The organism is Modestobacter sp. Leaf380, assembly GCF_001424485.1.
Taxonomy (GTDB): Bacteria; Actinomycetota; Actinomycetes; order Mycobacteriales; family Geodermatophilaceae; genus Klenkia.
The window spans coordinates 115,344-172,018 of the sequence record NZ_LMQC01000022.1; the positions used below are offsets into that span (position 1 = coordinate 115,344).

The following is a 56,675-nucleotide window of genomic DNA, read 5'->3' on the forward strand; positions in this document are numbered from 1 at the left end:
GCGGCGCTGCGCACCCAGGCAGCGCGCTGCATGGACTGCGGCATCCCGTTCTGCCACCACGGCTGCCCGCTGGGGAACCTGATCCCCGAGTGGAACGACCTGGTGCGCCGCGACGACTGGCGGGAGGCCGTCGAGCGGCTGCACGCCACGAACAACTTCCCGGAGTTCACCGGGCGGCTGTGTCCGGCGCCCTGTGAGGGCTCCTGCGTGCTCAACCTGAACGAGTCACCGGTGACCATCAAGCAGGTCGAGGTCGAGATCATCGACCGCGCCTTCGCCGAGGGCTGGGTGGAGCCGCAGCCGCCGGCCGAGCTGTCGGGCAAGAAGGTCGCCGTCGTCGGCTCGGGGCCCGCAGGTCTGGCCGCCGCGCAGCAGCTGACCCGGGCCGGCCACGAGGTCACCGTGTACGAGCGGGCCGACGCCATCGGCGGGCTGATGCGCTACGGCATCCCCGAGTTCAAGATGGAGAAGCGCCACCTGGACCGCCGGCTGGACCAGATGCGTGCCGAGGGCACCCGGTTCGTCACCGGTGTCGAGGTCGGGGCCCCCGGCTCGGACCTGTCGGTCGAGCAGCTGCGTGCCGACTTCGACGCCGTCGTGCTGTCCGGTGGCGCCACCATCGGCCGGGACCTCCCGGCCCCGGGTCGCGACCTGGCGGGCATCCACCTGGCGATGGAGTTCCTGCCCGGTGGCAACCGGCAGGCCCTGGGCCTGGTCGACCGGCCCGAGATCGACGCCCACGGCAAGCACGTGGTGATCATCGGCGGCGGTGACACCGGCGCGGACTGCCTGGGCACCTCGCACCGGCAGGGTGCGGCCTCGGTCGCGCAGCTGGAGATCATGCCCGAGCCGCCGTCCTCGCGGGGACCGAAGAACCCCTGGCCCACGTACCCGATGGTGCTCAAGGTGTCCTCCGCGCACGAGGAGGGCGGTGACCGGCTCTACTCGGTCAACACCGAGCGCTTCGTGGGCGACGAGGACGGTCACGTCCGGGCCATCGCCGTGCACGACGTGGAGATGGTCGACGGCAGGTTCACCAAGGTCGAGGGCACCGAGCGCGAGCTCCCCGCCGACCTGGTGTTCCTGGCCATGGGCTTCACCGGTGCGCAGAAGGAGGGCCTGGTCGAGGGCCTCGGCGTCGAGCTCGACGCCCGCGGCAACGTGGTCCGGGACGCCGAGTTCATGTCCACCGTCCCCGGGGTCTTCGTCGCCGGTGACGTTGGCCGGGGCCAGTCGCTCATCGTGTGGGCCATCGCCGAGGGTCGCGCCGCCGCCGGCGCCGTCGACACCTGGCTGACCGGTTCCTCGATGCTGCCCCGTCCGATCACCCCGACGGCGGTCGCGCTCCGCTGACGTCTCGGCCCGGCCCGCCGCGATCGTCGGTGGGCCGGGCCAGGTGGACGTCCTAGACGTCCCCCTGGAACACCGGTGGGACGCGTGTGCTCCCATGTGGGGTTGGTCCTGGACCGCCTCCCTGACCGGCTAGGTTGTGCACCATGTCCCGTCGCGCCAAGATCGTCTGCACCCTGGGCCCCGCCGTGGGCACCGCCGAGCAGATCACCGCCCTCGTCGAGTCCGGCATGGACGTCGCCCGGCTGAACTTCAGCCACGGCGAGCACGCCGACCACGAGCGCAACTACCACCTCGTCCGGCAGGCCTCGGACGCCGTGGGCCGTGCCGTCGCCGTCCTGGCCGACCTCCAGGGCCCCAAGATCCGCCTCGGGCGCTTCGCGGACGGGCCGGTCACCTGGGCCACCGGCTCCCGCGTGTGCATCACCGTCGAGGACGTGATGGGCACGGCCGAGCGGGTCGGCACCACCTACAAGAACCTCGCCAACGACGTCCGTGTCGGTGACCGGCTGCTCGTCGACGACGGCAACCTGTCCCTCACCGTGGTCGAGGTCGACGGGCCCGACGTGTGGTGCCTCGTCCTCGAGGGCGGCGTCGTGTCCAACAACAAGGGCCTGTCGCTGCCCGGGGTCGCCGTGAGCGTCCCGGCGATGAGCGAGAAGGACGAGGAGGACCTCCGGTTCGCCCTGGGCCTCGGGGTCGACTTCATCGCGCTGTCCTTCGTGCGCCGCGCCGAGGACGTCGAGCTGGTGCGCGAGATCATGCGCCAGGTCGACGTCGACCTCCCGGTCATCGCCAAGCTGGAGAAGCCCGAGGCCGTCGAGAACCTCGAGGCGATCGTGGAGGCCTTCGACGGCATCATGGTCGCCCGCGGCGACCTGGGTGTGGAGCTGCCGCTGGAGCAGGTCCCGCTGGTCCAGAAGCGCGCCGTGCAGGCCGCCCGTGAGCGCAACAAGCCGGTCATCGTCGCCACCCAGATGCTCGAGTCGATGATCAACAACTCGCGACCCACGCGGGCCGAGGCCTCCGACGTCGCCAACGCGGTGCTCGACGGCGCCGACGCGGTCATGCTGTCCGGGGAGACCTCGGTCGGGAAGTTCCCCATCGGCGCGGTGCGCACGATGGAGCGCATCATCGACGCCGTCGAGACCGACGAGGTCCGCGTGCCGGCCCTGGTGCGCCAGTCCCGGTCCCGCTCGGGCGCCATCGTCAAGGCCGCCCGCGAGGTCGGCGAGGCCCTGGACGTCGACGCGCTGGCCGCGTTCACCATGACCGGTGACACCGTCCGCCGCCTGGCGGCCCTGCACACCCGCCTGCCGATCCTGGCCTTCACCACCGACCCCCGGGTCCGCAGCCGGATGGCGCTGTCGTGGGGCGTGGAGACGTTCCTGGTCCCCGAGGTCGGGCACACCGACGACATGGTCGGGCAGGTCGACTTCTCGCTGCTGTCGATCGGCCGGCTCAAGGAGGGCGACCGGGTGGTCGTCGTGGCCGGTTCCCCGCCGAACATCCAGGGTTCGACGAACCTGGTCCGGGTCCACGAGATCGGTCAGCATGCGTGACTGAGTCCCCGGCGGCTGCGCTCCTCGAGGTCCTCGACCTCGAGGAGCGGTCCCCGGACCTGTACGTGGGCCGGACGCCGAGCACCCCACTGCAGCGGGTGTTCGGCGGTCAGGTCGCGGCCCAGGCCCTCATGGCAGCCACCAGGACGGTCCCGGCGGACCGGGGGGTGCACTCGTTGCACTCCTACTTCCTGCGGCCCGGTGACCCGCACGAGGAGATCCGCTACGAGGTGGACCGCATCCGTGAGGGGCGGTCCTTCTCGACCCGCCGGGTGGTGGGGCGCCAGACCCGCAAGGGCGAGGACGTCGCGGTGTTCGCGCTGACCGCGGACTTCACCGCGGGGGAGGCCCCGGTGGTGGAGCACTCGCTGCCGATGCCGCAGGTGCCGGGCGCCGAGACGCTGCCGGGCATCGACGAGGTCAGCGCCGCCCACCCGGGCCGCGCCACCGGGGCCCGGGCGTTCGCCGGCGTCGTCGAGCAGCGCTTCCTCGAGGACCCGTTCGACCCGGCCCCCAAGACCCCGCCGCACACCCAGAGCCACACCTGGTTCCGGGTCACCGGCCGGCTGCCCGACGACCCGGGAGTGCACGCCGCCGCGCTGACCTTCGTCTCCGACCTCACCCTGCTGTCGGCCGGGCTGGCCCGGATCGGCGGCGGTTGGGGCGGGGACCACGTGGGCGCCTCGCTGGACCACGCCGTCTGGTTCCACCGCCCCCTGCGCGCCGACGGCTGGTTCCTCTACGAGACCGACAGCCCGGCCGCGGCGTCGGGCCGGGCGATGAACCTGGGCCAGATCTGGGCCGCCGACGGCACGCACGTGGCGACCGTCGCCCAGGAGGGCCTCATCCGCTCACTCGGCTGAGCGGGAGGACTCCTCGTCCGGGGCGGTGACGGTGCCCTCGGCCGGGACGTCGGCGTCGACGGGTGCGGCGGTGGTGCCGTCCACCTGCTCGACCTCGGCCACGGTCTGGAACTCCACGGGCTCGGGCTGCACCGCCTCGGCGGCTGCCCGGGCCACCTCGGCCTCCTGCGCGATCGCGGCTTCCCGCTCAGCGGCCTGGCGCTCGGCGGTGTCGCGGGCTTCTCGCTCAGCGGCCTTCTTCGCCGCCGCTGCCTCGGCGAAGTCGTTGGCCAGCCAGTCGTGGCCCTCGCGCAGCAGGGTCCACAACCGCTCGACGTGCCGACGCTCGGTGGCGGGGGAGCCGATGGCCACCCGCAGCACCACCTCGCCGGATACCGTGGTGTGCGTCAGGTACACCTCTCCGCCGTCGGAGAGCCGGTCCAGCAGCGTCATGGTGGCGACGTCGCCGTCGACGCCGTACGGCCACCGGGGCTTGAGGACGACGAGGGAGAGCGGGTGCGGGGCGACGACGTCGAACCGTTCGTCGGCGCCCACCCAGGCGGCCAGTTCCTGGGCCAGGGCGACGTGTCCGCGGACGTGCTCGCGCAGCCCCTCGGCGCCGTACCAGCGGACCACGAACCACAGCTTGAGCGCCCGGAAGCGCCGGCCCAGCTCGATCTGCCAGTCCCGGTAGTCCACGACCGCGCCGCTCTCGGTGGCGGCGTTGCGCAGGTACTCCGGCAGGATCGCCAGGGCGCCGGTGAGCGAGGCCCGGTCGGCGGTGAAGAACAACGTGGCGTCGAAGCCGGTCAGCAGCCACTTGTGCGCGTCGGTGGTGTAGCTGTCTGCCCACTCGACGCCCTCCTGCAGGTGGCGCAGCTCCGGGGCGACCGCAGCCGCCCCGGCCCAGGCGGCGTCCACGTGCAACCAGACCCCGCGGTCCCGGCAGATCGGCCCGATCTCGGCCAGCGGGTCGAAGGCACCGGTGGACGTCGTCCCGACCGTGGCGCAGACGAGCACCGGGGTGAACCCGCGGGCGACGTCCCGGTCGATGCGGGCGGCCAGTGCCTGCGGGCGCATGGCCAGGTCGCCGTCGACCTCGACGATGCGGACGGTGTCAGTGCCCAGGCCGGCGATCCGGGCGGCCTTCTCCATGCTGGAGTGGGTCTGCGCCGAGACGTAGACGGTCATCTCGCCGGGGGAGACCCCGCCGCGCACCGTGCCCCCGCCGGTGGCCCGGTGCAGGGCCGCGAGCAGCGCGACGAGGTTGGCCCCGGAGCTGGAGTCCTGCACCACGCCGCCACCGGTGCTGTCGTGCCTGTAGGTGGCGGGCAGTCCGAGCAGGTCGACGAACCAGTCCATCACCTGCTGCTCGAGCTCGGTGGCCGCCGGGCTGGTCACCCAGGACATGCCCTGCACGCCCAGCGCGGAGCTGACCAGGTCCCCGAGCACGGAGGGCCCGGAGGTGTTGGCCGGGAAGTAGGCGTAGAAGCCGGGGTGCTGCCACTGCGTCAGCCCGGGGACGACGACCCGGTCCAGGTCGGCGAGCACGGCGGCGAAGGGCTCGCCGGCCTCGGGTGCGGCGTCGGGCAGCAGGGCCGCGACGTCACCGGGGGAGACCTGCGAGCGCACCGGCAGCGACTCGACCCGGCCGAGGTGGTCGGCGATCCAGTCCACGACCTCGTGGCCGTGCGCGCGGAACTGCTCGGGGGTCATGTGGCCGGTCACCCCACGAACCTATGCCGCCCGGCGTGCGACCACCGCGCCCCACCCCGGCGGACGGCCACGGGGTGCTCCTGTGTGCCCCCGGTCCGATTCGAACGGACACTGTGCGGGTTTTGAATCCGCTCCCTCTGCCATTGGGGTACGGGGGCCCCGACCGGCAGCCTACGGCGCGGTGCCCGTCGGGGTGAGCACGTGCCCCGGTGGGCTCGATAGGGTGGACGGGTGAGCAACGAGCCAACCCGGGTCCTCATCGCCGAGGACGAGGCACTGATCCGCCTCGACCTCAAGGAGATGCTGGAGGAGGAGGGTTACCTGGTCGTCGGCGAGGTCGGGGACGGTCAGGCCGCCGTCGACCAGGCCCGTGAGCTCCGTCCGGACCTCGTGGTGCTCGACGTGCAGATGCCGGTCCTGGACGGCCTGTCGGCCGCCGAGCAGATCGCTGCGTCGCGGATCGCCCCGGTCATCGTGCTGACCGCCTTCAGTCAGCGCGAGCTGGTCGAGCGGGCCCGCGACGCGGGCGCCATGGCCTACCTGGTCAAGCCCTTCTCCAAGGCCGACCTGGTCCCTGCCATCGAGGTGGCCCGGGCGCGCTTCGTCGAGATGACGGCCCTGGACGCCGAGGTGGGTGACCTCAAGGAGCGGCTGGAGGCCCGGAAGGTCGTCGAGCAGGCCAAGGGCAAGCTGATGGCCGACCGCGGGATCACCGAGGCCGAGGCCTTCCGCTGGATCCAGCGGACCGCGATGAACGAGCGCACCTCCATGAAGGCCCTCGCCCAGGTCGTGCTGTCCGGCGACGCGGGCCCGGCAGAGACCCCGACCGCCTGAGTCTCCGCTGCCCCCGGTCGACGGTCAGCCGGCCCGGGTCGCTCCGGGCCGCTCCGGGTCGTCCCGGGTGACGGTCGTGTTTCGGCGTGTCCCGGGTGTCACGATCGGTGGCGTCTCAGGTCACAACCCCATCACGGTGCGCCTCAGGGCCCCTGTGGCGGTGCGCACCACGGCTAGGTTCCTCGCACTGGCAGGTCGGTTCCGGGTTGCCCCGGTCCGCATCCTGCGGAGCGATGAACCACCACGACTGGGAGTCACTGTGAAGCGCACTGGCAAGTTCGCCCGCGCCGTGGCCGTCTCCGGCGTCGTCCTGATCGCTGCCTCCGCCTGTGGCGGCGGCGGCGACGAGGACACGTCGGGCAGCGGCAGCGGCAGCACCGGGGGCAGCGAGGAAGCCGTCACCAACATCTACGGCTCCGACGGCAACATGGGTTCGGCTCTGGGTGACCAGTTCACCGACGGCGGCGCCCTGGCCGGCATGAAGGGCACCACCCCGCTGACCGACCTGTCCGGTGACTTCAAGTCGCGTCTGGACGCGCTGAACCCGGACCTCGGTGGCACCTACAACTACGCGGGTGAGTCCTACGACGCCGTCATGCTGAGCGCCCTGGCCGCCGTGGCCGCCGGCTCCAGCGACGCCACGGTGTTCGCCCCCTACATCAACGGCCTGACCACCGGTGGGGAGGCCTGCTCGGACTTCGCCTCCTGCCTGGCCATCCTGTCCGCCGGCGGGAACGTCGACTACGACGGCCCGTCCGGCCCGCTGGACTTCACCGAGGCCGGTGAGCCCTCCGTCGCCAGCTTCGGTCTGCTGCAGTTCGGCGAGGACAACGCGATCGACGACTCGCTCACCGAGTTCCAGATCGCCGGCGACGACTCGCAGGCGGCCGGCGACGACACCCTGCCGATCGCCCCGGCCGGCACCACCGGTGACCCGCTGACCATCGGCACCCTGCTCCCGCTGACCGGTTCGCTGGCCTTCCTCGGCCCGCCCGAGGTCGCCGGTGTGCAGCTCGCCGTCCAGGAGATCAACGAGGGCGGTGGCGTCCTGGGCGCCCCCGTCGCGCTGGTGGAGGGCGACTCGGGCGACACGTCGACCGACACCGCCAACACCACGGTCGACCGCCTCCTGCAGGCCGGTGCCAACGCCATCATCGGCGCGGCCTCGTCCTCGGTCAGCCTCACGGTCATCGACAAGATCACCGCGGCCGGTGTCGTCATGTTCTCCCCGGCGAACACCTCCGACCAGTTCACCGCCTACAACGACAACGGCCTGTACTTCCGCACCGCTCCGGCGGACGTGCTGCAGTCGGTCCCGCTGGCGGACCTGGTCGTCGGTGACGGCAACACGACCGTCGGCATCCTGAACCTCAACGACGCCTACGGCACGGGCCTGGCCACCAACGTGACCGCGAACCTGGTCGACGGCGGTCTGGCCGAGGACGACATCATGCAGATCACCTACGACCCCACGGCGTCGTCCTACGACTCCGAGGTCCAGTCGATGGTGGACTTCGCCCCCGACGCCATCGTCGTGATCGGCTTCGACGAGTCGGCTCGCATCATCCAGGAGCTCAACGCCCAGGGCATCGGCCCGGCGCGCTGATCTCGAGCACCTGATCTCGAGCACCTGAGCGACGCACTCCCGCACCACGGACGGCCCGGTTCCCCAGAGGGGAGCCGGGCCGTCCTGCGTGTGGGCTCCGGGGCGGCCGGGCGCGTGCCCGCGCTCACGCCCGGGGAGGGCCGTCCGGCCGGGGTGCGGGTGGGACGATGGGCCGGTGACCGCAGCCCCCGTGACCGACCTGGAGGGGCCCTCGCTGAGCCGCCGTCAGGAGCTGGGCGCCGCCAGCGCACGCAGCCTCCTGCTGACCGTGCTGGGGGAGTTCGTGCTCCCGCGCCGTGAGCCCGTCTGGACCTCGACGCTCCTCGAGCTGCTGGCCGACCTCGACGTGGCCGAGAAGGCCGCCCGGCAGGCGCTCATGCGCACCGCGGACGACGGCTGGACCGTCGGACGCCGCATCGGTCGGGAGACGCGGTGGGACCTCACGGAGGCGGGCACCCGCCTGCTGGAGGAGGGCACCGAGCGCGTGTACGGCTCCGCCTCGGCGGAGCGGCCCTGGGACGGCAGCTGGTTGGTGGTCACGGTGTCTGTGCCGGAGAACGCCCGGGCGCTGCGACAGCGGCTGCGGACCCGGCTCGGCTGGGCCGGGCTCGGCGCCTCGAGCCCCGGCGTCTGGGTCAGCCCACGCCCCGACCGGGAGGCCGAGGTCGCCCGGGTGCTGTCGGAGCTGGGGCTGACCGAGGGCAGCTGGTCCTTCGTGGCCAGGGCCGGACAGGTCGGCGACGAGAGGTCCCTGGTGCGCAGCGCCTGGGACCTGGACGCCATCGAGGGCCGGTACGAGGACTTCCTGGAGCTGGTGGGGTCGCGGCGGCCGCGCACCGACCGCCAGGCGCTCGTCGCCCAGGTGAGGTTGGTCCAGGAGTGGCGGCGGTTCCCGCTGCTGGACCCGGGCCTGCCGCGTGAGCTGCTGCCGCCGCGCTGGAGCGGCAACCGGGCCGCCCAGGTGTTCCGTGAGCGGCACGCCACCTGGGCACCGCGTGCCGCGGCCGCCTGGGACGAGCTGGCAGGCAGCCGCACCACCTGAGCCCCGGGGGTCCCCACCGGGTCCGGCGGCCTCAGCCCAGGACGAGCCACCCGGCCGCGAGGACGCCCGCCGTGGCTGCGACCACCCGGACGGTGTCCACGCGCAGCAACCGGCGGTGGGCCCCGGCGTCCCAACCGGAGTCCAGCACCCGGTGCAGCGGGACCGCGGCCAGCGCGGTCACCCCGAGCACGACCGCGAGGCAGCCGGCGCCGGCCAGGACGGGTCCGGCCGGGACGGCGCCGCGCAGGGCCAGCACCAGCAGCCAGACCGTCGTCACGCCCTGACCGGCGAACAGCGGCCCGACCACCCGGGTGACGCGCTGCTGGTGCGCCCGCTCGTAGGCCGCGAACCCCGCACCGACCCCGGCGAACTGGGGGTAGACGAGCACCCGGACGGTCCACTGGAAGCCGGCGTAGGCGGCCACGAGCACCAGGTGGGTGACGGCGAGGGCGGTCACCGGCCCTTGGCCGGCTTCCCGCGCCAGGCCAGGCTCTGCCGGTCCAGCTCGCGCAGCAGCGGGTCGCCCTCGTCGTCGATGCGTTCGGCCAGCGCCACGGCGGTGGCCAGCCCGGTGTCGTCGAGCTGGGTGAAGGCAGGGGAGCGGCGCCGGTCCAGCACGTCGTACCAGCGGGCACCCACTGCGTGGTCGAGCACGATCCGGCCGAAGCAGTGGTCGGAGGTCACGACCCAGCGCTCGGCCCTTGCTCGGGCGGGGAGCCGGTCGAGCACGAGCTCCCGGTAGCGGGCCAGCAGCTGCTCGCGGGTCACCAGCCCAGGACAGCACGACGCCGGCCGCCCCGCACGGGGACGGCCGGCTGGTGTCGTGTTCCCTACTGGGCCTTGGCCAACGTCCCCAGGTAGAGCTCGATGACCTTGGGGTCGTTCATCAGCGACTTGCCGGTGTCGGTGTAGGCGTTGCGGCCCTGGTCGAGCACGTAGCCGCGGTCGCAGATCTGCAGGCACCGGCGGGCGTTCTGCTCGACCATGATGATCGAGACGCCGGTGGCGTTGATCCGCCGGCAGCGGATGAACACCTCGTCCTGGTAGGCGGGGGACAGACCGGCCGAGGGCTCGTCGAGCAACAGCACCGACGGGTCCATCATCAGCGCCCGGCCCATCGCCACCATCTGCCGCTCGCCGCCCGACAGCGACCCGGCCTTGCCCTTGCGCCGCTCACCGAGCAGCGGGAACAGGTCGATGACGTAGTCGAAGCGGTCCTTGAACGTCTTCGGGCGCAGGTACACGCCCATCTGCATGTTCTCCTCGATGGTCAGCGCGGGGAACACGTTGTTGTTCTGCGGCACGTACCCGACGCCCAGCTGCACCAGCTTGTGCGCCGGGGCCGAGGTGATGGTCTCCCCGCGCAGCGTCACCGCACCCGAGCGGACCGGGATGAGCCCGAAGAGGGTCTTCAGCAGCGTCGACTTCCCGGCCCCGTTGGGGCCGATGATGCCGACCAGCTCGCCGTCCTGCAGGTAGAAGTCGCAGCCCCGCAGGATGTTGACCCCCGGCACGTAACCGGCGACCAGGTCGTCGGCCCGGACCAGGGCGCCCTCCGCGAGCTTGAGGTGCTCCTCGCGAGTGGCGGCCTTCTCGGCCGGGGACAGCTCGGCGGCCGAGGACGCGGTGTCGGCGCGGGTGAGGTCCTCGCCGGTCTCGTCGACCTCGAACAGCGGCTCGCTCATCGCTTCTCCGTCCCGTCGCTGGTGATCGTCTCGGCCCGGCCGGACCCGCCGGGCACGCCCTCCTCGCGGGCGATGGCCGCCTCCGCCTCGGCGAGGACGCGGTCCTCCTCCTCGTTGGTCAGCGGCGCGTCGTGGTGGGCGCCGAGATAGGCGTCGACCACGTCCTTGTTCTGGCTGATGGACTCCGGCGGGCCCTCGGCGATGACCTTGCCGGCGGCCATGACGACGACCCAGTCGCTGATGTCGCGGACGACGTCCATGTCGTGCTCGACGAAGACGACGGTCATGCCCTCCTCACGGAGGTCCTTGACGTGGCCCAGCAGGGACTGGGTCAGCGCCGGGTTCACCCCGGCCATCGGCTCGTCGAGCATGACGACCTTGGGGTCGCTCATCAGGGCCCGGGCCATCTCCAGCAGCTTGCGCTGGCCACCGGAGAGCACGCCGGCGAACTCGTCCTTCTTGGCGTCGAGCTTGAACCGCTGGAGCAGGTCCATGGCCTTCTCGGTGTTCGCCCTCTCCTGCGAGCGCCAGGTCCCGGGGACCAGCGCCTTGAGGAAGGACTCACCGGCCTGGCCCTGCGCACCCAGCAGCATGTTCTGCAGCACGGTGAGCCGGGACAGCGCCTTGGTCAGCTGGAAGGTGCGCACCACGCCGAGTCGGGCGACCTGGTGCGGGGACAGCCGGCCCAGGGACTTGCCGTCGAAGGTCCAGGTGCCGGTGTTGGGCTGGTCGAACCCGGTGAGCAGGTTGAACAGCGTGGTCTTGCCGGCACCGTTGGGCCCGATCAGCCCGGTGATGCCACCGCGCTGGATCTCCAGGTGGTCCACCGAGACGGCGGTGAGTCCACCGAAGGTGCGGGTGACGCCGTCGACGACCAGGGCCGGGTCGGGCTTGGCGACGCCGACCTCCCAGGGGAGGTCCCTGAGGGCCGCCTGGGCCAGCCGGGCCGGAGCGGCCCGGCCGGCCGGCGCCGTGCCGGTGGAGGTGGCGGTGGGGGTGCTGGACGCCGCGTGGGCGCCGGTGGGCTGCGGGTCAGCGGGCATCGAGCAGAACCTCTCGTCGATCACCGAAGATGCCCTGCGGCCGGAAGATCATCAGGAGCATGATGCCGATCCCGATGATGATGAACCGGGCGAAGGCGACGTCGGTGGCGTCGAACACGTCGTCGAGCTGGAAGAGGCCGAAGAACGAGACCCCGTTGCCGATCAGGGCCGACAGGCCGCTGTCGGAGAACGCGATGATGAACCACAGCAGCATGGCGCCGACCACGGGGCCGAGCACGCGGGCCGCACCACCGAGGATGAGCGCCCCGTAGGCCAGGAACGTGTTGGCGTTCTGGTACTGGTCGGGCTGCACGGAACCGGTGCCCAGCGCGTAGACCATGCCGCCGAGTGCACCGAAGACGCCGCCCAGGACCAGGGACTGCATCTTGTAGGAGTAGACGTTCTTGCCCAGCGCGCGGGCGGCGTCCTCGTCCTCGCGGATGGCCTTGAGCACGCGGCCCCACGGGCTGCGCATCAGGGCGAAGATGAGCAGCGAGCCGAGCACCACCAGCGTCCAGCCGACGGTGACCGTCCACAGCTCCACGCCGCTCCAGCGGGTGCCGAGGATGTCGTAGCGGCCGGCGGGCGACCACGGGGACAGGTCCAGGAAGCCGGTGTTGAACGCCGAGATGCCCTGGGTGCCACCGGTGACCGGGGTGGAGGACACCGACCGGAAGAGCAGCCTGAGCGCCTCGGCCGCGGCGATCGTCACGATCGCCAGGTAGTCCGCCCGCAGGCGCAGCGTGGGCAGGCCCAGGAGCAGGGCCAGCACGACGGCGGCGACCAGCCCGATGAGGACGCCGACGAAGAACGGCAGGCCCCACTGGGTGACCGAGATGGCGATGCCGAAGCCGCCGACCATCGCGAAGGCGATCTGGCCGAAGTTGAGCAGGCCGGTGTACCCGAAGTGCAGGTTCAGGCCCATGGCGAGCAGCGCGAAGAAGACCGCCTGGTAGGCGAACATCGACCGCACGCCGAGGGAGAGGGCGTCGAGGAACTCGTTCATGAGATCAACCGATCCTGGCCCGGCTGCCCAGGATGCCCTGGGGCCGCACGATGAGGATGACGATGAGCAGGAGCAGTCCGCCGACGTACTTCATGTCGTTGGGGATGACCAGCGTCGACATCTGGATGAACACACCGACGATCACGCTGCCGAGCAGGGCGCCGTAGGCGGTGCCCAGACCGCCCAGGGTGACCCCGGCGAACATCAGCAGGAGCAGGCGGAAGCCCATGTCCCACTGCACCTGGTCCGACAGGCCCAGGAGCACGCCGCCCAGGGCTGCGAGGGCGCCACCGGCCATCCACACGACCAGGATGACCCGGTTGACGTCGATGCCGGAGGAGGCCGCCAGGTCGCGGTTGTCGGCGACGGCACGCATGGCCTTGCCGATCCGCGAGCGCTGCAGCATGAGCGCGACACCGACGAGGACGACCAGCGCGATCACGATGCTGTAGAGGTCGCGGTCGGTGATCGCGAACGCACCGAAGTCCCGGGCGCGCTGGGACTGGTAGTCGGTGTAGGCGTTGGAACGCCCGCCGTAGACCGTCTGGATCAGGTAGCGCAGGGCCAGCGAGAGCCCGATGGAGACCACCAGCGCTGCGACCAGGCCGGTGCCGCGCTTGCGCAGCGGCCGCCAGAGCGCGAGCTCGTTCAGCGCGCCGACCGCGGCACCGACGAGGACCGCGACCACCGCCGCGGCGACGAGCGGGACCCCGGTGGCGTTGATGAAGAAGGCGACGACGGCGCCGATGGTGACAAGCTCGCCGTGCGCGAAGTTGGTCAGCCCGGTGGTGCCGAAGATCAGCGACAGACCGACCGCGGCCAGCGCGATCAGCAGGCCGAAGCGGAGGCCGTCGACGAAGAGCTGGACGGCGAGGATGCGGCCGCTGCCGCGCTCCTCCCCGTCGGTGAGGGCGAAGGTGACGGGGAGGCGGCGGTTCTCCTCGACCGTGACGTCACGGGAGGCGCCGTCCCCGGCCGTGACGCCCTCGGGGAGGGCGTCCTCGTCGATGGTGACGGTGTAGTCGCCGGCGCCGTCGGGGAGGTCGATGGCGAAGCGGCCGGCGTCGTCGGTCTCGACGGAGTCCACCTCGTCGCCGCCGGCCGTGGTGACCGTGACCTCGACACCGGCGATGGGGCCGGTCGATCCGGTGGTCAGCGTGCCGCGGACCTGCTCGCCGGCGGCCTGGGCCGTGCCGCTGGGCAGCAGCGCCGCGAAGACCATCGCGAACGAGGCCAGCAGCAGCGCCAGCACCAGGGGACGTCGGGCGCTCGACCACCTGCCGGAGGACGTCCGGTGCGGGCGTGGTCCGGTCCGGGACGCGCCCGGCGGGCCCGTCCGGTCACCGTGCACGAGGGCACGGTGGGGTGCGTGCGTCACTCGACCTCCTGGGCCGTCTGGTGGGGCAGCCCGACCCCTGGGTTCGCCAGGTGGACAGCAGGCCGCCGTTGGTTGAACGGCGCGGACAGTAACCCACGGTTGTTGCGGTTCTGGGTCCTCCGGGACGGTCCGTGACCCAACCGCGACCCGGGGAGCCCGCTGAGAGCCCGGTCGCAGTCGGGGCGAAACGGACGAGCTCAGAGGTGACCTGGGTCTCCCCGTGCACGTCAGGGGCGTGTGCGGCGCCTCATGGGGTCTTCACGAGGCAGGTCAGTCGGGCGCTCGCCGTCGGGCGGCCCTGGTCGTCGCTGACCTCGACCAGGAAGGTGGCCAGCGTGCGGCCGCGACGAACCGGTGTGCAGACGGCGGTGACGACGCCCTCGGTGGCCGCGCGCAGGTAGGAGGCGTTCAGCTCGATCCCGACGACCTGTCGTCCCGGTCCCGCGTGCAGGGCCGCGGCCCACGAGCCGACCGACTCGACCAGGGCGCAGGTCGCCCCGCCGTGCAGCAGGCCGAAGGGCTGCTCGTTGCCGGCCACCGGCATGGTGGCCACCATCCGGTCGGGGTCGAAGTCGGTGATGACGATGCCCAGCTTGGCGTCCAGACCGGTCAGCTCGGCGGGGGCCCAGTCCGGGCGCGGTGTGCTCACGTCGGCACGGTAGCCACCGCGCCACGCAGGCCCGGTGTCCGCGCCGTCGCCGGGGACTGGGGACCGTCGTACCCCCGCCCTAGGATCGGACCCGATGTCCGCTCCGGTCTCCGCCCTCGCGTCCCAGCCCACCGACAGCACCCCCGACGGCTCGCAGCCGCGGCCCCGGTTGCTGCTGCTCGACGGCCACTCGCTGGCCTACCGGGCCTTCTTCGCGCTGCCGGTGGAGAACTTCTCGACCACCACCGGGCAGCCCACGAACGCCGTGTACGGGTTCACCTCGATGCTGATCAACGTCCTGCGCGACGAGGCGCCCAGTCACCTGGCGGTCGCCTTCGACGTCGGCCGCAAGACGTTCCGCAGCGAGATCTTCGCCGGGTACAAGGCCAACCGGAGCGAGAGCCCGACCGACTTCCGGGGCCAGGTCAGCCTGATCCAGGAGGTGCTGGCGGCCCTGCACGTGCCGGTGCTGACCGCCGAGGGCTTCGAGGCCGACGACGTCATCGCCACCTTGACCGTGCAGGCCGTCGAGTCCGGCATGGACGTGCTCATCTGCACCGGCGACCGGGACGCCCTGCAGCTGGTCAACGAGCACGTGACGGTGCTCTACCCCCGCAAGGGCGTCTCCGACCTCACCCGCTTCACCCCGGAGGCGGTCGAGGAGAAGTACGGCCTCACCCCCACGCAGTACCCGGACTTCGCCGCACTGCGCGGCGACCCCTCGGACAACCTGCCCGGCATCCCCAGCGTCGGGGAGAAGACCGCGGCCAAGTGGGTGCGGGAGTACGGCTCGCTGGACGCGCTCGTCGACCAGGTGGACACCGTCAAGGGCAAAGTCGGGGAGAAGCTGCGCGAGCACCTGTCCTCGGTGATGCAGAACCGCCGGCTCACCGAGCTGGACCGCGCGGTCGCACTCGAGCTGCACCCCACCGACCTGGCCGTGCAGCCCTGGGACCGGGCCGAGGTGCACACGCTCTTCGACAACCTGCAGTTCCGGGTGCTCCGCGACCGGCTCTTCGCCACCCTCACCAGCGCCGAGCCCGAGGTGGACGGCGGCATCGACGTCACCGTCGACGACCTGGTGCCCGGTGGTCTGGGGGAGTGGCTGGACGCGCACACCCGTACCGGGCACACCGGCATCGTCTTCCGCGGTACCTGGGGGCGGGGCACCGGCGAGCTCACCGGCATCGCGCTGGCTGCCGCCGACGACCACACCGTCTTCGTCGACCTGGGCCCCGACCTCGACGTCGCCGACGAGCAGTCGCTGGCCGCCTGGCTGTCCGACGCCTCGGCCACCAAGGTCGTGCACGAGGTCAAGGGCCCGCTGCTGGCCGTCTGGGCCCGGGGCTGGGACCTGGCCGGCGAGGTCAGCGACACCGCCCTGGCGGCCTACCTGGCGCTGCCGGGGCAGCGGTCCTTCGACCTGGGCGACCTCGCGGTGCGCTACCTGCGCCGCGAGCTGACCGAGGCCGCGCCGGCCGAGCAGCAGCTGAGCCTGGAGGGCATGGGTCCCGGCGAGGACGACGTGGCCCGCGAGGCCGCCGTCGCCGACGCCCGCAAGGCCGTCGCGGTCAACGACCTCTCCGACGCCCTCGAGCAGGTGCTCGGCCAGCGTGGCGGGGACCGACTGCTGGGCGGGCTGGAGCTCCCGCTGACCCGGGTGCTGGCGCGGATGGAGCAGCGCGGCATCGCCGCAGACCTGGACCTGCTCCACGACCTGCAGTCGGAGTTCGCCGCCGCCGTCGCCGAGGCCGCGGCCGACGCCTACGAGGCCATCGGCGGCCAGGAGATCAACCTGGGTTCCCCGAAGCAGCTGCAGGCGGTGCTGTTCGACCAGCTCGGTCTGCCCAAGACCAAGAAGAACAAGACCGGCTACACCACCGACGCCGATGCACTGCAGTCACTGCAGGCAGCCGCGCCGCACCCTTTCCTGGAGGCGCTGCTGCGACACCGCGACGTCACCCGGCTGCGGACGGTCATCGACGGCCTGATCCCGATGGTCGACGACGCCGGGCGCATCCACACGACGTTCCAGCAGACGATCGCGGCGACCGGGCGGCTGTCCTCCACCGACCCGAACCTCCAGAACATCCCGATCCGCAGCGCCGAGGGCCGCCGGATCCGGCAGGCGTTCGTCGTCGGCGCCGGCCACGAGTCCCTGATGACCGCGGACTACAGCCAGATCGAGATGCGGATCATGGCCCACCTCTCCGAGGACGCCGGGCTCATCGAGGCGTTCACGTCGGGGGAGGACCTGCACACCTTCGTCGCCGCGCGGGCCTTCGACATCCCGATCGAGCAGGTCGACCCCGAGATGCGCCGCCGGATCAAGGCGATGAGCTACGGCCTGGCCTACGGGTTGAGCGCCTACGGGCTCTCTGGGCAGCTGAAGATCACGCCCGAGGAGGCCCGGGTGCAGATGAACGCCTACTTCGAGCGCTTCGGCGGCATCCGGGACTACCTGGACGGGGTCGTCGAGGACGCCCGGCAGACCGGGTACACCGAGACCACCATGGGTCGCCGCCGCTACCTGCCCGACCTGACCAGCGACAACAAGCAGCGCCGGGACATGGCCGAGCGGATGGCGCTCAACGCCCCGATCCAGGGGTCGGCGGCCGACGTCATCAAGGTGGCGATGCTGCGGGTCGAGCACGCCATCGCCGAGCGCGGGCTGTCCTCCCGGATGGTGCTGCAGGTGCACGACGAGCTCGTCCTGGAGGTCGCACCCGGTGAGCGGGAGCAGCTCGAGGAGCTGGTCCGGGCCGAGATGGCCGGAGCTGCGGAGCTGTCGGTGGCCCTCGACGTGTCGGTCGGCGTCGGCCAGAGCTGGGACGCTGCCGCCCACTGACGGGCCACGAGCAGACCCTCGACCTGACCCTCGACCTGAGGGTCAGGTGGGGACGTCGCAGACGAGCACGAGCGTCCCGGGGACCAGCGCTCCCCGGGCCGCCGACCACTGGCCCCAGGTCTCGGTGCGCCCCGGCGTCCACTCGGGCTCCAGCAGGTCGGTGAGCACGAACCCGGCGGCGACGACGTCGCGGACCCAGTCGCCGACCGTCCGGTGGTGCTCGACGTAGACGACGGTGTCCTCGCCGTCGGTCTCCACGTACGGCGTCCGGTCGAAGTAGGAGCCCACGACCGTCAGGTCGGCCGGGTCGGGGGAGTCGGGGAAGGGCCAGCGCAGCGGGTGGTTCACCGATGCCACGAACCGGCCCCCCGGGCGGAGCACCCGGCGCACCTCGGCCAGGGCGCCCCGCGCGTCGGCCACGAACGGCAGACCGCCGAACGCCGAGCAGGCCAGGTCGACGCTGGCGCCGAGGAGCGGCAGGGCCCCCACGTCGGCCTGCACCAGGGTCGGCGCGAGGCCGGTGCTGACCGCCAGCTCACGGGCCCGCGCCAGCATCCCGGCGGACAGGTCGAGGGCCACGACCTCTGCTCCGGCGGCGACCAGCCAGCGCGCGCACGGCGCGGACCCGCAGCCGACCTCCAGCACCCGGCGTCCGGCGACGTCGCCGAGCAGCTGTGCCTCCGACTCGCGCAGGCCCTCCGGGCACCAGAGGAAGTCGCTGTCGCCCAGGTCGGCGCCGTGCTCGGCCAGGTAGGCCGGGGCGGCGGCGTCCCACCAGCCGCGGTTGGCGCGCACCGACGTGGCCTCGTCGACGTCGCGCCGCTCCACGCCGCCGGCCAGCGGGTAGCCGTCGGAGGCCAGCGGGAGCGGCTGCTGCGGAGGGCCGGCGGGGGGCATCCGCGCATGGTGGCACGCAGGGGCCCGACCCTTGGTGGACCGCCTCGGAGCGGGTACGTAGGATGGTGGGAGCGCCAGGGGTCTGTGGTGCGCCGCCCCTCCCCGGGCCGCACGCCCGACCACTCCCGCGGAACTCCCCGGCCACGCGGCCGGGATCGTCCCTGTCCCTCCACACCCCCCGTCCGGAGCACTCGACCACATGACCTCCACCCAGGTCCGTCCCGACAGCACCACCCCTCAGGTCGCGATCAACGACATCGGCACCGCTGAGGACTTCCTCGCCGCCATCGACCAGACGATCAAGTACTTCAACGACGGCGACATCGTCGAAGGCATCATCGTCAAGGTCGACCGCGACGAGGTGCTGCTGGACATCGGCTACAAGACCGAGGGCGTCATCCCCTCGCGTGAGCTGTCCATCAAGCACGACGTCGACCCCAACGAGGTCGTCAGCGTCGGCGACGAGGTGGAAGCCCTCGTCCTCCAGAAGGAGGACAAGGAAGGCCGTCTGATCCTGTCCAAGAAGCGCGCACAGTACGAGCGCGCCTGGGGCACGATCGAGGCCAAGAAGGAAGCCGACGAGGTCGTCACCGGCACCGTCATCGAGGTCGTCAAGGGCGGCCTGATCCTCGACATCGGCCTGCGCGGGTTCCTCCCCGCCTCACTGGTGGAGATGCGTCGCGTCCGCGACCTGCAGCCCTACGTGGGCCGCGAGCTCGAGGCCAAGATCATCGAGCTGGACAAGAACCGCAACAACGTGGTCCTGTCCCGCCGCCAGTGGCTGGAGCAGACCCAGTCCGAGGTGCGCAGCGAGTTCCTCAACAAGCTCGCCAAGGGCCAGGTCCGCACGGGTCAGGTCTCCTCGATCGTCAACTTCGGTGCCTTCGTGGACCTCGGTGGCGTCGACGGCCTGGTGCACGTCTCCGAGCTGTCCTGGAAGCACATCGACCACCCGTCCGAGGTCGTCGAGGTGGGCCAGGAGGTCACCGTCGAGGTCCTCGACGTCGACCTGGACCGTGAGCGGGTCTCCCTGTCGCTGAAGGCGACGCAGGAGGACCCGTGGCGTCAGTTCGCCCGGACCCACCAGATCGGGCAGGTCGTGCCCGGCAAGGTCACCAAGCTCGTCCCCTTCGGTGCGTTCGTGCGCGTCGACGAGGGCATCGAGGGCCTGGTGCACATCTCCGAGCTGGCCGAGCGCCACGTCGAGATCCCGGAGCAGGTCGCGCAGGTCGGCGACGAGATCCTCGTCAAGGTCATCGACATCGACCTCGACCGTCGTCGCATCTCGCTGTCGCTGAAGCAGGCCAACGAGGGCGTCATCGCCGAGGACGACCAGTTCGACCCGGCCGCCTACGGCATGGCCGCGTCGTACGACGAGCAGGGGAACTACGTGTACCCCGAGGGCTTCGACTCCGACACCGGCGAGTGGCGCGAGGGCTTCGACACCCAGCGCGAGGAGTGGGAGCGTCAGTACGCCGAGGCCCAGGCCCGGTTCGAGGCGCACCAGAAGCAGATCACGGCGGCCCGCGAGGCCGACGCCGAGGCGGCTGCCGGTGGCAGCTACTCCAGCGACGCCCCGGCGTCGTCGGAGTCCTCCTCGGGCCCGGCTGCCAGCACCAGTTCCTCCTCCGGTGGCGGCACGCTGGCCTCCGACGAGGCACTGGCCGCGCTGCGGGCCAAGCTCGCCGGCGGCGAGTGACCCGCTGAGGCCGATCGCCTGCTGATCGCATGACCGTGCGCCGTCCACCCCACCGGGTGGGCGGCGCACTGTCGTGCGTGGGGCTGGTGGGTCTGCTGGGCCTCGCGGGGTGCGCGCTCCCCGGGGGCGGGGCACCGCCCGCAGCGGCCACCACGAGCACCACCCCGGCACCCACGACGGCGACCACCACGCCGGCCCCGGTCTTCGTCGTCCCCGGGGCGTGCGCGCAGCTGCTGACGGTGGGGCAGGTGGCCGACGGCCTCGGCGTCCGGCTGCCGGGGACGACCACGTACGTGGTCGGGGAGCCGCAGCCCGACATCGGCCGGACCGCCCGCATCACCTGCGGGTACGGGGTCGCGCCGGCCACGGACACCGCGGGTGCCAGCGACCCGCTGCTGGAGGTGACCGTCTTCGTGTACGACGGTCCCGCGGCGGCCGCCGAGCGTGTCGAGGTGCTGGTGGCCAACCAGGAGCAGCAGGGCGTGCGGGCGGATCCCGCCGTCGTGCCCGGCGCCGACGCGGTGCTGCTCAGCGGTCCGGCGGACACCACGCTGGTCGCGACCGTCGCCGAGCGCACCTACGCGTTGACCCTGCTGCCCGGTCTGCTGGACGCCCCGGGCACCCAGGGGGCCCTGCAGACGCTGGCCGCGGTGGCGATCGCCGCCGGCGATCCGGCGGACGGGTCCGCAGCGGCGACCGGCTGAGCCGAGCCGGGACAGCACCAGGACCCCGGGGGCCGCAGGGCCCTCGGGGTCGTCATCGGCGCAGGCGCGCCGTCCGCCCACGTGGGGCGGACGGACCGGTCAGAGGCTGAGGATGATGGCGAACGCCGAGCGGGGTCGCCCGCCGGCGTTGGTCAGGAAGTCCCAGGTGTGGCGGCCCGAGGGCACCGAGGGGAACAGCGAGCGGAAGAAGGTCGCGGCAGAGCTGCGGGGCGTGAGGCCCTCCAGCCGTGCCCGGACGGCGGGCAGCTCCGAGCACCGCACCCCGCTGGGGGCGTCGAGCCGGTGACGGCCGGGCCCGCGGCGCCGGACGGCGGCCGAGGACGCCTCGGCGGTCGTGTGTCGGGACATGTCGTGCCCACCTCTCTGCGTCGGCGCCCTCGCGGTCGGGGGAGGTCGAGGTGCCGGTGCTGAAGTTAAGTCCTGTGACGGGTGGGACTCGTGCGACGCGCCGGTGTGACAGGTGCGCCCCGGTCATCGACACCTGTTCGTGACCTGGCGGCGCTGGATTCCGGGGGCGGACACGGCCCGGGGGTCTGCCCCCGCAGTCGCGGCGGCAGGTGCACGGGTGTGCCAGGGTCGGGGCATGCTGCGGATCGGGTTGACCGGCGGGATCGGCTCCGGGAAGTCCACGGTGGCCCGGCTCCTCGTGGAACGGGGGGCCGTCCTGGTGGACGCCGACTCGATTGCCCGCGAGGTGGTGGAGCCGGGGACCTCGGGCCTGGCTGCGGTGGTGGAGGCGTTCGGGGCGGACGTCCTGACCGCGGAGGGCGCGCTGGACCGCCCGGCGCTGGCGGCGGTGGTCTTCGGTGACGCGGGGGAGCGTGCGCGCCTGGACGGGATCGTGCACCCCCTGGTGCGGGCTCGGGCCGCTGAACTGGTCGCTGCGGCCCCGGCGGACGCCGTGGTGGTCCAGGACGTGCCGCTGCTGGTGGAGACCGGACAGGCGGGGTCCTACGACCTCGTGCTGGTCGTCGCGACCGATGTCGAGACCCGGGTCCGGCGACTGCTCGGGCGGGGGCTGTCCGAGGCTGATGCCCGGGCGCGTATCGCCAGCCAGGCGACCGACGAGGAACGGGCCGCGGTGGCCGACGTGGTGCTGTCCAACGACGGGGACGAGCAGCAGCTGGCGGTGCAGGTCGCCCGGTTCTGGGACGAGCGGGTCCCGTCGACGCGCTGACCGGCAGCGCCGACACGGCGACGGCCTGGACACGACGAAGGCCCCGGAGCGGCTGCTCCGGGGCCTTCGGTCGGTGGGCGATACTGGGATCGAACCAGTGACCTCTTCCGTGTCAGGGAAGCGCGCTACCGCTGCGCCAATCGCCCGTGCTGTGGTGCTCGGTCCCTGTCCCGCCTCGAGCGAGCCCGGGGGCCGTCGAGGTGGAGACGGGATTTGAACCCGTGTAGACGGCTTTGCAGGCCGTTGCCTCGCCTCTCGGCCACTCCACCGCACACGAGCGCTGGTCTTCCGACCAGCGCTCGGTTCCGAGCGGACGACGGGATTCGAACCCGCGACCCTCACCTTGGCAAGGTGATGCTCTACCACTGAGCCACGTCCGCAGTGCGAGGACAACACTAACCGACCCCTGGACGGGGGTTGCACCGGGGGGTCACCGGGGGGTGTCCTCAGGGTGAACCCGCAGGTCAGGGGGCTGTCCGCGGCCCGTTCGCGGGGTCGCAACGGGCCTCGGTGGGCGTCTGGGGGCCGTTCGGGGAGATCGTGGTCTGCCTCACACCCCCCAGGCGCCCGAACGGGTCGGTGGAGGCAGGGTCGAAGGCGGCCCCCACGACGGCCCCCTCCCGCACCACCAGCCGCAGCAGGCCGGTGGGTGGGGCGGTGGACTCGTCAGCCGACAGCAGGGGCCCGGGGGAGGGGGCGGCCCACGCCCGGCGGTCCCCGCTGGCCCACCACGCCCCGGCGGGGACGTCGCCGGCGCCCAGCACCACGTCGGCCCCGGCCGACACCAGGCGGTCGGTGAGCTCCCGGGTGTCCGCCGCGCAGGCCGGGCTCCCGGACAGACGGACGAGCACCACGTCGCCCCGCCGGTCGGCGACGCCCACGGCCGCGAGCACCGCGTCGGCGAGCGTCGGCGTGGCGAGTCCGGCGCCGATGCCGGCGGCGGTGGCCCCGGGCGCGAGGCTCAACCCGAGGACCGTGACGCCCTGGCCGTCGACCTCGACCCGCTGCGGGCTGCCGGCCGCGGTCCCGTCCCGGCCCGCGCCCACGGGGCGCAGCCCGGCCGCCGAGAGGGCGTCCAGGGTGTCGGCTGCCGTCGCGGCGTCCGGGGTGGCGACGACGGCGACCAGGTCCACGCCGGCCGCGGCCAGGGCGGCCGCGCCGGCGGCCCCCACGGGCGTGGAGAGGTCGGCCAGGGCCAGATCGGCGTCGGTCAGGGTCGCGCCGGCCTCGGGGAAGGGGCCCGCCGGGTCGGTGAGCAGGGGCAGCGTCCGGCCGGCGAAGGCCACGTCACCGCCGATGGCCAGGGTGAGCCCGGGCGATCCGGGCACGGGCACTGCCCCCGGCCCGGCGGCGTCGGAGCGGTCGTCCTGGCCCAGCACGGGGACGAGGACCGCGGTGGCGACCAGCAGGGCCGCACCCGTCGTCGCGGCGGGCAGCCACCGGCGGCGCGTCGTCGGGCGTGTCGCGTGTCGTCCCACGCTGCGGACGTTACGAGCCGCCCGAGGCTCGCGCGGCCTCCTGGGTGGCTGTCCGGGCGCGTGCGCGCGCCGTTGCCGCAGCGTCGTCCCGCGCTCGCGGCCGGTCAGCAGGCCGGTGGCAGGCGGTCCCGAGGCGACCGCACGGAGTCAGGCGGGTCGGACGGGGTCAGGCGGGGTCGGGCGGGGTCGGACGGGGTCAGCGACCCGGGTCGGGGCCCTCGCCCTGCAGCAGGGCCAGCAGCTCGCCGTCCACACGCAGCAGCTCGGACTCGGCGCCGCGGGGGACCAGGCGCTCGGTCTCCCGCAGGAAGTCCGCCACCGCACTGCGGGACAGCTCGAACAGCGCGTGGCCCGAGGGTGCGCGCAGCTCCAAGAACAGCACGTCGACGGCGGTGCGTGCCGGCCACAGCCGGACGTCGCCCGCACCCGCGGGGTGCGACAGACCCGCGTGCAGCAGATCCCGGCCCAGCATCCACTCGACGCCGTCCTCCGCGCCCCCGGTGGGGGCCCCGACCCGGCCACCGAAGCGCACCCGGACCGCGAACGGGTCGGCGGTGTCGTACAGCAGCGTCGCGGGGACCTCGGTCCAGGACGAGGGGCCGACCAGGTGCAGCGTGGTGCGGGCCGTGCAGCCCGGCGCGGGACTCGCCATGCCAGGTCAACGACCCACCGACCCGGAGGTGACGCGATCGGGCCCGGTCGTCACGGGCCACACCTCACCCGTCCGGGGAGCCCCGCAGGCCCCGGTGAACCGCAGGGGCTCCTGCACACGAACCAGACGTGTGACCATGGGACTCGTGACCCGACCTCAGCGGCGAGCGGAGGAGGACTCCGCGGACGCCGAGCTGATCCGTCGCGTCCAGGCCGGCGACCGCGGGGCGGTCGACGACCTCTACGACAGGTTCCGTCGCCCCGCCTTCGCGCTGGCCCGCCGTGTGCTCGCCGACGACACGCTCGCCGAGGACGTCCTCCAGGACGTCTTCCTCACCGTGTGGAAGGACCCGTTCGCCTTCGACGGCGCACGCGGGTCCTTCGGCTCCTGGCTGCTGGCCATGGTCCACCACAAGGCCGTGGACGCCGTGCGTCGCGAGGAGTCCCACCGGCGCCGGCAGACCCGCGCCGAGGACGACCTGCGCCTCACCGAGCCCATCGCCCAGCGCGACGTGGAGGACGAGGCGTGGACCCGGGTGGTCTCCGACCGCGTCCGAGCTGCCCTGCAGACCCTGCCGGCCCCCCAGCGCGAGGCGCTGACCCTGGCCTACTACGGCGGTTACACCCAGCGGGAGGTGGCGGCCCTGACCGACACCCCGCTGGGCACCGTCAAGACCCGCATGCTCGCCGGGATGCGCCGGCTCAAGGAGAACCTGGGCGGTGTCGTCGTCGGCACCCCGATGGGCAGCGCCCTGGGTTCCGCGTCCCTCGAGGGAGGTGCCCGATGACCGACGAGCGACCCCGCCGGGTCACCGACCACGACCGCTACGACGAGCTCGCCGTCGGCTGGGCGTTGCACGCCCTGGAGCCCGAGGACGAGTCCGCGTTCGCCGTCCACCTGGCCGGCTGCGACCGCTGCACCGCCACGGTGGCCGAGACCTCGGAGGTGATGGCGGCGATGGCCACCGACCTCCCGGTCGTCGAGCCCTCCGAGGGGCTGCGCGAGAGGCTGCGCGCCGCGGTCGAGGAGACCGAACAGGTGCACCGCTCCGACGCTCCCGTCGCCGACGCGCCGGCCGCGCCCCGCCCGGCCGTCCCGTCCGCTCCGCGCACCGCCGGTGGCACGGCGCGACCGGCCGACACCCGCCCCGGGTTCCTCGGCCCACGCCGTCGGCACGGGGCCCGCAGCACCGACCGCGCCGCCTGGCGTCGCGTCGTCCCCAACGCGTTGGTCGCTGCCGGGGTCGCGGCGATCCTCGCGCTGGGTGCCTGGAACGTCGTCGTCACCCAGGACCGGGACGCCGCCCGGGCCACCGCGTCGGTCCAGTCCCAGGTGATGGACTCGCTGCTGTCCCCGGGTCAGGCCACCATCGCCCCGATGGAGCACGACGGGCGGACGGTCGCCACGGTCGTCGCCCGCGACGGCCAGGCCCAGGTGGTCATCGACGGCATGACGGTCAACGACACCGCCGACAGCACCTACGTGCTCTGGGGCATGACCGACGGCGCCCCGGTGCCGCTGGGCACCTTCGACGTGGTGACCGAGGGGGTGGACCTGCGCACCGTAGGGTCCGATGCGACCGGCCTGGACGACTACAGCGCCTACGGCATCAGCATCGAGGCCGGTCGACAAGCTCCGTCGGCCCCGACGGACATCGTGGCGAACGGGCAGGTGTCCAGCTGAACGGTCCCGAGACGGCGACGACCCCCTCCACCCCGCCGCCCGGTCGTCCTCCCCGCGAGACGAGCGGTGCGCGGCGGGAGCGGTACGACAACGACGACGTGCAGAGCCTGCGCGAGCGGATCGGCCGCCGTCCGTGGCGGCGCAGGATCGCCGCCAAGAAGACGCTGGACACCGCCTACCGGGTCGGCGTGGGGGTCGTCGGTGGTCTGCTGCTGGTCTTCGGGCTGGTCACCATCCCGCTGCCGGGCCCCGGCTGGCTGACCGTCATCGCGGCCCTGTTCGTGCTCGCCTCGGAGTTCACCTGGGCCGAGCGGCTGCTGGAGTTCACCAAGCGCAACGTCAAGCGGTGGACGGAGTGGTTGGGGCGTCAGCCGGTGTGGGTGCGGGTGGTCTTCGCCCTGCTCACGGCCGCGTTCGTCTACGGCGTCATCGTCGTGGTCCTGCACCTGCTCGGCGTGCCGAGCTGGGTCCCGGGGTGGGTGCCGATGTGGCGGTGACCGTCTGGCATCATGGTCATCGCACTCAGCACGACCGCACCGCAGCCGGGCGATTGGCTCAGCGGTAGAGCGCTTCGTTCACACCGAAGAGGTCACTGGTTCGATCCCAGTATCGCCCACCCGACACGGCCCCCTCCCCGACCAGGGAGGGGGCCGTTCGCGTTCAGGCGGGGCCGTAGACCAGGTGGGCGACGCCGTTGCTCAGCGCCGACGCCGACAGCAGCGCGAGCGGGGTCTCGGGGCCGCCCTCGGGGAAGAGCCGGATCCCGGCGCCCACGGCCACCGGGTAGACGAAGAGGTGCAGCTCGTCGACCAGCCGGTCGGCCAGCAGGGCCCGGACCAGGGTCACGCTCCCGCTGACGTACAGGTCGCCCTCGGCGGCCAGCGCCCGGACCCGGTCGGGGTCGTAGCCCTCCAGGACGGTGGTGTGTGCCCACTCCACCGACGGGGCCTGCGAGGCCACCACGTACTTGGCGCTGTCGTTGAAGAACGGGGCCCCCGGGTCGTCCTCGACGGTGCGGGTCGACCAGGCCGGCGCGAACATCTCGAACGTCGTGCGGCCCAGCAGGATGCCGGTCGCGTCTGCGGTGAGGGCGCCGACCGCGGCGGCCAGGTCCTCGGGGAACCCGTAGGGGAACGTCCAGGTGGGCACGTCGACGACCCCGTCGACGGTGCTGAACAGGTGGACCTTGATCGCGCCCATGGGTGCTCCCGGGGTGGTGGTGGGTGACGGCTCGGTCCAGAGACTGCCGCACCGCGCCGGGCTCATCGGTTGGGCGGCGCCGGGTGGGGGAAGGGGAGGGGCGTGTCCGCCCAGCCCGATCGAGCCGCCCGGTTGGAGGCCGCGGTCGAGCGGGACGGCCCCACGTGCGTGTGGTGCGGGCGCACCTTCGACCGCTGGGTGCGGCCCACCACCGAGCACGTGGTGCCCCGGGTCCGCGGGGGACCGTCCTGGGCGGAGAACGAGGTCGCCGCGTGCAGCCGCTGCAACGCCGAGCGCGGGCACCGCGGGGCCGTCGAGTGGCTGGAGGAGTGCCGGGCGCGCGGCTGGTCCCCGGACGCCGAGCGGGTCGCCCGGGCGCTGGAGTCCCTGGCCGTCGCGGTGGCGCAGCGGGGCGGGCAGCGCCGCGCCCGGCCGCACCTGGACGCCCAGCTCCGGCGCCTGCGGGCCGGGTAGCGTCGCTGCCGTGGCCGCACGGGTGGAGGGCATCTGGGTGCACCCGGTGAAGAGCCTGGCGCCCGTGGACACCGCCGTCGTGCAGGTGACCCCGGCCGGGCTGGCAGGCGACCGCACCCGCACCGTGGTCGACGTCGCCACCGGGGAGCGGTTGCGGGAGAAGACCGCCCCCGGCCTGGGCGCCGTCGTCCCCACCGGCGACGACGAGGCCGACGCCGCCGCGCTCACCGCTCTGCTGGGCCGCCCGGTGCGGCTGGCCGAGGCCGACGCGCCGCAGGTCATGGTGGCCGCGGTGCACCTGGTCAGCCGGCAGGCCCTGGAGCGCGCCGCCCGGGGTGACGTGCCCGCCGGGTGCTCGGCGGCCGACCCCCGGGCCAACCTGGTCCTGGACCTGCCCGGGGACGACGAGCGCGACTGGGTCGGCCGCGAGGTCGCGGTCGGCGGGGCGGTGCTGCGGGTCACCCGCACGCCCCGGCACTGCCTGGGCGTGTACGCCGAGGTCACGACGCCGGGACGGGTCTCCGTCGGGGACGCCGTCGCGCCGGTCTGACCGCTGGCGCCCGGCCACTACGCTCGCAGGAGCCCGAACACCCCGATCGTCAGGAGCCCCCTGTGTCTGCCGCGCCCGCCGAACCCGCCGTCGTCACCGTCCGGGTGCCGGCCGGGACCACGGCCACCCAGGCGCTCAAGGACGCCGGCGTCCCGCTCAAGGGCGCCGACGCCGCTGTCGTCGTCCGGGTGGACGGCGAGCTCAAGGACCTGGCCTGGGTGCCCGACGCGGACACCGACGTCGAGCCGGTCGCCGCCTCGAGTCCCGACGGCCGGGCGGTCATCCGGCACTCGACCGCCCACGTGCTGGCGCAGGCCGTGCAGGACCTGTTCCCCGGCACCCGGCTGGGCATCGGCCCGCCCGTGGAGAACGGCTTCTACTACGACGTCGACCCGGAGCGGCCCTTCACCCCCGAGGACCTGCAGGCGATCGAGAAGCGCATGCAGGCCATCGTCAAGGAGGGCCAGTTCTTCGCCCGCCGCGAGATCAGCGACGACGACGCCCGCGCCGAGCTCGCCCACGAGCCGTACAAGCTCGAGCTCATCGGCCTCAAGGGCGGTGCCGGTGAGGCGGCGGAGGGTGCCGACGTCGAGGTGGGCGGCGCCCAGCTCACCATGTACGACAACCTCGACCCCAGGTCGAAGGAGCGGGTCTGGACCGACCTGTGCCGGGGCCCGCACCTGCCCCGCACCTCGGGCATCCCGGCCTTCGCGCTGACCCGGGCAGCGGCCGCCTACTGGCGCGGCAGCCAGAAGAACCCGCAGTTGCAGCGGGTGTACGGCACCGCGTGGGAGTCCAAGGACGCGCTGAAGGCCCACCAGGAGCAGCAGGCCGAGGCCGAGCGCCGCGACCACCGCAAGCTGGGCACCGAGCTGGACCTCTTCAGCTTCCCCGACCAGGTGGGGTCCGGGCTGGCGGTGTTCCACCCCAAGGGCGGGATCATCCGGCGCGAGCTGGAGAAGTACAGCCAGCGGCGGCACGAGGAGGCCGGCTACTCCTTCGTCAACACCCCGCACATCACCAAGGGCCAGCTGTTCGAGACCTCGGGCCACCTGGACTGGTACGCCGAGGGCATGTACCCGGCGATGCAGCTGGACGAGGAGCGCGACAGCGAGGGCGTCGTCCGCAAGCAGGGGCAGGACTACTACCTCAAGCCGATGAACTGCCCGATGCACAACCTGGTCTTCGACTCCCGCGGCCGGTCCTACCGTGAGCTGCCGCTGCGGCTGTTCGAGTTCGGCACCGTGTACCGCTACGAGAAGTCCGGGGTCGTGCACGGGCTGACCCGGGCCCGCGGGTTCACCCAGGACGACGCGCACATCTACTGCACCCCCGAGCAGATGGCCGGTGAGCTCAAGGCGCTGCTGGACTTCGTGCTGGGCCTGCTGGCCGACTACGGCCTCAGCGACTTCTACCTGGAGCTGTCCACCCGGAACCCGGAGAAGTCCGTGGGCACCGACGAGAGCTGGGAGCGGGCCACCGAGGCGCTGCGCCAGGCCGCCGTCGACTCCGGCCTGGAGCTGGTCCCGGACCCGGGCGGCGCCGCCTTCTACGGCCCGAAGGTCTCGGTGCAGGCCAAGGACGCCATCGGGCGCACCTGGCAGATGTCGACCATCCAGGTCGACTTCAACCTGCCCGAGCGCTTCGGCCTGGAGTACACCGCCGCCGACGGCTCCCGGCAGCGACCGGTGATGCTGCACCGGGCGCTGTTCGGCTCGATCGAGCGGTTCTTCGGCGTCCTCACCGAGCACTACGCCGGTGCCTTCCCGGCCTGGCTCGCCCCGGTGCAGGTCGTCGGCATCCCGATCACCGACGAGCAGGTGCCCTACCTGACCGAGGTCGCCACCCGGCTGCGGGCCCGGGGCCTGCGGGTCGAGGTCGACGACTCCGACGACCGCATGCAGAAGAAGATCCGCACCGCCTCCAAGCAGAAGGTGCCCTTCGTGCTCATCGCCGGCGCCACCGACGCCGAGGCCGGTGCGGTGTCCTTCCGCTACCGCGACGGCAGCCAGCGCAACGGGGTGCCCGTCGACGAGGCCGTCGAGGCGATCGCGGACTGGGTGGCCCGGCGCCGCAACGACGACCCGACCGCCCCCGTGGCGGAGTCGGTCGAGAGCACCGCGTGAACCCCGACGAGGGCGGGCCCACGACGGTCTTCGAGCAGCTGTGGACGCCCTACCGGATGGCCTACATCAAGGGCGAGGGCAAGCCCACCGGTGACCACGACTGCCCGTTCTGCCTGATCCCGGCGATGACCGACGAGGACGGCCTGGTGGTGGCCCGCGGCGAGACCGTCTTCGTGGTCCTCAACCTGTTCCCCTACAACGCCGGGCACCTGATGGTGGTGCCCTACCGGCACGTGGCCGACTACACCGACCTGACGACGGGCGAGGTCGCCGAGCTGGGTGACCTCACCCAGACGGCGATGCGGGTCGTCCGCGAGGTCAGTGGGGCCCACGGCTTCAACATCGGGATGAACCAGGGCTCGGTCGCCGGCGCCGGCATCGCCGACCACCTGCACCAGCACGCGGTGCCGCGCTGGGGTGGGGACACGAACTTCATGCCGGTCCTCGGTCTCACCCGGGTGCTGCCGCAGGTGCTGGGGGAGACCCGGCAGCTGCTGGCCGACGCCTGGCCCACCCCGCCCGCTCCGCCCACCCCGCCCGCCCCCGAGGCCGGCTGATGCTGGGGGTCAACCTGCGCCCGGCCGTGGCCCGGGTCTGGGCACCCGTCGTCCGGACGCTGCTCGCGGCCGGCGTCACCGCCGACGCGGTGACGGTCGTGGGCACCGTCGGCGCGGTCGTGTCGGCGGTGTTCGTCATCGGCAACGGGGTGCTCTTCTGGGGTGCCTTCGCGGTGACGGTGTTCGTGCTGCTGGACATGCTGGACGGCGCCCTTGCCCGGGCGCGCGGCGGCGGGTCGGTGTTCGGCGCGGTGCTGGACTCCACCGGCGACCGGGCCGCCGATGCCGCGGTCTTCGCCGGGCTGGTGTGGTGGTTCTCCGGCGAGGGCGACAACCGGATGGTCGTGTGGCTGTCGCTGACCTGCCTGGTGCTCGGCGTGCTGACCTCCTACGTCAAGGCCCGGGCCGAGGGCATGGGCCTGACCTGCGACGTCGGCCTGGTCGAGCGCACCGAGCGGCTGATCCTCATCCTGGTCGGCACCGGGTTCACCGGTCTGGGCATCCCCTACGCCCTGCAGGTCTGCCTGTGGCTGCTGCTCATCGGCTCCACGATCACCGTCGGCCAGCGGTTCGCGACGGTCTACCAGCAGTCCCGCGGCCAGGCACTCCCGGTCACCCCGCCCACCCCGTGAGCCGCGTCGACGTCGCCCGCGAGCGGCTGGTCGACGCCGGGTACGCGGCCGGCTGGGGCGCGGTCAAGGCGCTGCCCGAGCCGGTCGCACGGGCGGTGTTCGACCGGGCCGGGACCTGGGCCGCGGGGCGGCAGGGCCGGGGCGCCCGCCAGCTGCGGGCCAACCTGGCCGTCGTCACCGGGCTGGGCGGCACCGAGCTGGACACGCTCACCGCCGACGGGCTGCGGTCCTACGCCCGGTACTGGATGGAGGCCTTCCGGCTGCCCACCCTGGGCGTGCCCCGGCTGCTGGCCGGCACCACCGTCGTGGGCACCGAGCACCTGGAGGCCGCCCGGGACGCCGGGCGACCCGTCGTCCTGGCACTGCCGCACAGCGGCAACTGGGACGCCGCGGGTGTCTGGTTCGTCGACTGGCTCGGCGGGCCGTTCATGACCGTGGCCGAACGGCTGCGCCCCGAGCAGCTCTACGAGCGGTTCCTGGCCTACCGGGAGTCCCTGGGGTTCCGGGTGGTCCCGTTGACCGGCGGGGAGCGGCCCAGCTCGACGCTGCTCAAGGAGTGGCTGGGCGCCGGGCGATCGGCGTGCCTGCTGGTCGACCGCGACCTGTCCGCCTCCGGCATCCCGGTCACCTTCTTCGACCGCCCGACCACCATGCCCGGGGGGCCGGCGCTGCTGGCGGCGCAGACCGCCGCGGCCCTGCTGCCGGCCGTCTCGCACTTCGACGGGACGGGGTGGCGGCACACCGTGCACCCCGAGGTCGACGTGCACGGCCCGGGCCGGCTGCGCGACCGGGTGCACGCCGGCATGCAGGGCGTCGCGGACGCCTTCGCCGTCAGCATCGCCGAACGCCCGGTGGACTGGCACCAGCTGGGCCGGATCTGGGCCGACGTCCGCCCGGAGCCGGCCCGGTGAGGATCGGCCTGGTCTGCCCCTACCAGTGGGACGTGCCCGGCGGCGTCCAGTACCACGTGCGGGACCTCGCGCAGACCCTGCGCGGGATGGGCCACGAGGTCGAGGTGCTGACCCCGGCCGAGCACGAGGAGAACGTGCCCGACGAGCACGTCACCTGGGCCGGGCGGGCCAACCCGGTGCCCTACAACGGCTCGATGGCCAGCTGGCAGTTCGGCCCCGTCTCGGCCGGCCGGGTCCGGCGCTGGCTCCGGGACGGGCGCTTCGACGTCGTCCACGTGCACGAGCCGGCGCCGCCGTCGGTGTCGCTGCTGGTGTGCGTGCTGGCCCGCGGGCCGATCGTGGCGACCTACCACGCGGCGGCGACCCGGTCGCTGTTCCTCTCCGCCTGGGGCCCGGTGGTCCGGCCGTGGCTGGAGAAGATCTCCGGGCGGATCGCGGTCTCGGACTTCGCCCGCCGGCTGCAGGTCGAGCACCTCGGGGGGGACGCCGTCGTCATCCCCAACGGGGTGCACGTGGGCGCCTTCGCCGAGGGGCCGTCGCTGCCCGGGTACGCCCGGGGGAGCGGTGCCCCGACCGTGGGGTTCCTGGGCCGCTACGACGAGCCGCGCAAGGGCCTGCCGGTGCTGCTGGAGGCCATGCGCACCGTCGTCCGGGAGTGTCCGGGAGCCCGGCTGCTGGTCGCCGGCCGCGGGGACCCCGACGAGCTGCACGCGCTGCTGGGCCCCGACCTCGAGCCGTCGGTGACGCTGCTGGGCGAGCTGGCCGAGGCCGACAAGGCGGCGTTCCTGCGCTCGGTGGACGTGTACTGCGCTCCGAACCTGATGGGCGAGAGCTTCGGCATCGTGCTGGTGGAGGCGATGGCCGCCGGTGCCCCCGTGGTCGCCGCGGACCTGGACGCCTTCGCCCGGGTGCTGGAGGACGGCACCGCCGGGGTGCTGGTCCGCCGCGGGGACGCCACCGCGCTGGCCCGGGAGCTCATCGCGCTACTCGCCGACCCCGAGCGGCGGGCCGCGCTCGCCGCCGCCGGGCACCGCCGGGCCGCCGACTACGACTGGACGACGCTGGCCGGGCAGATCCTCGCCGTCTACGAGACGGTCGCCCCACCGGGGGCGGCCGTCGTCACCACCGAGGACGACGACGACCTGCCGGCGGCACCCCCGACGGACCGCTTCCTGCCGCGCTGGCTGCGGCGCAGCACCGAGGCCTGACCAGCGGGTCCGCCCGTGGGCCGGGCGGGCGGAGGTAGCGTCCTGACACGTGACGTCGACGAGCTGGACCCTGCTGCTCGTCGGCGTGGCGCTGGTCCTGCTGCTGGCCTGGGTCGGGTTCACCCTGACCCGGTTGCGCCGGCTGGACCGCCGGGTGGGCCGGGCGTGGGACGTGCTGGACGCCGCGCTGGCCCGGCGCTGCGAGCTCGTCGCCGGCATCGCGCGGGACCGGGCCCAGGAGCTGGGCGCAGACCCCACCGCCGCCCTGGGCGCCGCGGTCGCGGCCTGCCGCCGGCCCGCGGGCGGTGACCGGGAGGTCGCCGAGAACCGGCTGGGCCGGGTGCTGCGCGAGCTGCCGGGCGCCGTCCGCGCCCCGGAGCTCGACGACGCCGGGTGGCGGGTCGGGCTGGCCCGCCGCTTCTACAACGACGCCGTCCGGGACACCCGCGCGCTGCGGCGCCGGCCCGGGGTCCGGGTGCTGCGGCTGCACGCCGCCCGGCCGCTGCCCCGGTTCTTCGACATCGACGACGGCCTGGACGCCGTCGTGGGCACCGCGGGCCCGGCGGACCGGCACTGACACGTGCCTACGATGGGTCGCCCACAACCCTCCTGACTTGAGGCCGCACCGTGTCTGAGCACGTCGAGAACAGCACCCCCGCCGGCACCGGCACCGACCGCGTCAAGCGCGGCATGGCCGAGCAGCTCAAGGGCGGCGTCATCATGGACGTCGTCGACGCCGCACAGGCCCGGATCGCCGAGGACGCCGGCGCCGTGGCCGTCATGGCCCTGGAGCGGGTGCCCGCCGACATCCGCGCGCAGGGCGGCATCGCCCGGATGAGCGACCCGGACATGATCGACGGCATCATCGCCGCGGTGTCCATCCCGGTGATGGCCAAGGCCCGGATCGGGCACTTCGTCGAGGCGCGCGTGCTGGAGAGCCTGGGCGTGGACTACATCGACGAGTCCGAGGTGCTGAGCCCGGCCGACGAGGCGCACCACATCGTCAAGAGCGACTTCACCGTGCCCTTCGTGTGCGGTGCCACCGACCTGGGCGAGGCGCTGCGGCGCATCTCCGAGGGCGCGGCGATGATCCGCTCCAAGGGCGAGGCCGGCACCGGCAACGTCGTCGAGGCCACCCGGCACATGCGCGCGATCCGCGCCGGCATCCGCCGGCTGTCGACCCTGGACGAGACCGAGCTGTACGTGGCGGCCAAGGAGCTGCGCGCCCCCCACGACCTGGTCCTCGAGGTCGCCCGCACCGGCAAGCTCCCGACCGTGCTGTTCACTGCCGGCGGCATCGCCACCCCCGCGGACGCGGCGATGATGATGCAGCTGGGCGCCGACGGTGTCTTCGTCGGCTCGGGCATCTTCAAGTCCGGCGACCCGGCGCAGCGCGCGGCCGCCATCGTGCAGGCCACGACCTTCCACGACGACCCGTCGGTCATCGCCAAGGTCAGCCGCGGGCTGGGCGAGGCCATGGTCGGCATCAACATCTCCACGCTCCCGGCCGACCAGCGGTTCGCCGACCGCGGCTGGTGAGCGCACCCCGCATCGGGGTCCTCGCGTTGCAGGGCGACGTCCGGGAGCACCGCGCCGTGCTCGAGGCGCAGGGCGCCCGGACGTCGCCCGTCCGGCGACCGGAGGAGCTCGAGGGCCTGGACGGCCTCGTGCTCCCGGGCGGTGAGTCCACGACCATCGCGAAACTGGCGCACCGGTGGGGGCTGCTGGAGCCGCTGCGCGCCGCGGTCCGTGGTGGGCTGCCGGCGTACGGCTCGTGCGCCGGGATGATCCTGCTCGCTGACCGGTTGCTGGACGCCCCGGAGGACCAGCAGACCATCGGCGGGCTCGACGTCACCGTGCGGCGCAACGCCTTCGGCCGGCAGGTCGACAGCTTCGAGTCCGAGGTCGACGTCGCCGGTGTCCCGGGCGGCCCGGTGCACGCGGTCTTCATCCGCGCGCCCTGGGTCGAGGAGGCCGGAGCGGGCGTGCAGGTCCTCGGCCGGGTCTGCGGTGGACCGGCCGACGGTAGGATCGTCGCGGTCCGCCAGGGCAGCGTCGTCGCCACCAGCTTCCACCCGGAGCTCACCGGTGACACCCGGCTGCACCGGCTCTTCGTCGAGCTGGTGCGCGCCGCCGCCTGAGCGGAGGAGACGTGTGGACGGCGCCGACGACGGCGCCACCAGGTGAGGAGCAGCGATGAGCGGCCATTCCAAGTGGGCGACGACCAAGCACAAGAAGGCTGGCATCGACGCCAAGCGGAGCAAGCTCTTCGCGAAGCTGATCAAGAACATCGAGGTCGCGGCGCGCACCGGCGGCGGTGACGTGCAGGGCAACCCGACGCTCTTCGACGCCGTCCAGCGCGCCAAGAAGTCCTCCGTCCCGATCGACAACATCAACCGGGCGGTCAAACGTGGCGCGGGCCTGGAGGCCGGTGGCGTCGAGTACCAGGGCATCACCTACGAGGGCTACGCCGCCGGCGGTGTCGCGGTGCTCATCGAGTGCCTCACCGACAACAAGAACCGCTCGGCCATGGAGGTCCGCACCGCCATGACCCGCAACGGCGGTTCGATGGCCGACCCCGGCTCGGTGTCCTACATGTTCAGCCGCAAGGGCGTCGTGGTCGTGCCCTCGACCGGCACCAGCGAGGACGCCGTCATGGAGGCCGTGCTGGACGCCGGCGCCGAGGAGGTGCGCGACCTCGGGGACACCTTCGAGGTGGTCAGCGAGCCCACCGACCTGGTCGCCGTCCGCACGGCGCTGCAGGACGCCGGCATCGACTACGACTCCGCCGAGGCCGCCTTCGTGCCCAGCGTGCAGGTCGAGCTCGACGAGGACGCCGCGGGCAAGGTCTTCCGGCTCATCGACGCCCTCGAGGACTGCGACGACGTGCAGAACGTCTACGCCAACTACGACGTGTCCGACGACGTCATGGAGAAGATCGCCGCCGACGCCTGAGCGGCGCGCCGCGCCGCGCTGGGGGTCGGACCCGGTTAGCGTTCCTCGAACACCTGTTCGCAGACGGAGGGGCTCCCAGTGCGCGTGCTCGGCATCGACCCGGGGCTGACCCGGTGTGGCTGGGGCGTCGTCGACGGCCGGCCCGGGCAGCGGCCCACCGCCGTCGGGGTCGGGGTGGTGCGCAGTGACGCGGACCTGGCGATCGAGCTGCGGCTGCTGGAGCTGCACACCGCGGTGACGGCACTGGTCCGCGAGCACCAGCCCGACGTGGTCGCGATCGAGCGGGTCTTCCACCAGAACAACAAGGGCACCGCCACCGGCACCGCGCAGGCCGCGGGGGTGGCCGCACTGGCCGCCGCGCAGGCCAGCCGGCCGGTCGCCTGGCACACGCCCAGCGAGGTCAAGGCGGCGATCTCCGGCAACGGCCGGGCCGACAAGGAGCAGGTCACGATCATGGTCACCCGGGTGCTGGGCCTCACCGAGGCGCCCCGACCCGCCGATGCCGCCGACGCGCTGGCGCTGGCGGTCTGCCACGTCTGGCGCGGGCCGACCCAGGACCGGCTGCGGGTCGCCGCGCTGGCCTCGGGTGCCGGGGTCGGGCAGGTCGTGGAGAAGCTGTCCACCGCCCCCCGGCCCGCGGTCCGGCAGAGCCGTTGGCAGGGCATCGGCAGTGGTGGGGTGTACCGGTGATCGCCAGCGTCGCGGGCCGGGTCGCCGCCGTCTCCCCGGACGGTGCCGTGGTCGAGGTGGGCGGGATCGGGCTGGCCGTGCAGTGCACCCCCGGCACCATCGCCCGACTGCAGGTGGGGGAGGACGCCCGGCTGAGCACCAGCCTGGTCGTCCGGGAGGACTCCCTCACCCTCTACGGCTTCGCCGACGACGACGAGCGGCAGCTCTTCGAGCTGCTGCAGACCGCCAACGGCGTCGGCCCCCGACTGGCCCAGGCCGTGCTGGCCATCCACCCCCCGCGCGAGGTGCGCCGCGCCGTCACCACCGGGGACCTCAAGTCCCTGATGCAGGTGCCCGGCATCGGCAAGAAGGGTGCCGAGCGCCTGGTGCTGGAGCTGCGCGACCGGCTCGGGGTGGGGTCCGGGGACGTCAGCCTGGACGCCGCCACCGCCGCCGCGGGGGCCACCGGGCTGGCGGTGACCCCGGTGGCGCCGTGGCGTGACCAGCTGACCACGGCGCTGGTCGGGCTGGGCTGGAGCGTCCGGGAGGCCGACGGCGCGCTGGCCAAGCTGGCACCGGTCGCCGAGGAGCAGGTCGCCGACACCGGCAGCGTCGACGTCGCGGTCCTGCTGCGGCAGGCGTTGCGGATGCTGGGCCGGGCGTGACCGAGCCGACCTCGGACGCGAGCGCATGGGCCGGTGACGAGGAGCGCGTCGTCGAGTCCGCGCTGCGGCCGCACTCGCTGGCCGAGTTCGTCGGGCAGCCGAAGGTCGCCCGTCAGCTGGACCTGGTCCTGGAGGGTGCCAAGCGACGGGGGCGGCCACCGGACCACGTGCTGCTGTCCGGCCCACCCGGACTGGGGAAGACCTCGCTGGCGCTGATCATCGGCTCCGAGCTCGGCACCCCGGTGAAGATCACCTCCGGACCGGCGATCGAGCGCTCGGGCGACCTGGCGGCGATGCTGAGCAACCTCGCCGAGGGCGACGTGCTCTTCATCGACGAGATCCACCGGATCGCCCGTCCGGCCGAGGAACTGCTCTACATGGCGATGGAGGACTTCCGGGTCGACGTCGTCGTCGGCAAGGGGCCCGGTGCCACCGCGATCCCGCTGGAGATCGCGCCGTTCACCCTGGTCGGGGCCACCACCCGAGCCGGCCTGCTCACCGGGCCGCTGCGTGACCGCTTCGGCTTCGTCGGGCAGATGGAGTTCTACGACACCGCCGACCTGCAGAAGGTGCTGACCCGCTCGGCCGACCTGCTCGGCGTGCAGATCGACCCGGACGGCTCGGCGGAGATCGCCAGCCGGTCCCGGGGCACCCCACGGATCGCCAACCGCCTGCTGCGCCGGGTGCGCGACTACGCCGAGGTCCGGGCCGACGGCCGGGTCACCGAGGCCGTGGCCCGGGCCGCGCTGGCGCTGTACGACGTCGACGAGCTGGGCCTGGACCGGCTGGACCGCGAGGTGCTGCACGCGCTGGTCGTGAAGTTCGGCGGCGGCCCCGTCGGGGTGGCCACGCTGGCCGTGTCGGTGGGGGAGGAGCCGCACACCGTCGAGGAGGTGTGCGAGCCCTTCCTGGTGCGCGCCGGGCTGCTGGCCCGCACCCCTCGGGGGCGGGTCGCCACCGAGGCCGCGTGGCGGCACCTGGACCTGCCGGTGCCGCAGGGTGTCTGGCTGACGGGTGGGGCCGGTGGGGGCGCGAACGACCCGCCGTCGGACCGCGCGTCGTCCCCCACGCTCTTCGACGCCTAGACTCGTCCGCGCTGGTGCGCAACCCGACGTGGGTTCTGCGCGCCCTGCGCCGGTCGCGCCCCCCGGGCGGACCGCACCCGACGTACCCGAGTGACTGCCACCGTGCGGTCACGATGACCGCGCGAACGTGGCGCGGTGGAGAGGCACGACAACCGTGGAGCAGTTCTTCCCGCTCATCCTGCTGGTGCTGGCCTTCGCACTGCTCATCGTGCTGCCGGCCCGCCAGCGCAAGAAGATGGCCGCCAACGCGCAGGCCCTGCAGGAGAAGCTGACCGTGGGCACCCCGGTCATGCTCACCAGCGGCCTGCACGGCACCGTCGCCGGTCTCGGCGAGGGCACCGTGGACGTCGAGATCGCCCCCGGCGTCGTCGCCACCTTCGCCCGCCCGGCGATCATGGAGGTCCGCACGCCCGACGGTGCGGTCCTCGACGCCGCCGCCGGCGAGGTCGTGCCCCCCACGGCCGAGCGTCAGGGCATCGTCGACGGCGACGGCGACCCCTCCGACCGCAACCGCTGAGGCGCCGCACCGTGGCCGCTCGCCAGCTCCCCGCCGCCCGCTACTTCGGGGCCTTCGTCCTGATCGTCGCGGTCATGTACGGGTTGATCTTCGCCACCGGCACCCAGCGCACCCCGCAGCTGGGGCTGGACCTCCGGGGCGGCACGACCGTCACGCTCACCGCCCAGGTGCCGGGCGGGGGGACCCCCAGCCGGGAGGACCTCGAGCTGGCGCGGCAGATCATCGAGCAGCGGGTGAACGGCCTGGGTGTCGCCGAGGCCGAGGTGGTCACCGAGGGCGACTCCAACATCGTCATCTCGGTCCCCGGCGAGGACGGCGACCAGGCCCGCGAGCTCGGGCAGACCGCCCAGCTGCGGTTCCGCCCGGTGCTGCAGGGCCCCGAGCCCGCCGGCGTGACGCCGACGGAGGTCCCCGCGACCACCGACCCGGCGACCACCGACCCGGCGACCACCGACCCGGCCACGACGGACCCGGCCACCACGGACCCGGCCACGACGGACCCCGCGACGACGGAGCCGGCGGCGCCGACCTCGGGTGCTGCCCCGGACTCGTTCGCCCCCGACTTCTTCGCCCCCGAGACGACCGACCCGGCCGCACCGACGACGGACCCCGCCGTGACCGACCCGGCCAGCACGGACCCGGCCAGCACGGACCCGGCCACGACCGACCCGGCCACGACCGACCCGGCCGGCTCGGTCCCCGAAGCCCCCGGCGCCGTCACCCAGGAGCAGGCCGCGGCCGAGTTCGCCACGCTGACCTGCGAGCCCGACGGGGTCGACCGCGAGGTCGACGCCGCCGACGACTTCGTCGCCGCGTGCTCGGAGGACGGCACCGCCAAGTACCTGCTCGGCCCGCAGATCATCTCCGGCACCGACATCGCCGACGCCAGCGCCGGCACCCAGCAAGCCACCGGCGAGTGGATCGTGCTGCTGGACTTCCGGGGCGAGGCCGCTGCCACCTGGGCCGCCTACACCGCCGCCAACACCGGCAGCGCCGTGGCGTTCACCCTCGACGGGAACGTCGTGTCCGCCCCGACCATCCAGGGCGCGATCAACGGCCAGACGACGATCACCGGTCAGTTCGACCAGGAGACCGCGACCACGCTGGCCAACCAGCTGAAGTACGGCGCGCTGCCGCTGACCTTCACCCAGGCCACCGCGCAGACCATCACCACCGAGCTGGGCGGTGAGCAGCTGCAAGCCGGGCTCATCGCCGGGGCCATCGGCGTCGCGCTGGTGTTCCTCTACGCGCTGCTCTACTACCGCGCCCTGGGTCTGGTGATGATCGCCAGCCTGGTGCTGTCCGCGGTCGTCGTCTACGCCAGCCTGGTGCTGCTGGGCCGGGAGATCGGGTTCACCCTGAGCCTGGCCGGCATCGCCGGGTTCATCGTCAGCATCGGCATCACCGCGGACTCCTTCGTCGTCTACTTCGAGCGGCTCAAGGACGAGATCCGCGAGGGCCGCACGCTGCGCAGCGCCGTCCCCCGGGCCTGGGTCCGGGCCCGCAGGACGATCCTGTCCGCCGACGCGGTCAGCTTCCTGGCCGCCGCGATCCTCTATGTCCTGGCCATCGGCGACGTGAAGGGCTTCGCGTTCACCCTGGGTCTGTCCACGGTGCTCGACCTGATCGTGGTCTTCCTCTTCACGCACCCGCTGATGGCGGTGCTGTCCCGGTTCCGGAGCTTCGGCAGCAGCCGCTTCTCGGGGCTCGGCGCCGTCGACGTCACCCGTCGTCCGGCTGCCGCGCCCCGACCGGGGCAGCGCCCCGGTCGCCTGGCCACCGCGGGCAGCGGCACGAGCACGGGCGCCACCGCGTCCGGCACCGACAGGAGCGACCGATGACCGGCACCCCCCGCGACGGCGACGACGCGACCGACCTGGGCCGCGACGCCGTCGTGCCGGACCCCGAGCGCACCCCCGGGTCCGCCACCTCGCCCCTGGACGACGCCGACGGCGACGGCCGGGACGACGCCACCGAGTCCGCCGAGGAGGTCCGGGCCGACGCGGCCGCGGACGCCGACGACGAGGCGCTCGCCGAGGCCGGCCTCCCGGCCGAGGGCGACACCCCGGAGGAGGTCGCGGCCGTGCGGGCGGCGCCGAGGAAGGCGTCCCTCACGCACCGGTTGTACAACGGCGAGGTCGGTCTGGACGTCGTCGGGCGCAGCCGGTTCTGGTACAAGGTCACCGCCGTCGTCGTGCTGGTCTGTGTCGCCTCGATGGTGTTCCGGGGCTTCAACTTCGGCATCGACTTCGAGGGCGGCAACAGCTTCCGGGTGCCCGCCTCGACGTCCCAGCTGGCCGAGATCCGGGAGGCCGCCGAGGAGGCAGGCGCCGACGTCTCGACCGCGCAGGTGGTCGGTGGCAACACGGTGCTGCTGCGCACCGGGGCCCTGGACAACGCCGCCGAGGCCACCGTCGTGACGGCGATCGCCGACGCCGCCGGGGTCAGCGACTCCCAGGTGAGCCCGGAGTCGGTCAGCGCCGACTGGGGTCGGGACATCACCGACCAGGCGTTGATCGCGCTGCTGGTCTTCCTGGCCGCCGTCGTGCTCTTCCTGGCGATCCGGTTCCAGCCGAAGATGGCGGTCGGTGCGATGGCCGCCCTCGCCCACGACATCGTGCTCACCGCCGGCGTCTACTCCCTGGTCGGCTTCGAGGTCACCCCCTCCACCGTCATCGGGTTCCTCACCATCCTCGGGTTCAGCCTGTACGACACCGTCGTCGTCTTCGACAAGGTCGACGAGAACGTCAAGGACCTGGAGAAGGGCGCCCGGATGACCTGGGGCGAGGCGGCCAACCTCGCGGTCAACCAGACCCTCATGCGCTCGATCAACACCTCGGTCATCGCACTGCTGCCGGTGCTGGGCCTGCTGGTCGTCGGCGTCGGTCTGCTCGGCGTCGGCACGCTGCAGGACCTCGCGCTGGTGCTCACCGTCGGCCTGGCCGCCGGCACCTACAGCTCGATCTTCCTGGCCACGCCGGTGCTCGCCGACCTCAAGGAGCGCGAGCCCGGCGTCCAGGCCCTGCGCAAGCGGGTCCTGGCCCGGCGGGCCTCCGACGCCCGGCAGGCCGCCCAGGCCGGAGGCGCACCCGTCACCGCCGGGCCGGTCGCCAGTGCCCGCCGGTCCCGGCCGGCTGCCACCGGGGTCGCGGTGGCCGACCGTGAGGAGCTCCCGGCCCGGCCCGAGGCCGTCGAGCAGGTCGAGTCGCCGTCCTCGGTGACCCGCACCGTCGCCGCCCCCCACCCGGGGGCCCGACCGGCCACCCGGCCGCAGGGCAAGAAGCGCCGGTGACCTCCCTGGACACCGCCGGTGAGCTGCCGCTCGACGAGCTCATCGCCTCCATCGCCGTCGACGTCCCGGACTTCCCCGAGCCCGGTGTCGTCTTCCGTGACCTGACCCCGGTCTTCGCCGACCCGCGGGCCTTCCGCCGGGTCGTCGACGCCCTGGCGCAGACCCCGGTCCAGGAGGACCCCCGCGCGGCCGCACTGGCCGAGGGTGCCGGGGACGTCGGGTTCGACGTCGTCGTCGGGGTGGAGGCGCGCGGGTTCCTGCTGGCCGCCGCCGTCGCCCTGGACGCCGGCACCGGGGTGGTGCCCGTCCGCAAGGCGGGCAAGCTGCCGCGTCAGCGGGTGTCGGCCGACTACGTGCTGGAGTACGGCACGGCCACCCTGGAGCTGCACACCGACTCCATCCGGCCCGGCCAGCGGGTGCTGGTCGCGGACGACGTGCTGGCCACCGGCGGCACCCTGGAGGCGGCCATCTCCCTGGTCGAGCAGCTCGGTGGGGTGGTGACGGCGGTCAGCGTCGTCGTCGAGCTGCCGGTCCTCGGTGGCCGGGAGCGACTGCGCCCGCACACCGTGCACGCACTCTGGACCACCTGACGCCCAGCTCACCCTCCCGAGCGGGGCCGGCGTCCTGCTGCCTGGCTAGCATGGTGAGGGTCCCGTCCCGCCGGACCCGAGGAGTGACCCGTGGCCTCTGACGTCGTCGCCCCCAGCACCGGCACGGCCCCCGCGGGAGCCCCGGCCGTCGAGCCCACCGTGGCCGAGAAGGCCGAGCGGGCCGCCCTGCCCGAGCGGCCCGCCGTCCAGCGCCCGGACGACACCCGGCCCGTCGAGGTGCCGGACGAGCCGCGGGGCACGCTGCTGGACACGGTGCCCCGTCGCCGGGTCCGGGACCGGTTGGCCCGCCGCATCGTCGCCGGCCAGCGCTCGACCGTGGTGCGCCCGGTCCTGGAGCCGCTGGCCTCGCTGCACCGGACCAGCCACCCCAAGGCCGACCTGGCCCTGCTGCAGCGCGCCTACGACGTGGCCGAGGAGGCCCACTCCAGCCAGAAGCGCAAGTCCGGGGACCCCTACATCACCCACCCGCTCGCCGTCGCCACCGTGCTGGCCGGGCTGGGGATGGACACCACCACGCTGGTCGCCGCGCTGCTGCACGACACCGTCGAGGACACCGGCGTCGGGCTGGACACCATCACCGCCGACTTCGGTCCCGAGGTCGCGCACCTCGTCGACGGCGTCACCAAGATCGACAAGGTCAGCTTCGGGGACGGCGCCCAGGCCGAGACGATCCGCAAGATGATCGTGGCGATGGCCCGCGACCCGCGGGTGCTGGTCATCAAGCTGGCCGACCGGCTGCACAACATGCGCACGCTGCGCTTCCTCCCGCCGGAGAAGCAGGAGAAGAAGGCGCGCGAGACGCTGGAGATCCTCGCCCCGCTGGCCCACCGGCTGGGCATGAACACCATCAAGTGGGAGCTCGAGGACCTCGCGTTCGCGACGCTCTACCCCAAGCGCTACGACGAGATCGTCCGGCTGGTCGCCGAGCGGGCGCCGTCCCGGGACACCTACCTGTCCGAGGTGACCTCGGCGGTCACCGAGCAGCTCAAGGGCGCCAAGGTCGAGGCCACCGTCACCGGCCGGCCCAAGCACTACTACTCGATCTACCAGAAGATGATCGTCCGCGGCCGGGACTTCACCGACATCTGGGACCTGGTCGGCATCCGCATCCTGGTCGACTCGGTGCGCGACGTGTACGCGGCGCTGGGCATCATGCACGCGCACTGGCAGCCGGTGCCCGGCCGCTTCAAGGACTTCGTGGCGATGCCGAAGTTCAACATGTACCAGTCGCTGCACACCACGGTGATCGGCCCGCAGGGCAAGCCCGTCGAGCTGCAGATCCGTACGCACGACATGCACCGCACCGCCGAGTACGGCATCGCGGCGCACTGGAAGTACAAGGAGAAGGCCAAGGGCGGCGCGGTCGCCCCGCCCAAGCCCGGGTCCTCCGGTGACGACATGCTGTGGCTGCGCCAGCTGCTGGACTGGCAGCGCGAGGCCCAGGAGCCCGGGGAGTTCCTGGAGACCCTGCGCTACGACCTGGGCCCGCAGGAGGTCTTCGTCTTCACGCCCAAGGGCGACGTCATCAGCCTGCCGGGCGAGGCCACCCCCGTCGACTTCGCCTTCGCCGTGCACACCGAGGTCGGCTACCGCTGCATCGGGGCCCGGGTGAACGGCTCGCTGGTCTCCCTGGACAGCAAGCTCGCCAACGGCGACGTCGTGGAGGTCTTCACCTCCCGCTCGCCCACGGCGGGCCCCAGCCGGGACTGGCTGGAGTTCGTCGGCTCCTCCCGCGCACGGACCAAGATCCGCCAGTGGTTCACCAAGGAGCGCCGCGAGGACGCCATCGAGGCGGGCAAGGACGCGCTCACCAAGGCGATGCGCAAGGCCGGGCTCCCGCTGCAGCGGCTGATGGGCGGGGAGGCGCTGGCCACCCTGGCCGCCGACCTGCACCACGCCGACGTCAGCGCGCTCTACGCCGCGGTGGGGGAGAACCAGGTCTCGGCCTCCTCGGTCGTGGAGAAGCTGCTGGTCGCCCTGGGCGGCTCGGAGGGTGCCACCGAGGACATCGCCGAGACCGCGATCCCGACCAAGCGCACCGTCGCCCGCACCGCCGGCGGCGACCCGGGTGTGCTCGTCGTCGGGATGACCGACGTGTGGGCCAAGCTCGCCAAGTGCTGCACCCCGGTCCCCGGGGACGACATCCTCGGGTTCGTCACCCGCGGGGGCGGCGTCAGCGTGCACCGCACCGACTGCACCAACGCCGAGGACCTCGAGCGCAAGCCCGAGCGCCTGGTCGAGGTCGAGTGGGCCTCGGCTCCGGGGTCGGTGTTCCTGGTCGCCATCCAGGTCGAGGCGCTGGACCGGCACCGGCTGCTGTCCGACGTCACCAAGGCCCTCGCCGACGAGCGGGTCAACATCCTGTCCGCCTCGGTGCAGACCAGCCGGGACCGGGTGGCGATCAGCCGGTTCACCTTCGAGCTGGCCGACCCGGCGCACCTGGGCGCGGTGCTGCAGACCGTGCGCAACGTGGACGGGGTCTTCGACGTCGAGCGCGTCACCGCCTAGCCGTACACCCAGCCCGCACAGCGGGCTGACCTAACCTGCCCCGGTGACCGCCACCGTCGACCGCGCCGACGCACCACCGGCCCCACGGCGGTTCCGGCCGGCCTGGCGCACGCCCGACCCGCGTCGCCTGCGCGGCGTCGACGTGGCGCGGGGACTGGCCGTGCTGGGCATGTTCGGGGCACACCTGCTGACCACCGACGAGCTGGTGTGGACCGACCCCTCGACCTGGTCCGGGCTCGTGGACGGCCGCTCCTCGATCCTGTTCGCCACCCTGGCCGGGGTGTCGGTGGGGCTGCTCACCGGCCGGACCACACCGCCCGAGGGCGAGGCGCTGGTCCGCGCCCGGCTGGTGCTGCTCACCCGGGCGGCGCTGCTGCTGGCCCTGGGCGGGCTGGTGCAGCTGCTGGTCGTGCCGGTGGCGGTGATCCTGGAGTTCTACGCGGTCCTGGTCGTGCTGTGCATCCCGCTGCTGCGCTGGCGCGTGCGTTCCCTGCTGGCACTGGCGGCCGGCCTCGTGCTGGTGGTCAACCCGCTGTACCACCAGGTGCTGCTGCCCTGGGTGTACGCCGACACCGGCGGCGGGGGAGTGCTCGGTCAGCTGGGGTTCACCGGGGTCTACCCCGTCGCCACCTGGGCGGCGTTCGTGGTGACCGGCCTGGCCGTCGGCCGCAGCGACCTGACCGCCGTCCGGGTCCGGGCCACGCTGGTCCTGGTGGGCTCGGCGCTGGCCGTCCTCGGGTACGGCGCAGCCGGCGTCGCGCAGGTGACCCCGGGCGACGCCGACGAGCAGGCCGCGTTCGCCGAGGACCCCTCCTGGCGGGACCTGGTGCCCCCGGCCGACCAGCTGCTGCTCGCCCTGCCGCACAGCAACACCCCGGCCGAGACGATCGGCTCCGGTGGGTTCGCGCTGCTGGTCCTGGGGGTGTGCCTGCTGGTCGCCGACCGGCTGCGCTGGGTGCTGCTGCCGCTGGCCTGCGTCGGGTCCATGCCGCTGTCGGCCTACTGCGCGCACCTGGTCGGCATCGCCTGGCTCGGCGAGACGCTCTTCGACTCCACCGACGACGGCGTGGGGCTGTGGCTGCGCTTCGTCGTCACCACACTGGTGGTGTGCACCCTGTGGGCCCTCGTGCTGGGCCGGGGGCCGCTGGAACGGCTGGTCGCCGCGGTCACCCGGCGCGCCGTCAGGGCGTGAAGGCCGGGTTCTCGCAGGTCGCGCCGAGCTCGGGCGTCGTGTCCGGGTTGAACGTGAGCAGCGTGGTGAACGCCTCGACCGCCGGGTCCGTGCCCGAACCCGCCTGCAGCTGGTGGTTCCAGGCCTGCAGCGAGACCGGCACGCCCAGGTCCGGGTACGGCGACAGCATCGTCCCGGGACGGCCCTCGACCAGCGCGGTGAGCGCCTCGACGTCGGCGTCGGTGGCCAGACCCGGGTCGTAGGCCACCCACACGGCCCCGTGCTCCAGCGAGTGCACGGCGTTCTCCGGCCGCAGCTCGGTGTCGTAGACGGTGCCGGTGCAGTCGGCCCAGCTGGCGTCGTGCGGACCGCCCACCGGCGGGGTCTCCGCGTAGTCGACGTCGGTGGTGACGTGCTGCTGACCCGGGGCGTAGGAGGCGACCTCGGTGCCGGCCAGGGTCACCTCGACCCGTGGTGACGCAGTGCCCTGCACCGTCGCCGTGCAGCCGGCGAGGAGCAGGGCCAGACCCGCAGCCCCGCCGGCGCGCGCCGGCCTCACGCGGCCGGGGTGACCGAGGTGATCGTCACCGGGGTGGCCGGGGCGCCGTCGTCGCTGCCGTCGGCGGTGCCGGCGGCACCGACCTGGTCCAGCACGGCCAGCCCGGCCTCGTCGATGGTCCCGAAGACCGTGTAGTCCGGGGTCAGCTGGCTGTCGCCGTAGACCAGGAAGAACTGGCTGCCGTCGGTGCCCTGACCGCTGTTGGCCATCGCCAGGACGCCGCGGCCGTAGGTCTCGGTGCCGTCGACCGCGGTCGGGAAGGTGTAGCCCGGGCCGCCGGTGCCGGTGCCGCTGGCGTCACCGCACTGCAGGACCGACAGGCCGGCGCTGGTGGTCAGCCGGTGGCAGGGGGTCTCGTCGAAGTAGCCCTGCGAGGCCAGCGACACGAAGCTGGCGGTCGCGCAGGTGGCGGTGCCGGACTGGTCCAGGGTCACCGGGATGACACCGGCGCTGGTGGTGATGGTCTCGGAGACCGTGCCCTCGGTGGGGACGTCGCCGGTCGGGGCGTCGTTGGCGGTGCCCGAGCTGCCCTGCGCGTCGTAGGTGTAGGTGCACGGCCCGGCGGTGGTGGTCTGCCCGGCCCGCTCGGCACCGGGGCCGGGCGTGGGCAGCGCGGGGTCGCTGGGGGCGGCCGAGGTGCCGGAGCCACCGTCGGCCGTCGCGGTGTCGTCGTCCCCACCCAGGCCGGTGATCAGCAGCGCGGCCCCGACGACCACGAGCACGGCCAGCGCGGTGATCCCGATCAGCAGGTTGCGGCGGCGCTTCTGGGCCTGCTCGGCCCGTCGTTCCAGCTGACGCTGCAGGTGTCGCTGGGCGGCCTGACGGCGCTGCTTGTTGCTGGGCACGGGTACGCGGGCTCCTCGGTGCGGCTGCTCGGGGACGCACGTGTGAGCCGGTCCCCGCTGGTCGAGCGGTGAGTCTAGGTGGCGCACCTGGGGGCTCCCTGCAGGCCGGGCGGGGGAGTGCCGGGCCCCGCGTAGCCTGACCCGGTGCTCATCCGCTCGTTCCCCGCCGGCGCGTTCGGCACCAACTGCTACGCCGTGGCCTCCGGGCCGGGCGCCGAGTGCGTCGTCGTCGACCCCGGGATGGAGGCCGTCGAGCCGCTGGCCCGGATGCTCGCCGAGGAACGGCTCAAGCCCGTCGCCGTCGTGCTGACCCACGGCCACCTCGACCACACCGCCTCCGTGCTGCCGGTCTGCGAGGGCTACGACATCCCCGCCTACCTGCACCCCGCCGACTCCGGGATGCTCGCCGACCCGGCCCGCTGGCACGGCCCCGCGCTGGCCCCGCTGATCACCGGCGTGCGGCTGCCCGACCCGGCCGACGTGCTGTCCCTCGAGGACGGCGCGGTGCTCTCCCTGGCCGGCGTCGACCTCACCGTCCGGCACGCACCGGGCCACACCCAGGGCTCGGTCGTCTTCACCCTGGACCTGGACGACAGCCCCGGGCTGCTCGCCGGGGACGTGCTCTTCGCCGGCTCGGTCGGTCGCGTCGACCTGCCCGGCGGCTCCTGGGAGTCGATGCTCGGCTCGCTGCGCGACGTCGTCCTGCCCCTGGACGACGCGACCGTGGTGCTCCCCGGGCACGGCGGTGCCACGACGATCGGCCGGGAGCGGGCGACCAACCCCTACCTGGCCGAGGCCGCCGCCGCTCCCACGAAGGGCCGCGGGCTGTGAGCGACCTCGTCGCCCCCAAGGGCACCTTCGACGTCCTGCCCCCGGACTCGGCGCGCTTCCTCGCCGTCCGCGAGACCCTGACCGCGCCGCTGCGCCGGGCAGGCTACGGCTACGTCGAGACCCCGGTCTTCGAGGACACCGCCGTGTTCGCCCGCGGGGTCGGGGAGTCCACCGACGTCGTCAGCAAGGAGATGTACTCCTTCACCGACAAGGGCGGCCGGTCGCTGACCCTGCGCCCCGAGCTCACCGCCGGGCTGATGCGCGCGTTCATCGAGCACCGGCTGTACTCCGGGGCGCTGCCGGTGAAGCTGTGGAGCGTCGGCTCGGCGTTCCGCTACGAGCGCCCGCAGGCCGGTCGCTACCGGCACTTCACCCAGGTCGACGTCGAGGCCCTGGGCACCGACGACCCGGCCCTGGACGCCGAGGTCGTCGCCCTGGCCGACCAGGGCTACCGCGACCTCGGGCTCACCGACTACGAGCTGCAGCTGACCTCGCTGGGCGACGCCACCTGCCGCCCGCAGTACCGCGAGCTGCTGACCGCCTTCCTGGGCCGGCTGGACCTGGACGAGGACACCCGGCGCCGGGCGGAGATCAACCCGCTGCGCGTGCTGGACGACAAGCGGCCCGAGGTGCAGGCCCAGCTGGTCGACGCCCCGCTGATGGTCGACCACCTCTCCGACAGCACCCGCGCGCACTACGACGCCGTCCGCGAGCACCTCACCGACCTGGGCATCAGCTGGGTCGAGGCGCCCCGGCTGGTCCGCGGGCTGGACTACTACACGAAGACCACCTTCGAGTTCGTGCACGGCGGGCTGGGCTCGCAGTCGGGCATCGGCGGCGGCGGCCGGTACGACGGGCTGTCCGCGGCCCTCGGCGGCCCCGACGTCTCGGGCATCGGCTACGCCGTCGGCGTGGACCGCACGATCCTCGCGGTGCAGGCCGAGGGCCTGGACCTCGCGGTCGCCCCCGGGGTGCAGGCCTTCGTCGTGCCGCTGGGCGCGGCCGCGAAGAAGCTGGCCGTCACCCTGGTCGGGCAGCTGCGCGCCGCGGGCGTCTCCGCCGACACCGTCTACGGCGACCGCGGGCTCAAGGGCGCCATGAAGGCCGCCGACCGGTCCGGGGCCGCCCAGGTCGTCGTCATCGGCGACCGGGACCTCGCCGAGGGCGTCGGCCAGCTCAAGACCATGGCCACCGGCGAGCAGGTGCCGGTGCCCCTCGCTGAGCTGGTCGAACGGGTGCGTGCGACGGTGGTGTCATGACTGCTCTCGAGACCCGCCCCCTCGGCCGTACCGGCGCCGACGTCTCCGTCGTCGGCCTGGGCACCTGGCAGCTCGGTGGCGACTGGGGCGACGTCAGCTCCGAGGGCGCCGCCGAGGTGCTCGACGCCGCCCTCGACGCCGGCGTCACCCTGCTGGACACCGCCGACGTCTACGGCGACGGCCGCTCCGAGGAGCGCATCCGGCAGGCGCTGGCCGCCCGGTCCGACCGCCCCTTCGTCGCCACCAAGGCCGGCCGCCGCGCCGACCCCTTCGAGGCCGCGACCTACACCCCCGAGAACCTGCGCGCCTGGGTGGACCGCTCCCGCCGCAATCTGGGCGTGGACACCCTGGACCTGGTCCAGCTGCACTGCCCGCCGCCGGCCGTCTACTCCGACCAGCGCGTCTACGACACCCTCGACGGGTTCGTCGCCGACGGCTCGATCGCCGCCTACGGCGTCTCGGTGGAGACCGTCGCCGAGGGCCTCACCGCGCTGCAGCACGAGGGCGTGCAGACCATCCAGGTCATCCTCAACGTCTTCCGGCGCAAGCCGCTGGAGGAGCTGCTGCCCGCCGCCCGCGCCGCGCAGGTCGGCATCCTGGCCCGGGTGCCGCTGGCCTCGGGCCTGCTGACCGGCAAGTACGACGAGTCGACGACGTTCGCCGCCGACGACCACCGCAACTTCAACCGCAACGGCGAGGCCTTCGACGTCGGCGAGACCTTCTCCGGCGTGCCCTACGACGTCGGCCTGGCCGCCGCCCGCGAGGTCGCCGCGATCGCCCCCGAGGGCACCACCACCGCGGCCTTCGCGCTGCGCTGGGTCATCGACCAGCCCGGCGTCACCGCGGTCATCCCCGGCGCCCGCAACGTCGAGCAGGTCCTCGGCAACGTCGCCGCCGCCTCGCTCGCCCCGCTGACCGAGGGCCAGCTCGCCGACCTCGAGCGGGTGTACGACGAGCGCGTCCGCGCCCACGTGCACGCCCGCTGGTAAGCCCCACCTCCTCTCGAAAGGCACTCCCGTGCTCCGCACCCACGACGCCGGCACCCTCAGGGCCGCCGACGCCGGCACCACCGTCACCCTCGCCGGCTGGATCGCCCGCCGCCGCGACCACGGCGGGGTGGTCTTCCTCGACGTCCGCGACGCCTCGGGCTACGCCCAGGTCGTCGTCCGCGAGGAGGAGGCGCACGCGCTGCGCAACGAGTACTGCGTGCTCGTCACCGGGCAGGTCCAGGCCCGCCCGGCCGGCAACGAGAACCCCGAGCTGCCCTCGGGCGAGATCGAGGTCGTGGCCTCCGCGCTGGAGGTGCTGTCGTCGTCCGCGCCGCTGCCCTTCCCGATCGAGAGCGCCCAGGCCGCCGGGGACGACGTCCGGTACTCCTACCGCTACCTGGACCTGCGCCGGCAGGGCCCGGCCTCGGTCCTGCGGCTGCGCTCGGAGGTCAACCGGGTCGCCCGCGGCGTCATGGCGTCCCAGGGCTTCGTCGAGGTCGAGACCCCGTCGCTGACCCGGTCCACCCCCGAGGGCGCACGTGACTTCGTCGTCCCGGTCCGGTTGCAGCCCGGGTCCTGGTACGCGCTCCCGCAGTCCCCGCAGCTGTTCAAGCAGCTGCTGATGATCGGCGGGATGGAGCGCTACTACCAGATCGCCCGCTGCTTCCGGGACGAGGACTTCCGTGCCGACCGGCAGCCGGAGTTCACCCAGCTGGACTTCGAGATGAGCTTCGTCGACCGGGACGACGTCCTGGACGTCGCCTCCTCGGTGGTCACCGCGCTGTGGGCCGAGCTCGCCGACCACCAGGTCGGGGAGATCCCGCGGATGACCTACCGCGAGGCCATGGACCGCTTCGGCTCGGACAAGCCCGACCTGCGTTTCGGCCTGGAGCTCACCGAGCTGACCTCCTACTTCGCCGACACCCCGTTCCGGGTCTTCCAGTCGCCCTACGTCGGCGCCGTCGTCATGCCCGGTGGCGGCTCGCAGCCGCGCCGCACGTTCGACGCCTGGCAGGACTGGGCCCGCTCGCGCGGGGCCAAGGGCCTGGCCTACGTCACGGTGGGCGAGGACGGGTCGCTGGGCGGCCCGGTCACCAAGAACATCTCCGACGCCGAGCGTGCCGGCCTCGTCGAGGCCGTCGGTGCGCAGCCGGGGGACTGCGTGTTCTTCGCCGCCGGTGCCCGCCGGACGTCCCAGGAGCTGCTGGGCGCCGCGCGCAACGAGATCGCCAAGCGGCTGGAGCTCATCACCCCGGGCTCCTGGTCGTTCCTCTTCGTCGTGGACTTCCCGATGTTCGAGGAGACCGAGGACGGTGGCTGGACGTTCATGCACCACCCGTTCACCTCGCCCACGCCCGAGTGGCGGGACCGGTTCGCCGAGGACAAGGGCGCGGCGTTGTCCGACGCCTACGACCTGGTGATCAACGGCAACGAGTGCATGTCCGGCTCGGTCCGCATCCACGACGCCGCCCTGCAGGAGCGGGTGTTCGAGACCCTCGGCATGTCCCGCGAGGAGGCCCGGGAGCGCTTCGGGTTCTTCCTGGAGGCCTTCGCCTATGGCCCGCCGCCGCACGCCGGTGCGGCGCTGGGCTGGGACCGGCTGACGGCGCTGCTGGCCGGTGTGGACTCGATCCGCGAGGTCATCGCCTTCCCCAAGACCGGGGCCGGCTACGACCCGCTGACCGGTGCCCCGACGCCGATCAGCGACGCCCAGCGGACCGAGGCCGGCATCGACTTCGTGCCCGAGCCCGAGCCCGCGCCCGCGCCCGAGGTCGCCCCTCCCGCCTGACCCCACTCCGGTGTCGATCATCGTCAGGTGGTCGTCCGGACGCGCCCTCGACGGCGTGTCCGGCGACCGCCTGACGATGATCAACTCGACTGGGTAACGTGCGACACATGTTGCGTGCTCGCACCCTGCTCGGACCCGGCCCCTGCAACCCCTACCCGGAGGCCACGGTCGCCCTGGGGCAGCCGCTGCTGGGGCACCTCGACCCGCTCTTCCTGCAGGTGCTGGACGAGACCTCCGACCGGCTGCGCGAGGTCTTCGGCACCGCGAACCGGCGCACGCTGCCGCTGTCGGCCACCGGCTCGGCCGGCATGGAGGCCGCCTTCGTCAACACCCTGGGCCCCGGGGACGTCGCCGTCGTCGCGGTCAACGGGCTCTTCGGCCAGCGGATGGTCGAGGTCGCCTCCCGCACCGGCGCCGAGGTCGTGCCGGTCGAGCACGAGTGGGGCCAGCCGGTGGACGCCGACCGGGTGCTGTCCGCGCACCCCGCGCCCAAGGTGATCGCGGCCGTGCACGCGGAGACCTCCACCGGCGTGGAGTCCGACATGGCCGCGCTGGGCGCCGGCAAGGGCGACGCACTGCTGGTGGCCGACTGCGTGACCTCGCTCGGGGGCATCCCGGTGGCCCTGGACGAGTGGGGCGTGGACATCGCCTACTCCGGCTCGCAGAAGTGCCTGGGCGTCGCGCCCGGGCTGGCCCCGTTCACCATCAGCGACCGGGCCTGGGAGCGTCGGATCACCCGGCCGCAGTCCTGGTACCTGGACCTGGGCCTGCTCGGTGGCTACGCAGGTGAGGCCGGCGGCTCGGGTGGCCGTACCTACCACCACACCGCGCCCACCGGCATGGTCGTGTCACTGCACGCGGGCCTGGGCCGGGTGCTGGAGGAGGGCCTGCCCGCCGTCCACGCCCGCCACGCCGCCGCCGGCGGTGCGCTGCAGGCCGGCCTCGAGGCCATGGGCATGCGGTTGTTCGCCGCCGAGGGCCACCGGCTCCCCGAGCTCACCACGGTCTGGGTGCCCGAGGGCGTCGACTCGGCCGCGGTGCGCAAGCGGTTGCTCCAGGAGTACGACATCGAGATCGGCGGCGGCGTCGGCCAGTACGCCGCGAGCGTCTGGCGGATCGGGATGATGGGCCACAACGCCCGCCCCGACACCGTCGCCCTGGTCCTGGCCGCCCTTCGCGAGGTCCTCGCCTGACCCCCTGCTGCAGTTGATCATCGTCAGGTGGTCGTCGGACACGCCCTCGGAGGTGCGTCGGCACCACCACCTGACGATGATCGACCCGCCGGTGGGCGCCAGCCGCGGCTGAGGAGGGCGCGGCGGCAGCGGTCCACGACCGCGCTGCGACCGTGGCGGGCACCGGAGCGCGGCAGGATCCAGCCGTCGGCGCCCATCAGGGAGGACCGGTCGACGTCCCGGTCGAACTGGGCGACCTCGGCGTGGTGGCTGCCCTCGTACTCACCGAGCACCCGCCACTCCTCCCAGCCCCAGTCGGCGTGCGCGACGACGCGACCGGCGCGGTCGCACACCGGGACCTGCGCCCGGACCGTGGCAGGTCGCTGTCCGCCAGTCACCACCGGGTCCACGACTCCGGGCGGGACATCGCCCCCGGGTCCAGGCGCGGGGCCACCCACCGCGCCCGCGTGATTCCCCGGACCCGGTCGGCCCGCGCGAGCCGTCCGGCCAACGACGCGGGGTCGAGCACCACGGCGCGCCAGAGGGCGTCGCAAGGGCACAGAGGTCCTCGGGCAGTGGCAGCGGGGCGCGTTCCAGGAAGGTCTGCGCGCCGCTGGTGACGCGCAGGCCGCGGTGCAGGACGCAGGCCCCCGCCGGCGCCGCACCAGCTGCCAGCGCGCCCCGACCCTCGTGATCAGCGCCAGGTGGTCGTGGCGACACGCGTCCAGCAGCGTGTCGCGCGACCACCTGACGGTGATCGACTCGAGGGGTCAGGCGGTGGTGTCGAGGCGAGCGAGGTGTTCGCTGGTCAGCTGCACGTGGGTGGCGGCTGCCGAGTCCTGGATGCTGCGCGGCTTGCTGGCGCCCGGGATGGGGATGACGACGTCGGCCTGGGCCAGGTGCCATGCCAGGGTGACCTGGTAGACCGACACGCCCAGCTCGTCGGCGACCGCGGCGAACTCGGTAGCGGTGGTGGCCAGCGAGCCGGCGTCGCCCATGCCGCCGAAGGGGCTCCACGGGAACCACGCGATGCCGTTCGCCGCGCAGTGGGCGAGCTCGCCGGCGGAGGACCGGAAGCCGGGGGAGAACTGGTTCTGCACGCTGACGAAGGCGTCGCCGCAGATGGCGCGGGCCTCGTCGATCTGGCCGATGTCGGCGTTGGACACCCCGACCATCCGCACCTTGCCGGCGTCGTAGAGGTCCTTGAGCGCGCCCATCGAGTCCGCCCACGGCGTCTCCGGGTCCGGCCGGTGGAACTGGTAGAGGCCGATGGCGTCCACGCCCAGGGCCTGCAGCGAGGCGTCGCACGCCCGCCTGAGGTGCTCCGGGGAGCCGTCGAGGCCCCACTCGCCGCCGCCGGGCCGGGTGTGCCCGCCCTTGGTGGCGATGAGGACGTCGTCCCCACCGGCGTAGGAGCGGACCGCCGCGGCGACCGTGCGCTCGTTGTGGCCTACCTCGGTGTCGTCCAGGCAGTAGGCGTCCGCGGTGTCGATGAGGGTGACGCCGGCGTCCAGGGCCGCGTGCACGACGGCCTCGGCCGCCTCCGGCGAGGGGCGCTGGGATGTGATGGACAGGGGCATGGCGCCCAGGCCGATGGCCGACACGGTGACCCGGCCGACGACGTCGTTGCCGATGCTGCGGTGCTGCACGAGGGGGTCCTCTCGGTTCTGGAGATCCGTCGGGTGTGTCTGCCCACGCAGGTAGCGTCGAACCGTGAGCACGCTGTTCGACCCCGAACCCGAGGAGCGGTCCACCGCCGTCGACCCCGGGGCGCCGCTCGCGGTCCGGATGCGTCCGCGCGGGCTGGACGAGGTCGTCGGGCAGAAGCACCTGCTGGGCCCCCGGGCCCCGCTGCGCCGGCTGGTCGAGGCCGACGAGCCGATGTCACTGGTCCTCTACGGCCCGCCCGGCACCGGCAAGACGACGCTCGCGCACGTGATCTCGCTGGCGACCAAGCGCTCCTTCGTGCAGCTGTCGGCCCTGGACGCGGGGGTCAAGGAGGTCCGCGCGGTCATCGCCGCGGCCAAGCGCGAGCTGGTGCACGGCAACCGGCGCACCGTGCTCTTCATCGACGAGGTCCACCGCTTCTCCAAGACCCAGCAGGACTCGCTGCTGTCGGCGGTGGAGGACCGGATCGTCAGCCTGATCGCGGCCACCACGGAGAACCCGTTCTTCTCGGTGGTCAGCCCGCTGCTGTCCCGCTCGCTGGTGCTGGCCCTGCAGTCGTT

General features: G+C 73.4%; 56 protein-coding genes and 5 tRNA genes (2 of these 61 cut by a window edge). 40 read left to right on the top strand and 21 right to left on the bottom strand.

Annotated features, from left to right (window positions below):
- From ASG41_RS19795 to ASG41_RS19805, 3 genes are all read left to right on the top strand, one after another.
- Positions 1 to 1,353, top strand: partial view of a glutamate synthase subunit beta gene (locus ASG41_RS19795; protein WP_056299406.1) — the 3' portion only. Its footprint begins 132 nt before the window's first position; 1,353 of the gene's 1,485 nt are visible here — the last part of the coding sequence; its start codon lies off the left edge, out of view; the stop codon is at positions 1,351 to 1,353.
- 143 nt (positions 1,354 to 1,496) lie between these two features.
- Complete coding sequence (pyk, locus tag ASG41_RS19800) at positions 1,497 to 2,912, top strand: pyruvate kinase (protein WP_056299409.1); 1,416 nt, start codon at positions 1,497 to 1,499, stop codon at positions 2,910 to 2,912.
- A complete protein-coding gene (locus ASG41_RS19805; protein ID WP_056299412.1) occupies positions 2,909 to 3,775 on the top strand; it encodes an acyl-CoA thioesterase II in 867 nt (288 codons plus the stop codon). The genes pyk and ASG41_RS19805 overlap by 4 nt, the downstream gene beginning before the upstream one ends.
- Here the strand turns inward: ASG41_RS19805 and ASG41_RS19810 are convergent.
- Entirely contained in the window at positions 3,764 to 5,482 is a 1,719-nt protein-coding gene (locus ASG41_RS19810) for an aminotransferase class V-fold PLP-dependent enzyme (RefSeq protein WP_235564939.1), read from the bottom strand. The two genes, ASG41_RS19805 and ASG41_RS19810, sit on opposite strands and share 12 nt — an antisense overlap.
- Before the next feature lie 73 nt (positions 5,483 to 5,555).
- Positions 5,556 to 5,628 (bottom strand) — tRNA-Leu (locus ASG41_RS19815).
- Positions 5,629 to 5,701: 73 nt separating this feature from the next.
- Between ASG41_RS19815 and ASG41_RS19820 the strand changes: the two genes are divergently transcribed.
- The 3 genes from ASG41_RS19820 to ASG41_RS19830 all read left to right on the top strand — a co-directional run bounded on the left by ASG41_RS19820 (position 5,702) and on the right by ASG41_RS19830 (position 8,952).
- Positions 5,702 to 6,304 carry an ANTAR domain-containing response regulator gene (locus ASG41_RS19820; RefSeq protein ID WP_056299415.1) on the top strand — a complete coding sequence of 201 codons (603 nt, stop codon included), beginning with the start codon at positions 5,702 to 5,704 and terminating at the stop codon, positions 6,302 to 6,304.
- A 259-nt stretch (positions 6,305 to 6,563) separates the two neighbouring features.
- Complete coding sequence (locus ASG41_RS19825) at positions 6,564 to 7,910, top strand: ABC transporter substrate-binding protein (RefSeq protein ID WP_235564940.1); 1,347 nt, start codon at positions 6,564 to 6,566, stop codon at positions 7,908 to 7,910.
- 175 nt (positions 7,911 to 8,085) lie between these two features.
- Entirely contained in the window at positions 8,086 to 8,952 is an 867-nt protein-coding gene (locus ASG41_RS19830; protein WP_056299417.1) for a PaaX family transcriptional regulator C-terminal domain-containing protein, read from the top strand.
- 31 nt (positions 8,953 to 8,983) lie between these two features.
- Here ASG41_RS19830 and ASG41_RS19835 read toward each other — a convergent pair whose 3' ends face one another.
- The 7 genes from ASG41_RS19835 to ASG41_RS19865 form a co-directional block, all read right to left on the bottom strand.
- Positions 8,984 to 9,409, bottom strand: coding sequence for a hypothetical protein (locus tag ASG41_RS19835; protein WP_056299420.1), 426 nt, complete (start codon positions 9,407 to 9,409; stop codon positions 8,984 to 8,986).
- On the bottom strand, positions 9,406 to 9,720 hold the full coding sequence (locus ASG41_RS19840) for a hypothetical protein (RefSeq protein WP_056299422.1): 315 nt from the start codon (positions 9,718 to 9,720) through the stop codon (positions 9,406 to 9,408). The genes ASG41_RS19835 and ASG41_RS19840 overlap by 4 nt, the downstream gene beginning before the upstream one ends.
- A 62-nt stretch (positions 9,721 to 9,782) precedes the next feature.
- The gene (locus tag ASG41_RS19845) at positions 9,783 to 10,637 is read right to left on the bottom strand and encodes an ABC transporter ATP-binding protein (protein ID WP_200939145.1); all 855 of its coding nucleotides are present in this window, start codon (positions 10,635 to 10,637) and stop codon (positions 9,783 to 9,785) included.
- Positions 10,634 to 11,680: an ABC transporter ATP-binding protein gene (locus tag ASG41_RS19850; RefSeq protein ID WP_056299424.1), complete on the bottom strand. Its 1,047-nt coding sequence runs from the start codon at positions 11,678 to 11,680 to the stop codon at positions 10,634 to 10,636. The genes ASG41_RS19845 and ASG41_RS19850 overlap by 4 nt, the downstream gene beginning before the upstream one ends.
- The gene (locus tag ASG41_RS19855) at positions 11,670 to 12,686 is read right to left on the bottom strand and encodes a branched-chain amino acid ABC transporter permease (RefSeq protein WP_056299427.1); all 1,017 of its coding nucleotides are present in this window, start codon (positions 12,684 to 12,686) and stop codon (positions 11,670 to 11,672) included. The genes ASG41_RS19850 and ASG41_RS19855 overlap by 11 nt, the downstream gene beginning before the upstream one ends.
- Positions 12,687 to 12,690: 4 nt before the next feature.
- On the bottom strand, positions 12,691 to 13,938 hold the full coding sequence (locus tag ASG41_RS19860) for a carboxypeptidase regulatory-like domain-containing protein (protein WP_056299431.1): 1,248 nt from the start codon (positions 13,936 to 13,938) through the stop codon (positions 12,691 to 12,693).
- 373 nt (positions 13,939 to 14,311) lie between these two features.
- Positions 14,312 to 14,713, bottom strand: coding sequence for a PaaI family thioesterase (locus ASG41_RS19865; protein ID WP_056299435.1), 402 nt, complete (start codon positions 14,711 to 14,713; stop codon positions 14,312 to 14,314).
- Between the two features lie 94 nt (positions 14,714 to 14,807).
- Here ASG41_RS19865 and polA point away from each other — a divergent pair, with 94 nt between their 5' ends.
- The gene (gene polA / locus ASG41_RS19870) at positions 14,808 to 17,561 is read left to right on the top strand and encodes a DNA polymerase I (protein WP_056299440.1); all 2,754 of its coding nucleotides are present in this window, start codon (positions 14,808 to 14,810) and stop codon (positions 17,559 to 17,561) included.
- A 42-nt stretch (positions 17,562 to 17,603) separates the two neighbouring features.
- Here polA and ASG41_RS19875 read toward each other — a convergent pair whose 3' ends face one another.
- Entirely contained in the window at positions 17,604 to 18,458 is an 855-nt protein-coding gene (locus tag ASG41_RS19875) for a class I SAM-dependent methyltransferase (RefSeq protein WP_082557150.1), read from the bottom strand.
- A 199-nt stretch (positions 18,459 to 18,657) separates the two neighbouring features.
- Between ASG41_RS19875 and rpsA the strand changes: the two genes are divergently transcribed.
- Positions 18,658 to 20,157: a 30S ribosomal protein S1 gene (gene rpsA, locus ASG41_RS19880; protein ID WP_056299445.1), complete on the top strand. Its 1,500-nt coding sequence runs from the start codon at positions 18,658 to 18,660 to the stop codon at positions 20,155 to 20,157.
- Between the two features lie 35 nt (positions 20,158 to 20,192).
- Complete coding sequence (locus ASG41_RS19885; protein ID WP_157519558.1) at positions 20,193 to 20,861, top strand: hypothetical protein; 669 nt, start codon at positions 20,193 to 20,195, stop codon at positions 20,859 to 20,861.
- A 99-nt stretch (positions 20,862 to 20,960) separates the two neighbouring features.
- On the opposite strand, the gene ASG41_RS19890 is transcribed toward ASG41_RS19885, so the two are convergent.
- The gene (locus ASG41_RS19890; RefSeq protein ID WP_056299451.1) at positions 20,961 to 21,230 is read right to left on the bottom strand and encodes a hypothetical protein; all 270 of its coding nucleotides are present in this window, start codon (positions 21,228 to 21,230) and stop codon (positions 20,961 to 20,963) included.
- Positions 21,231 to 21,465: 235 nt separating this feature from the next.
- Between ASG41_RS19890 and coaE the strand changes: the two genes are divergently transcribed.
- Positions 21,466 to 22,059 carry a dephospho-CoA kinase gene (coaE, locus tag ASG41_RS19895; protein ID WP_056299824.1) on the top strand — a complete coding sequence of 198 codons (594 nt, stop codon included), beginning with the start codon at positions 21,466 to 21,468 and terminating at the stop codon, positions 22,057 to 22,059.
- Positions 22,060 to 22,133: 74 nt separating this feature from the next.
- Here coaE and ASG41_RS19900 read toward each other — a convergent pair.
- The 5 genes from ASG41_RS19900 to ASG41_RS19920 all read right to left on the bottom strand — a co-directional run bounded on the left by ASG41_RS19900 (position 22,134) and on the right by ASG41_RS19920 (position 24,189).
- Positions 22,134 to 22,205, bottom strand: a tRNA-Val gene (locus ASG41_RS19900).
- Between the two features lie 52 nt (positions 22,206 to 22,257).
- Positions 22,258 to 22,328: transfer RNA gene (locus tag ASG41_RS19905), tRNA-Cys, on the bottom strand.
- 39 nt (positions 22,329 to 22,367) lie between these two features.
- Positions 22,368 to 22,439: transfer RNA gene (locus ASG41_RS19910), tRNA-Gly, on the bottom strand.
- Positions 22,440 to 22,523: 84 nt separating this feature from the next.
- On the bottom strand, positions 22,524 to 23,537 hold the full coding sequence (locus tag ASG41_RS19915; RefSeq protein WP_056299453.1) for a CapA family protein: 1,014 nt from the start codon (positions 23,535 to 23,537) through the stop codon (positions 22,524 to 22,526).
- A 196-nt stretch (positions 23,538 to 23,733) separates the two neighbouring features.
- Entirely contained in the window at positions 23,734 to 24,189 is a 456-nt protein-coding gene (locus ASG41_RS19920; RefSeq protein WP_056299456.1) for an SsgA family sporulation/cell division regulator, read from the bottom strand.
- 136 nt (positions 24,190 to 24,325) lie between these two features.
- Between ASG41_RS19920 and ASG41_RS19925 the strand changes: the two genes are divergently transcribed.
- From ASG41_RS19925 to ASG41_RS19940, 4 genes are all read left to right on the top strand, one after another.
- Positions 24,326 to 24,976, top strand: coding sequence for a sigma-70 family RNA polymerase sigma factor (locus ASG41_RS19925; protein WP_235564941.1), 651 nt, complete (start codon positions 24,326 to 24,328; stop codon positions 24,974 to 24,976).
- Complete coding sequence (locus tag ASG41_RS19930; RefSeq protein WP_056299466.1) at positions 24,973 to 25,872, top strand: anti-sigma factor; 900 nt, start codon at positions 24,973 to 24,975, stop codon at positions 25,870 to 25,872. Before ASG41_RS19925 ends, ASG41_RS19930 begins: the two co-directional genes overlap by 4 nt.
- A 98-nt stretch (positions 25,873 to 25,970) precedes the next feature.
- A complete protein-coding gene (locus tag ASG41_RS19935; protein WP_157519560.1) occupies positions 25,971 to 26,369 on the top strand; it encodes a TIGR02611 family protein in 399 nt (132 codons plus the stop codon).
- A gap of 47 nt (positions 26,370 to 26,416) precedes the next feature.
- Positions 26,417 to 26,488, top strand: a tRNA-Val gene (locus ASG41_RS19940).
- A gap of 44 nt (positions 26,489 to 26,532) precedes the next feature.
- On the opposite strand, the gene ASG41_RS19945 is transcribed toward ASG41_RS19940, so the two are convergent.
- Positions 26,533 to 27,072 (bottom strand): dihydrofolate reductase family protein, encoded by a 540-nt coding sequence (locus tag ASG41_RS19945; RefSeq protein WP_056299470.1) that lies wholly within the window; start codon positions 27,070 to 27,072, stop codon positions 26,533 to 26,535.
- A 102-nt stretch (positions 27,073 to 27,174) separates the two neighbouring features.
- Here ASG41_RS19945 and ASG41_RS19950 point away from each other — a divergent pair, with 102 nt between their 5' ends.
- The 20 genes from ASG41_RS19950 (at position 27,175) to ASG41_RS20045 (ending at position 47,024) form a co-directional block, all read left to right on the top strand.
- The gene (locus tag ASG41_RS19950; RefSeq protein WP_056299473.1) at positions 27,175 to 27,546 is read left to right on the top strand and encodes an HNH endonuclease; all 372 of its coding nucleotides are present in this window, start codon (positions 27,175 to 27,177) and stop codon (positions 27,544 to 27,546) included.
- Positions 27,547 to 27,556: 10 nt separating this feature from the next.
- A complete protein-coding gene (locus tag ASG41_RS19955) occupies positions 27,557 to 28,096 on the top strand; it encodes an MOSC N-terminal beta barrel domain-containing protein (protein WP_056299476.1) in 540 nt (179 codons plus the stop codon).
- Positions 28,097 to 28,158: 62 nt separating this feature from the next.
- Positions 28,159 to 30,222, top strand: a complete 2,064-nt coding sequence (gene thrS / locus ASG41_RS19960; RefSeq protein ID WP_056299479.1) for a threonine--tRNA ligase — start codon at positions 28,159 to 28,161, stop codon at positions 30,220 to 30,222.
- Entirely contained in the window at positions 30,219 to 30,779 is a 561-nt protein-coding gene (locus ASG41_RS19965; protein WP_056299482.1) for an HIT domain-containing protein, read from the top strand. The genes thrS and ASG41_RS19965 overlap by 4 nt, the downstream gene beginning before the upstream one ends.
- Positions 30,779 to 31,411: a phosphatidylinositol phosphate synthase gene (pgsA, locus tag ASG41_RS19970; RefSeq protein WP_056299485.1), complete on the top strand. Its 633-nt coding sequence runs from the start codon at positions 30,779 to 30,781 to the stop codon at positions 31,409 to 31,411. The genes ASG41_RS19965 and pgsA overlap by 1 nt, the downstream gene beginning before the upstream one ends.
- Positions 31,408 to 32,322: a phosphatidylinositol mannoside acyltransferase gene (locus ASG41_RS19975; protein WP_056299488.1), complete on the top strand. Its 915-nt coding sequence runs from the start codon at positions 31,408 to 31,410 to the stop codon at positions 32,320 to 32,322. Before pgsA ends, ASG41_RS19975 begins: the two co-directional genes overlap by 4 nt.
- A complete protein-coding gene (locus tag ASG41_RS19980) occupies positions 32,319 to 33,530 on the top strand; it encodes a glycosyltransferase family 4 protein (protein ID WP_056299490.1) in 1,212 nt (403 codons plus the stop codon). Before ASG41_RS19975 ends, ASG41_RS19980 begins: the two co-directional genes overlap by 4 nt.
- Before the next feature lie 49 nt (positions 33,531 to 33,579).
- The gene (locus ASG41_RS19985) at positions 33,580 to 34,107 is read left to right on the top strand and encodes a hypothetical protein (protein ID WP_056299492.1); all 528 of its coding nucleotides are present in this window, start codon (positions 33,580 to 33,582) and stop codon (positions 34,105 to 34,107) included.
- A 50-nt stretch (positions 34,108 to 34,157) separates the two neighbouring features.
- On the top strand, positions 34,158 to 35,069 hold the full coding sequence (gene pdxS / locus ASG41_RS19990; protein WP_056299496.1) for a pyridoxal 5'-phosphate synthase lyase subunit PdxS: 912 nt from the start codon (positions 34,158 to 34,160) through the stop codon (positions 35,067 to 35,069).
- On the top strand, positions 35,066 to 35,671 hold the full coding sequence (pdxT, locus tag ASG41_RS19995; protein ID WP_056299499.1) for a pyridoxal 5'-phosphate synthase glutaminase subunit PdxT: 606 nt from the start codon (positions 35,066 to 35,068) through the stop codon (positions 35,669 to 35,671). The genes pdxS and pdxT overlap by 4 nt, the downstream gene beginning before the upstream one ends.
- Before the next feature lie 55 nt (positions 35,672 to 35,726).
- Positions 35,727 to 36,485: a YebC/PmpR family DNA-binding transcriptional regulator gene (locus ASG41_RS20000; RefSeq protein WP_056299502.1), complete on the top strand. Its 759-nt coding sequence runs from the start codon at positions 35,727 to 35,729 to the stop codon at positions 36,483 to 36,485.
- A 78-nt stretch (positions 36,486 to 36,563) separates the two neighbouring features.
- On the top strand, positions 36,564 to 37,175 hold the full coding sequence (gene ruvC, locus ASG41_RS20005; protein WP_056299504.1) for a crossover junction endodeoxyribonuclease RuvC: 612 nt from the start codon (positions 36,564 to 36,566) through the stop codon (positions 37,173 to 37,175).
- The gene (gene ruvA / locus ASG41_RS20010; RefSeq protein ID WP_056299507.1) at positions 37,172 to 37,819 is read left to right on the top strand and encodes a Holliday junction branch migration protein RuvA; all 648 of its coding nucleotides are present in this window, start codon (positions 37,172 to 37,174) and stop codon (positions 37,817 to 37,819) included. Before ruvC ends, ruvA begins: the two co-directional genes overlap by 4 nt.
- On the top strand, positions 37,816 to 38,904 hold the full coding sequence (gene ruvB, locus ASG41_RS20015; protein WP_056299512.1) for a Holliday junction branch migration DNA helicase RuvB: 1,089 nt from the start codon (positions 37,816 to 37,818) through the stop codon (positions 38,902 to 38,904). The genes ruvA and ruvB overlap by 4 nt, the downstream gene beginning before the upstream one ends.
- Positions 38,905 to 39,058: 154 nt before the next feature.
- A complete protein-coding gene (gene yajC, locus ASG41_RS20020; RefSeq protein ID WP_056299516.1) occupies positions 39,059 to 39,421 on the top strand; it encodes a preprotein translocase subunit YajC in 363 nt (120 codons plus the stop codon).
- 11 nt (positions 39,422 to 39,432) lie between these two features.
- On the top strand, positions 39,433 to 41,262 hold the full coding sequence (secD, locus tag ASG41_RS20025; protein ID WP_056299521.1) for a protein translocase subunit SecD: 1,830 nt from the start codon (positions 39,433 to 39,435) through the stop codon (positions 41,260 to 41,262).
- The gene (secF, locus tag ASG41_RS20030; protein WP_082557152.1) at positions 41,259 to 42,713 is read left to right on the top strand and encodes a protein translocase subunit SecF; all 1,455 of its coding nucleotides are present in this window, start codon (positions 41,259 to 41,261) and stop codon (positions 42,711 to 42,713) included. The genes secD and secF overlap by 4 nt, the downstream gene beginning before the upstream one ends.
- A 5-nt stretch (positions 42,714 to 42,718) precedes the next feature.
- On the top strand, positions 42,719 to 43,303 hold the full coding sequence (locus ASG41_RS20035; RefSeq protein WP_157519574.1) for an adenine phosphoribosyltransferase: 585 nt from the start codon (positions 42,719 to 42,721) through the stop codon (positions 43,301 to 43,303).
- 90 nt (positions 43,304 to 43,393) lie between these two features.
- Positions 43,394 to 45,832, top strand: a complete 2,439-nt coding sequence (locus ASG41_RS20040; RefSeq protein ID WP_157519561.1) for a bifunctional (p)ppGpp synthetase/guanosine-3',5'-bis(diphosphate) 3'-pyrophosphohydrolase — start codon at positions 43,394 to 43,396, stop codon at positions 45,830 to 45,832.
- A 43-nt stretch (positions 45,833 to 45,875) separates the two neighbouring features.
- On the top strand, positions 45,876 to 47,024 hold the full coding sequence (locus tag ASG41_RS20045; protein WP_056299528.1) for a heparan-alpha-glucosaminide N-acetyltransferase domain-containing protein: 1,149 nt from the start codon (positions 45,876 to 45,878) through the stop codon (positions 47,022 to 47,024).
- Here the strand turns inward: ASG41_RS20045 and ASG41_RS20050 are convergent.
- Together ASG41_RS20050 and ASG41_RS24940 are read right to left on the bottom strand one after the other, a co-directional pair.
- Positions 47,014 to 47,562, bottom strand: a complete 549-nt coding sequence (locus ASG41_RS20050; protein WP_082557153.1) for a DUF3105 domain-containing protein — start codon at positions 47,560 to 47,562, stop codon at positions 47,014 to 47,016. The two genes, ASG41_RS20045 and ASG41_RS20050, sit on opposite strands and share 11 nt — an antisense overlap.
- On the bottom strand, positions 47,559 to 48,407 hold the full coding sequence (locus ASG41_RS24940) for a peptidylprolyl isomerase (protein WP_056299534.1): 849 nt from the start codon (positions 48,405 to 48,407) through the stop codon (positions 47,559 to 47,561). Before ASG41_RS24940 ends, ASG41_RS20050 begins: the two co-directional genes overlap by 4 nt.
- Positions 48,408 to 48,551: 144 nt before the next feature.
- On the opposite strand from ASG41_RS24940, the gene ASG41_RS20060 reads away from it, so the two are divergent.
- From ASG41_RS20060 to ASG41_RS20080, 5 genes are all read left to right on the top strand, one after another.
- Positions 48,552 to 49,238: an MBL fold metallo-hydrolase gene (locus tag ASG41_RS20060; RefSeq protein ID WP_056299537.1), complete on the top strand. Its 687-nt coding sequence runs from the start codon at positions 48,552 to 48,554 to the stop codon at positions 49,236 to 49,238.
- Positions 49,235 to 50,497, top strand: coding sequence for a histidine--tRNA ligase (hisS, locus tag ASG41_RS20065; protein ID WP_056299541.1), 1,263 nt, complete (start codon positions 49,235 to 49,237; stop codon positions 50,495 to 50,497). Before ASG41_RS20060 ends, hisS begins: the two co-directional genes overlap by 4 nt.
- A complete protein-coding gene (locus ASG41_RS20070; RefSeq protein WP_056299544.1) occupies positions 50,494 to 51,486 on the top strand; it encodes an aldo/keto reductase in 993 nt (330 codons plus the stop codon). Before hisS ends, ASG41_RS20070 begins: the two co-directional genes overlap by 4 nt.
- Before the next feature lie 28 nt (positions 51,487 to 51,514).
- Entirely contained in the window at positions 51,515 to 53,275 is a 1,761-nt protein-coding gene (gene aspS, locus ASG41_RS20075; RefSeq protein WP_056299547.1) for an aspartate--tRNA ligase, read from the top strand.
- Positions 53,276 to 53,382: 107 nt separating this feature from the next.
- Positions 53,383 to 54,468, top strand: coding sequence for an alanine--glyoxylate aminotransferase family protein (locus ASG41_RS20080; RefSeq protein WP_056299550.1), 1,086 nt, complete (start codon positions 53,383 to 53,385; stop codon positions 54,466 to 54,468).
- Between the two features lie 23 nt (positions 54,469 to 54,491).
- On the opposite strand, the gene ASG41_RS20085 is transcribed toward ASG41_RS20080, so the two are convergent.
- Positions 54,492 to 54,845 carry a hypothetical protein gene (locus ASG41_RS20085; protein ID WP_157519562.1) on the bottom strand — a complete coding sequence of 118 codons (354 nt, stop codon included), beginning with the start codon at positions 54,843 to 54,845 and terminating at the stop codon, positions 54,492 to 54,494.
- 372 nt (positions 54,846 to 55,217) lie between these two features.
- Positions 55,218 to 56,096, bottom strand: a complete 879-nt coding sequence (locus ASG41_RS20090) for an aldo/keto reductase (protein WP_056299557.1) — start codon at positions 56,094 to 56,096, stop codon at positions 55,218 to 55,220.
- A gap of 64 nt (positions 56,097 to 56,160) precedes the next feature.
- Between ASG41_RS20090 and ASG41_RS20095 the strand changes: the two genes are divergently transcribed.
- Positions 56,161 to 56,675 carry the 5' end (the start) of a replication-associated recombination protein A gene (locus ASG41_RS20095; protein WP_056299560.1) on the top strand. 832 nt of this gene lie beyond the right edge of the window, so only the first 515 of its 1,347 coding nucleotides appear in the window; its start codon is at positions 56,161 to 56,163; its stop codon lies off the right edge, out of view.

Bases quoted from the DNA above. Each gene is read 5' to 3' on its own strand.
- ASG41_RS19920 (WP_056299456.1), bottom strand. From the start codon at position 24,189: ATGGCGAGTCCCGCGCCGGGCTGCACGGCCCGCACCACGCTGCACCTG.
- ASG41_RS19855 (WP_056299427.1), bottom strand. From the start codon at position 12,686: ATGAACGAGTTCCTCGACGCCCTCTCCCTCGGCGTGCGGTCGATGTTC.
- ASG41_RS19850 (WP_056299424.1), bottom strand. From the start codon at position 11,680: ATGCCCGCTGACCCGCAGCCCACCGGCGCCCACGCGGCGTCCAGCACC.
- ASG41_RS19930 (WP_056299466.1), top strand. From the start codon at position 24,973: ATGACCGACGAGCGACCCCGCCGGGTCACCGACCACGACCGCTACGAC.
- ASG41_RS19890 (WP_056299451.1), bottom strand. From the start codon at position 21,230: ATGTCCCGACACACGACCGCCGAGGCGTCCTCGGCCGCCGTCCGGCGC.
- ASG41_RS19945 (WP_056299470.1), bottom strand. From the start codon at position 27,072: ATGGGCGCGATCAAGGTCCACCTGTTCAGCACCGTCGACGGGGTCGTC.
- ASG41_RS19875 (WP_082557150.1), bottom strand. From the start codon at position 18,458: ATGCCCCCCGCCGGCCCTCCGCAGCAGCCGCTCCCGCTGGCCTCCGAC.
- ASG41_RS20070 (WP_056299544.1), top strand. From the start codon at position 50,494: ATGACTGCTCTCGAGACCCGCCCCCTCGGCCGTACCGGCGCCGACGTC.
- pgsA (WP_056299485.1), top strand. From the start codon at position 30,779: ATGCTGGGGGTCAACCTGCGCCCGGCCGTGGCCCGGGTCTGGGCACCC.
- rpsA (WP_056299445.1), top strand. From the start codon at position 18,658: ATGACCTCCACCCAGGTCCGTCCCGACAGCACCACCCCTCAGGTCGCG.
- ASG41_RS19845 (WP_200939145.1), bottom strand. From the start codon at position 10,637: ATGAGCGAGCCGCTGTTCGAGGTCGACGAGACCGGCGAGGACCTCACC.
- coaE (WP_056299824.1), top strand. From the start codon at position 21,466: ATGCTGCGGATCGGGTTGACCGGCGGGATCGGCTCCGGGAAGTCCACG.
- ASG41_RS20000 (WP_056299502.1), top strand. From the start codon at position 35,727: ATGAGCGGCCATTCCAAGTGGGCGACGACCAAGCACAAGAAGGCTGGC.
- pyk (WP_056299409.1), top strand. From the start codon at position 1,497: ATGTCCCGTCGCGCCAAGATCGTCTGCACCCTGGGCCCCGCCGTGGGC.
- ASG41_RS19925 (WP_235564941.1), top strand. From the start codon at position 24,326: ATGGGACTCGTGACCCGACCTCAGCGGCGAGCGGAGGAGGACTCCGCG.
- ASG41_RS20080 (WP_056299550.1), top strand. From the start codon at position 53,383: ATGTTGCGTGCTCGCACCCTGCTCGGACCCGGCCCCTGCAACCCCTAC.
- secF (WP_082557152.1), top strand. From the start codon at position 41,259: ATGACCGGCACCCCCCGCGACGGCGACGACGCGACCGACCTGGGCCGC.
- polA (WP_056299440.1), top strand. From the start codon at position 14,808: ATGTCCGCTCCGGTCTCCGCCCTCGCGTCCCAGCCCACCGACAGCACC.